The sequence below is a fragment of the Brachybacterium sp. SW0106-09 genome (assembly GCF_001293905.1).
Lineage (GTDB): Bacteria > Actinomycetota > Actinomycetes > Actinomycetales > Dermabacteraceae > Brachybacterium > Brachybacterium conglomeratum.
Genome location: NZ_BCAK01000017.1, coordinates 1 through 56,112 on the forward strand (window position 1 = coordinate 1; position 56,112 = coordinate 56,112).

48 protein-coding genes, 1 tRNA gene and 1 other RNA gene (1 of these 50 only partly in view) are annotated in these 56,112 nt (G+C 72.5%); 24 read left to right on the forward strand and 26 right to left on the reverse strand.

The window, feature by feature from the left end:
- Window positions 1-432: 432 nt before the first annotated feature.
- Entirely contained in the window at window positions 433-660 is a 228-nt protein-coding gene (locus Y09_RS17515) for a type II toxin-antitoxin system prevent-host-death family antitoxin (protein ID WP_159419647.1), read from the forward strand.
- Between the two features lie 38 nt (window positions 661-698).
- Here Y09_RS17515 and Y09_RS08715 read toward each other — a convergent pair whose 3' ends face one another.
- Entirely contained in the window at window positions 699-1,991 is a 1,293-nt protein-coding gene (locus tag Y09_RS08715; protein ID WP_234695678.1) for a hypothetical protein, read from the reverse strand.
- 296 nt (window positions 1,992-2,287) lie between these two features.
- Between Y09_RS08715 and Y09_RS08720 the strand changes: the two genes are divergently transcribed.
- Window positions 2,288-3,757 (forward strand): dicarboxylate/amino acid:cation symporter, encoded by a 1,470-nt coding sequence (locus Y09_RS08720; protein WP_053917369.1) that lies wholly within the window; start codon window positions 2,288-2,290, stop codon window positions 3,755-3,757.
- Window positions 3,758-3,972: 215 nt separating this feature from the next.
- Here the strand turns inward: Y09_RS08720 and Y09_RS08725 are convergent, their stop codons facing one another.
- The gene (locus Y09_RS08725) at window positions 3,973-4,920 is read right to left on the reverse strand and encodes a GlxA family transcriptional regulator (RefSeq protein ID WP_053917429.1); all 948 of its coding nucleotides are present in this window, start codon (window positions 4,918-4,920) and stop codon (window positions 3,973-3,975) included.
- Window positions 4,921-5,003: 83 nt separating this feature from the next.
- Between Y09_RS08725 and Y09_RS08730 the strand changes: the two genes are divergently transcribed.
- Window positions 5,004-5,447 (forward strand): nuclear transport factor 2 family protein, encoded by a 444-nt coding sequence (locus Y09_RS08730; protein WP_053917370.1) that lies wholly within the window; start codon window positions 5,004-5,006, stop codon window positions 5,445-5,447.
- 181 nt (window positions 5,448-5,628) lie between these two features.
- On the opposite strand, the gene Y09_RS08735 is transcribed toward Y09_RS08730, so the two are convergent.
- Window positions 5,629-6,036, reverse strand: a complete 408-nt coding sequence (locus tag Y09_RS08735; protein ID WP_053917430.1) for a RidA family protein — start codon at window positions 6,034-6,036, stop codon at window positions 5,629-5,631.
- A gap of 41 nt (window positions 6,037-6,077) precedes the next feature.
- Window positions 6,078-6,464, reverse strand: a complete 387-nt coding sequence (locus Y09_RS08740; protein ID WP_053917371.1) for a MerR family transcriptional regulator — start codon at window positions 6,462-6,464, stop codon at window positions 6,078-6,080.
- Between the two features lie 91 nt (window positions 6,465-6,555).
- Here Y09_RS08740 and Y09_RS08745 point away from each other — a divergent pair, with 91 nt between their 5' ends.
- The gene (locus tag Y09_RS08745) at window positions 6,556-7,395 is read left to right on the forward strand and encodes an SDR family oxidoreductase (RefSeq protein WP_053917372.1); all 840 of its coding nucleotides are present in this window, start codon (window positions 6,556-6,558) and stop codon (window positions 7,393-7,395) included.
- 36 nt (window positions 7,396-7,431) lie between these two features.
- On the opposite strand, the gene Y09_RS08750 is transcribed toward Y09_RS08745, so the two are convergent.
- Window positions 7,432-8,694 carry an MFS transporter gene (locus Y09_RS08750; protein WP_053917373.1) on the reverse strand — a complete coding sequence of 421 codons (1,263 nt, stop codon included), beginning with the start codon at window positions 8,692-8,694 and terminating at the stop codon, window positions 7,432-7,434.
- A 135-nt stretch (window positions 8,695-8,829) separates the two neighbouring features.
- Here Y09_RS08750 and Y09_RS08755 point away from each other — a divergent pair, with 135 nt between their 5' ends.
- The gene (locus tag Y09_RS08755; protein WP_053917374.1) at window positions 8,830-9,147 is read left to right on the forward strand and encodes a helix-turn-helix transcriptional regulator; all 318 of its coding nucleotides are present in this window, start codon (window positions 8,830-8,832) and stop codon (window positions 9,145-9,147) included.
- A 31-nt stretch (window positions 9,148-9,178) separates the two neighbouring features.
- Here the strand turns inward: Y09_RS08755 and Y09_RS08760 are convergent, their stop codons facing one another.
- On the reverse strand, window positions 9,179-10,327 hold the full coding sequence (locus Y09_RS08760; RefSeq protein WP_053917375.1) for an MFS transporter: 1,149 nt from the start codon (window positions 10,325-10,327) through the stop codon (window positions 9,179-9,181).
- Window positions 10,328-10,428: 101 nt separating this feature from the next.
- Window positions 10,429-11,031 (reverse strand): TetR/AcrR family transcriptional regulator, encoded by a 603-nt coding sequence (locus Y09_RS08765; RefSeq protein ID WP_053917376.1) that lies wholly within the window; start codon window positions 11,029-11,031, stop codon window positions 10,429-10,431.
- 331 nt (window positions 11,032-11,362) lie between these two features.
- Between Y09_RS08765 and Y09_RS08770 the strand changes: the two genes are divergently transcribed.
- Window positions 11,363-12,547, forward strand: coding sequence for a Cmx/CmrA family chloramphenicol efflux MFS transporter (locus Y09_RS08770; protein ID WP_053917377.1), 1,185 nt, complete (start codon window positions 11,363-11,365; stop codon window positions 12,545-12,547).
- Between the two features lie 58 nt (window positions 12,548-12,605).
- Here the strand turns inward: Y09_RS08770 and Y09_RS08775 are convergent, their stop codons facing one another.
- Complete coding sequence (locus Y09_RS08775) at window positions 12,606-12,947, reverse strand: MerR family transcriptional regulator (RefSeq protein ID WP_053917378.1); 342 nt, start codon at window positions 12,945-12,947, stop codon at window positions 12,606-12,608.
- A gap of 61 nt (window positions 12,948-13,008) precedes the next feature.
- On the opposite strand from Y09_RS08775, the gene Y09_RS08780 reads away from it, so the two are divergent.
- The 4 genes from Y09_RS08780 (at window position 13,009) to Y09_RS08795 (ending at window position 15,582) form a co-directional block, all read left to right on the forward strand.
- Window positions 13,009-13,674 carry an alpha/beta hydrolase gene (locus tag Y09_RS08780; RefSeq protein WP_053917379.1) on the forward strand — a complete coding sequence of 222 codons (666 nt, stop codon included), beginning with the start codon at window positions 13,009-13,011 and terminating at the stop codon, window positions 13,672-13,674.
- On the forward strand, window positions 13,671-14,888 hold the full coding sequence (locus Y09_RS08785; protein ID WP_053917380.1) for an MFS transporter: 1,218 nt from the start codon (window positions 13,671-13,673) through the stop codon (window positions 14,886-14,888). Before Y09_RS08780 ends, Y09_RS08785 begins: the two co-directional genes overlap by 4 nt.
- Window positions 14,885-15,241, forward strand: a complete 357-nt coding sequence (locus tag Y09_RS08790; RefSeq protein WP_053917381.1) for a MerR family transcriptional regulator — start codon at window positions 14,885-14,887, stop codon at window positions 15,239-15,241. The genes Y09_RS08785 and Y09_RS08790 overlap by 4 nt, the downstream gene beginning before the upstream one ends.
- Before the next feature lie 80 nt (window positions 15,242-15,321).
- On the forward strand, window positions 15,322-15,582 hold the full coding sequence (locus Y09_RS08795; RefSeq protein ID WP_371440356.1) for a hypothetical protein: 261 nt from the start codon (window positions 15,322-15,324) through the stop codon (window positions 15,580-15,582).
- Here Y09_RS08795 and Y09_RS08800 read toward each other — a convergent pair.
- Together Y09_RS08800 and Y09_RS08805 are read right to left on the reverse strand one after the other, a co-directional pair.
- On the reverse strand, window positions 15,534-16,574 hold the full coding sequence (locus Y09_RS08800; RefSeq protein WP_200716780.1) for an aldo/keto reductase: 1,041 nt from the start codon (window positions 16,572-16,574) through the stop codon (window positions 15,534-15,536). The genes Y09_RS08795 and Y09_RS08800 overlap by 49 nt on opposite strands.
- A gap of 216 nt (window positions 16,575-16,790) precedes the next feature.
- Window positions 16,791-21,632 carry a lamin tail domain-containing protein gene (locus tag Y09_RS08805; protein WP_053917383.1) on the reverse strand — a complete coding sequence of 1,614 codons (4,842 nt, stop codon included), beginning with the start codon at window positions 21,630-21,632 and terminating at the stop codon, window positions 16,791-16,793.
- A 292-nt stretch (window positions 21,633-21,924) separates the two neighbouring features.
- Between Y09_RS08805 and Y09_RS08810 the strand changes: the two genes are divergently transcribed.
- Window positions 21,925-23,274 carry an MFS transporter gene (locus Y09_RS08810; protein ID WP_082358725.1) on the forward strand — a complete coding sequence of 450 codons (1,350 nt, stop codon included), beginning with the start codon at window positions 21,925-21,927 and terminating at the stop codon, window positions 23,272-23,274.
- Between the two features lie 15 nt (window positions 23,275-23,289).
- Here the strand turns inward: Y09_RS08810 and Y09_RS08815 are convergent, their stop codons facing one another.
- The gene (locus Y09_RS08815) at window positions 23,290-24,150 is read right to left on the reverse strand and encodes a CPBP family intramembrane glutamic endopeptidase (RefSeq protein WP_053917384.1); all 861 of its coding nucleotides are present in this window, start codon (window positions 24,148-24,150) and stop codon (window positions 23,290-23,292) included.
- A 235-nt stretch (window positions 24,151-24,385) separates the two neighbouring features.
- Window positions 24,386-24,482: signal recognition particle sRNA small type (ffs, locus tag Y09_RS16845), an RNA gene on the reverse strand.
- Window positions 24,483-24,701: 219 nt separating this feature from the next.
- Here ffs and Y09_RS08820 point away from each other — a divergent pair.
- The gene (locus Y09_RS08820; protein ID WP_010549337.1) at window positions 24,702-26,246 is read left to right on the forward strand and encodes an alanine/glycine:cation symporter family protein; all 1,545 of its coding nucleotides are present in this window, start codon (window positions 24,702-24,704) and stop codon (window positions 26,244-26,246) included.
- A gap of 215 nt (window positions 26,247-26,461) precedes the next feature.
- Here the strand turns inward: Y09_RS08820 and Y09_RS08825 are convergent, their stop codons facing one another.
- On the reverse strand, window positions 26,462-27,466 hold the full coding sequence (locus Y09_RS08825) for an aldo/keto reductase family protein (protein ID WP_053917385.1): 1,005 nt from the start codon (window positions 27,464-27,466) through the stop codon (window positions 26,462-26,464).
- Between the two features lie 167 nt (window positions 27,467-27,633).
- Here Y09_RS08825 and Y09_RS08830 point away from each other — a divergent pair, with 167 nt between their 5' ends.
- Window positions 27,634-28,146, forward strand: coding sequence for a DUF779 domain-containing protein (locus tag Y09_RS08830; protein ID WP_148639591.1), 513 nt, complete (start codon window positions 27,634-27,636; stop codon window positions 28,144-28,146).
- Between the two features lie 365 nt (window positions 28,147-28,511).
- Here Y09_RS08830 and Y09_RS17665 read toward each other — a convergent pair whose 3' ends face one another.
- Window positions 28,512-29,354 (reverse strand): MerR family transcriptional regulator, encoded by an 843-nt coding sequence (locus Y09_RS17665; RefSeq protein ID WP_053917386.1) that lies wholly within the window; start codon window positions 29,352-29,354, stop codon window positions 28,512-28,514.
- A gap of 204 nt (window positions 29,355-29,558) precedes the next feature.
- On the opposite strand from Y09_RS17665, the gene Y09_RS08840 reads away from it, so the two are divergent.
- Together Y09_RS08840 and Y09_RS08845 are read left to right on the forward strand one after the other, a co-directional pair.
- A complete protein-coding gene (locus Y09_RS08840) occupies window positions 29,559-30,104 on the forward strand; it encodes a DUF4188 domain-containing protein (RefSeq protein WP_082358727.1) in 546 nt (181 codons plus the stop codon).
- A 209-nt stretch (window positions 30,105-30,313) separates the two neighbouring features.
- Window positions 30,314-30,883 carry a dihydrofolate reductase family protein gene (locus Y09_RS08845; RefSeq protein ID WP_053917387.1) on the forward strand — a complete coding sequence of 190 codons (570 nt, stop codon included), beginning with the start codon at window positions 30,314-30,316 and terminating at the stop codon, window positions 30,881-30,883.
- Window positions 30,884-31,085: 202 nt separating this feature from the next.
- Here Y09_RS08845 and Y09_RS08850 read toward each other — a convergent pair whose 3' ends face one another.
- From Y09_RS08850 to Y09_RS08860, 3 genes are all read right to left on the reverse strand, one after another.
- The gene (locus Y09_RS08850; protein WP_053917388.1) at window positions 31,086-32,249 is read right to left on the reverse strand and encodes an FAD-dependent oxidoreductase; all 1,164 of its coding nucleotides are present in this window, start codon (window positions 32,247-32,249) and stop codon (window positions 31,086-31,088) included.
- 235 nt (window positions 32,250-32,484) lie between these two features.
- Entirely contained in the window at window positions 32,485-34,617 is a 2,133-nt protein-coding gene (locus Y09_RS08855; protein WP_053917389.1) for an ABC transporter ATP-binding protein, read from the reverse strand.
- On the reverse strand, window positions 34,614-36,377 hold the full coding sequence (locus tag Y09_RS08860) for an ABC transporter ATP-binding protein (RefSeq protein ID WP_053917390.1): 1,764 nt from the start codon (window positions 36,375-36,377) through the stop codon (window positions 34,614-34,616). The genes Y09_RS08855 and Y09_RS08860 overlap by 4 nt, the downstream gene beginning before the upstream one ends.
- Before the next feature lie 403 nt (window positions 36,378-36,780).
- On the opposite strand from Y09_RS08860, the gene Y09_RS08865 reads away from it, so the two are divergent.
- Entirely contained in the window at window positions 36,781-37,581 is an 801-nt protein-coding gene (locus Y09_RS08865) for a sugar nucleotide-binding protein (protein ID WP_053917391.1), read from the forward strand.
- A 10-nt stretch (window positions 37,582-37,591) separates the two neighbouring features.
- Here the strand turns inward: Y09_RS08865 and Y09_RS08870 are convergent, their stop codons facing one another.
- Together Y09_RS08870 and Y09_RS08875 are read right to left on the reverse strand one after the other, a co-directional pair.
- A complete protein-coding gene (locus Y09_RS08870) occupies window positions 37,592-38,290 on the reverse strand; it encodes an LrgB family protein (RefSeq protein WP_053917392.1) in 699 nt (232 codons plus the stop codon).
- Window positions 38,287-38,781 carry a CidA/LrgA family protein gene (locus Y09_RS08875; RefSeq protein ID WP_053917393.1) on the reverse strand — a complete coding sequence of 165 codons (495 nt, stop codon included), beginning with the start codon at window positions 38,779-38,781 and terminating at the stop codon, window positions 38,287-38,289. The genes Y09_RS08870 and Y09_RS08875 overlap by 4 nt, the downstream gene beginning before the upstream one ends.
- 226 nt (window positions 38,782-39,007) lie before the next feature.
- On the opposite strand from Y09_RS08875, the gene Y09_RS08880 reads away from it, so the two are divergent.
- Window positions 39,008-39,655, forward strand: a complete 648-nt coding sequence (locus Y09_RS08880; RefSeq protein ID WP_053917394.1) for a hypothetical protein — start codon at window positions 39,008-39,010, stop codon at window positions 39,653-39,655.
- Between the two features lie 37 nt (window positions 39,656-39,692).
- Window positions 39,693-40,196, forward strand: coding sequence for a GNAT family N-acetyltransferase (locus Y09_RS08885; RefSeq protein WP_053917395.1), 504 nt, complete (start codon window positions 39,693-39,695; stop codon window positions 40,194-40,196).
- Between the two features lie 115 nt (window positions 40,197-40,311).
- Here Y09_RS08885 and Y09_RS08890 read toward each other — a convergent pair whose 3' ends face one another.
- The 3 genes from Y09_RS08890 to Y09_RS08900 form a co-directional block, all read right to left on the reverse strand.
- Entirely contained in the window at window positions 40,312-40,869 is a 558-nt protein-coding gene (locus Y09_RS08890) for a pyridoxal 5'-phosphate synthase (protein ID WP_053917396.1), read from the reverse strand.
- A gap of 356 nt (window positions 40,870-41,225) precedes the next feature.
- Window positions 41,226-42,812 carry an AbgT family transporter gene (locus tag Y09_RS08895; RefSeq protein WP_053917397.1) on the reverse strand — a complete coding sequence of 529 codons (1,587 nt, stop codon included), beginning with the start codon at window positions 42,810-42,812 and terminating at the stop codon, window positions 41,226-41,228.
- A gap of 118 nt (window positions 42,813-42,930) precedes the next feature.
- Complete coding sequence (locus Y09_RS08900; protein WP_053917398.1) at window positions 42,931-44,304, reverse strand: M20 family metallopeptidase; 1,374 nt, start codon at window positions 44,302-44,304, stop codon at window positions 42,931-42,933.
- A gap of 339 nt (window positions 44,305-44,643) precedes the next feature.
- On the opposite strand from Y09_RS08900, the gene Y09_RS08905 reads away from it, so the two are divergent.
- Both Y09_RS08905 and Y09_RS16850 read left to right on the forward strand, forming a co-directional pair.
- Window positions 44,644-46,296, forward strand: coding sequence for a sodium-dependent transporter (locus Y09_RS08905; RefSeq protein ID WP_053917399.1), 1,653 nt, complete (start codon window positions 44,644-44,646; stop codon window positions 46,294-46,296).
- Window positions 46,297-46,465: 169 nt separating this feature from the next.
- A complete protein-coding gene (locus Y09_RS16850) occupies window positions 46,466-46,579 on the forward strand; it encodes a methionine/alanine import family NSS transporter small subunit (RefSeq protein WP_082358729.1) in 114 nt (37 codons plus the stop codon).
- Between the two features lie 206 nt (window positions 46,580-46,785).
- Here the strand turns inward: Y09_RS16850 and Y09_RS08910 are convergent, their stop codons facing one another.
- The 4 genes from Y09_RS08910 to Y09_RS08925 form a co-directional block, all read right to left on the reverse strand.
- A complete protein-coding gene (locus Y09_RS08910; RefSeq protein WP_053917400.1) occupies window positions 46,786-47,610 on the reverse strand; it encodes an energy-coupling factor transporter transmembrane protein EcfT in 825 nt (274 codons plus the stop codon).
- Window positions 47,610-49,469 carry an ABC transporter ATP-binding protein gene (locus tag Y09_RS08915; protein ID WP_053917401.1) on the reverse strand — a complete coding sequence of 620 codons (1,860 nt, stop codon included), beginning with the start codon at window positions 49,467-49,469 and terminating at the stop codon, window positions 47,610-47,612. Before Y09_RS08915 ends, Y09_RS08910 begins: the two co-directional genes overlap by 1 nt.
- 28 nt (window positions 49,470-49,497) lie before the next feature.
- Window positions 49,498-50,427: a hypothetical protein gene (locus tag Y09_RS08920; protein WP_053917402.1), complete on the reverse strand. Its 930-nt coding sequence runs from the start codon at window positions 50,425-50,427 to the stop codon at window positions 49,498-49,500.
- A gap of 137 nt (window positions 50,428-50,564) precedes the next feature.
- Window positions 50,565-52,361, reverse strand: coding sequence for an HAD family hydrolase (locus Y09_RS08925; RefSeq protein ID WP_053917403.1), 1,797 nt, complete (start codon window positions 52,359-52,361; stop codon window positions 50,565-50,567).
- A gap of 178 nt (window positions 52,362-52,539) precedes the next feature.
- Between Y09_RS08925 and Y09_RS08930 the strand changes: the two genes are divergently transcribed.
- The 4 genes from Y09_RS08930 to Y09_RS17860 all read left to right on the forward strand — a co-directional run.
- Window positions 52,540-53,541 carry a LacI family DNA-binding transcriptional regulator gene (locus Y09_RS08930; protein WP_082358731.1) on the forward strand — a complete coding sequence of 334 codons (1,002 nt, stop codon included), beginning with the start codon at window positions 52,540-52,542 and terminating at the stop codon, window positions 53,539-53,541.
- A 124-nt stretch (window positions 53,542-53,665) separates the two neighbouring features.
- Window positions 53,666-53,753: transfer RNA gene (locus Y09_RS08935), tRNA-Ser, on the forward strand.
- Between the two features lie 200 nt (window positions 53,754-53,953).
- On the forward strand, window positions 53,954-55,153 hold the full coding sequence (locus Y09_RS08940) for a hypothetical protein (RefSeq protein ID WP_234695679.1): 1,200 nt from the start codon (window positions 53,954-53,956) through the stop codon (window positions 55,151-55,153).
- Window positions 55,154-55,228: 75 nt separating this feature from the next.
- Window positions 55,229-56,112, forward strand: partial view of a hypothetical protein gene (locus Y09_RS17860; protein WP_234695680.1) — the 5' portion only. 634 nt of this gene lie beyond the right edge of the window; the window shows 884 of its 1,518 coding nt (coding positions 1-884); its start codon is at window positions 55,229-55,231; the stop codon falls past the right edge of the window.

Below are 56,112 nucleotides of genomic sequence, written 5' to 3' on the forward strand. Positions count from 1 at the left end.
GTACATCCGCCAGCACTCGTCGGCCATACGACGCGCTGCGGCGACATTCCGGCACCGCACCGCACGGGTACTGCAGGAAACTGCGTACATCACGGACGTCATGTACGTCCTTTTCCACAACAGACACCGCATGCGGAGCCGCTACCGCCCAGATGGCCGAGACTCCCCCCAGAGACACGACAGATACGGGGGGTGAGCGGCATGGCAGAGAGTGCATGGGACGCAGAGGTGGAGGTGTCGGATCGCATCGACGCGGCAGACGAGTCGAATCGGGACGACACAGCGGACGAGCCGGATCGGGCTGACGAGACGAGCTCGGCGGGCACCGGCCGTGCGAGGTACGTGAGGGACGCGATCGGAAGCCCACATGAAGGGCCGGCGATAGGCCCGCCTGCACTGACCGCGATCGAGGCCGCGGTCACCACGAAGATCGTGACCGCCTCGGAGTTCCGCACGAGGCTCAGCGAGCTCCTCGAGCTCTCGCACCGTCAGCCCGTCACGGTGATGAGCCGCGGAGCACGAGCGCGCGGCGTGCTGGTCTCCGCCGACTTCTTCGACCGCGCCTGCTCCGCTCTCGGGGACAAGCCGTACGCTCGGCCCCCGCGCACCCGCCTCGAGGAGATCATGGCGGAGAACAGGCAGTTCCTCGAGTTCCTCTGACCAGGTCGCCGGACCTGCCTGCACGGTCCGGACGGGATTCAGCTCTGCGTGCTGTGCTCGCCCGCGGAGCTGCCGTCGACCTCGACCTCCGACGGCGACGACCCCGAGGGCTCTGCACCGCAGTCGCCGTCTGCGTCGTGCGCTCGGCTCCCCGGCGCGACGTCTGAGTCCGCGCTTCTCGGCGTCTCGGCCTCCGCCCCGTTCGCGGCGCCCGAATCTGCACCGCCCGTCCTCGCGACATGCGCTCCGGCGTCGTCGTCCGACCCCGTACCGCTCGCCGTCTCCGCGAGCTTCTCCCGGCGCGTGCGAAGGGCGCGGTGGGTCGCCGAGAACACGGCGATGACGACGATCACCGGCACGAGCACGTCCACCAGCCAGTCGGGCACGGAGAAGGGGAGGCCGATGTCCGGCAGCAGGTCCAGCAGCCAGCGCACGGCCTCGCCGATCGGGCGGAGGATCGCGGCGATCAGCTCCTGGATCGGGCTCAGCAGGGCGTCGAGGAACTCCCGCACCGGGCGCGTCACCTCTCCGATCCAGTCCCGGATCGGCTGGGCGGCCTGGACGATCGCGTCGACGACCGGTCGGATCCGCGCCTCGATCCACTCCTTGACCGGGTCGAGCAGGCCGCCGAACAGCGCACCGAGGCCGAGCAGCGGGATGAGGAACTTCGCCGCCTTCGCCAGCGCCGCGATCAGCGCGTAGCGGGCGGGATGGGCGGTGCGCTTCTCATCGCGCAGGGCCGACGGGGACCCCTCCGTCGGGGCGAGCACGGTGGTCCGGAACCCGTGCCGGACCTCGACCTCGCCGGCACCGCCGAGTCCCGCGGTGCGGATCGTGAGCACCTCGCAGTCCTTGATCTCGCCGTCCTCGCGGCGACGGCGCACGGTGCAGCGCAGCGTGGAGAACCCCTCGTCGAGGCCGAACTGCAGGTCGTCGTCGGCCGCGTTGTCATCAATCGCATTGTCGCGGGCCGCGCCCTCGCCGGTCGCGTCGCCGTCGCTCGCCTCGCGCTTCTCCCGGGCCTTCCGTGCCTTCTCCTCGGCCTTGGGGTCGTGCTCGATCCCGTCGAGGACCACGGTGAAGGAGGTGTCCAGCAGGCGATGACGCACGCGGACGAGATAGTCGTGCTCGCCGGCACGGCCGCTGTACTCGACGTCGGCGGCGAAGCGGGTCGCCGGCTGCTCGCCGAAGGGGACCTCTTCCTGGACGGCGTCGGTCCTCCCGTCGCGCCCGTCGGCCGCGCCGTCGGCCCCGTCCTCCACACCGGCAGCACTCGTCAGCGCCTCGTCCGAGGAGGCGGGAACGGCGTGGTCCACAGGTGTGCGAGACATGGTTCTACCGTGCCAGGCCTGCTCGCGACCGGCATCCTCCGCACGTCGGTTCCAGCCTTCTCGAGGTCCTCCGATCGGCCGAGGGCCGCACGGCTCCTGCCGGCCCTCCGACGGCGGCGTTCCCTCCGGCCGGCCGGGCCATCACGGCTCCGCCGCAGCGCCGTCCCCGGGCACGCATCGCTCGGCCCCTCACCCCCTCCAGCGCCTGGCAGCAGCACACAACCCCATAGCTGCGCTAATGTGACCGCATAGCAATATAGTTGAACCCGGGAGCATGGGCGCGTAGCGTCCCGCACGTGAGCACATCAACCACCTCCTCCTCGGTCTCGACGCGGTCGCGCAACCCGCTGACCGCGATCACCCGCATCCCCTTCGGCTGGCAGGTCCTGATCGGCCTCGTCCTCGGCATCGTCCTCGGCCTCGTCGCCGCCCAGATGGGCCCGGTCGCCGAGACCGAGGCGAACCCCGACGGCGCGAACTGGCTGACCACAACGCTGGACACCATCGGCACGATCTTCGTGACGCTGCTGAAGGCTCTGGTCCCGCCGCTGATCTTCCTCGCGATCGTCACCTCGATCGCGAACCTCCGCGGCGTCACGAACGCCGCGCGTCTGGCCGGCAAGACCCTGCTGTGGTTCGGGATCACCTCCCTGATCGCCGTGTCGATCGGCATCGCCCTCGGCGTGCTGACCACCCCCGGCGCGAACTCGCAGGTCTCCGCGGACTCCGCCGAGGCCTCCTCCACCCAGGGCGGATGGCTCGACTTCCTCACGGGCCTGGTCCCCTCGAACTTCCTGGGCATCACCGGCTCGGCCGGGGACGACGGCTCCGTCTCCCTGAGCTTCAATGCCCTGCAGATCCTCGTCATCTCCATCGCCGTCGGCATCGCCGTGCTCTCCGTCGGCGAGAAGGCCGAGCCGTTCCTCAAGTTCACCGGCTCCGCACTGGAGATCGTCCAGAAGCTGCTGTGGTGGGTCATCCGCCTCGCCCCGATCGGCACCATCGGCCTGCTCGGCAACGCCGTGGCCTCCTACGGCTGGGACGCGATCGGCCAGCTCGGCGTGTTCACCCTCGACGTCTACGTGGGCATGCTGATCGTGCTGCTGGTCGTCTACCCGATCCTGCTGAAGGTCAACGGCCTGTCCATCGGCTCCTTCTTCCGCGGCGTGTGGCCGGCGACCTCGCTCGGCTTCGTCTCCCGCTCCTCGCTGGGCACCATGCCGATGACCCAGACCGTCACCGAGCGCATGGGCGTCCCGCGCCACTACGCCTCCTTCGCGATCCCGCTGGGCGCGACCACGAAGATGGACGGCTGCGCCGCGATCTACCCCTCGCTCGCCGCGATCTTCGTCGCGAACTTCTACGGCGTGCCGCTGGGCGTGACCGACTACCTGCTGATCGTGCTCGTCTCGGTGCTCGGCTCCGCCGCGACCGCCGGCATGACCGGTGCGACCGTGATGCTCACGCTGACCCTGTCCACCCTGGGCCTCCCGCTCGAGGGCGTGGGCCTGCTGCTCGCGATCGACCCGATCCTCGACATGGGCCGCACCGCCCTGAACGTCACCGGGCAGTCGCTGGTGGGCGTGATCGTCGCCAAGCGCGAGAAGATCCTGGACCAGGACGCCTACGACGCCGCGGCCCGCACCTCCTTCCAGGCCATCCAGGCCGAGCAGAAGGCGGAGGCCGACGCGGCAGACGAGGCCGAGCAGAAGGCGGCCGACGAGGCCTCCGAGGCCGGGCGCGAGAAGGCTCCCGCCGGCGCCTGATCCTGCCCCGGCAGGCCCGGTCCGCCGCCTGCGCGAAGTGTCGAGTCCCTGGCGTGACCTCATCCGCTCCACAGCGATGAGGTCACGCCGGGGACTCGACGTTCTGCGGGGTGAAGCGGGGTCAGAGCGACGATCAAGACGGGAGCCGGGACGGCCGCGGCATGCTCGACGGCAACCGCGTGCGCGGTTCCGCCCCGGCGATCGATTGGGTGCGGTCAGCGCGTTCCACCTCGGTGGAACGTCGCGCGATATGCGCTGGGTGTGGTCTCGAGAGCGTCGCGGAAGCGTCGGCGCAGGGTGCTGGCCGTACCAAAGCCGCTTCGAGCGGCGACCGTCTCCAGGGACAGATCGGTGCCCTCGAGCAGCTCCATCGCACGCAGAGTCCTCTGGTGGAGCAGCCACTGGAACGGGCTCACCCCGGTCTCGGCGAGGAATCGTCGGGTGAGCTGCCGCTCGGACAGGTTGGCGCGACGCGCGAGCTCCGCGGTTCCCAGCGGCTGGTCGAGGTGGCGGACGGCCCAGTTCATGACGGCATCGATCAGCTCACCGCCGCGAGCGAGCCGAGTGCCCGGGTCCACGAACTGCGCCTGCCCTCCGTCACGGTGGGGTGGGACGACCATGCGGCGCGCGATCCGATGCGCCGCGCTCGCGCCGACGTCCTGCCGAACGAGGTGGAGGCACAGGTCGATGCCCGAGGCCACGCCCGCGCTGGTCGCGATCCGCCCGTGATCGATGTAGAGCACGTCGGGTTCGACCTGCACGGCAGGGTGACGGCGCTGCAGTTCGGCGGCGTCCTGCCAGTGCGTGGTGGCCGAGAGCCCGTCGAGGAGCCCGGTCCTTGCCAGGAGGAACGCCCCGACGCAGATGGAGACCAGCCGAGCACCCCGCTCGTGGGCCTCACGTAGGGCCGCGACCACGTCACCGTCGGAAATGTCGTAGGGGCGATGCCCTGGGATGACGACGGTGTCCGCTCGCACCACGGCGTCCAGGCCGTCCACGCCGGAGACGCTGAACCCGGTGGAGGTGGGCACCGCGCCGCTCGTTGGTGTGGCGACGGCGAACTCGTACTCGTGCTCGCCGGGCATCCCGAAGACCTGGGCGGCCGTCGAGAGGTCGAAGGCCACCACTCCGGGCATTGCCAGTGCCGCCACTGTGTGCGCCATGCCGGCCATCATGTCAGGAAATGCGCGGGTGGTGTCGTTCCAGACACTCGTGGGCCGTCACAGCGAAGACGGACAGTAGAGGCATGACCACACAACGCATGCCGATCCCGCCCTTCGACGCAGAGTCCGCCGCCCGCAAGGTGCAGGCCGCGGAAGACGCATGGAACACCCGCGACCCCCGGCGGGTCGCGGAGGCGTACTCCGTCGACACCGTCTGGCGCAATCGCGACCGAAGCGTCGTGGGAAGAGAGGCCGTCGTCGCTTTCCTCACCGAGAAGTGGGAGCGGGAGCTGGACTACCGCCTCCGCAAGAATCTGTGGGCCTTCACCGGGAACCGCGTCGCCGTCCGGTTCCAGTACGAGTGGCACGACTCGCACGGGCAGTGGTGGCGGTCCTACGGCAACGAGCAGTGGGAGTTCGATGAGGACGGCTTCATGACCCGACGGGAGGCCAGCATCAACGATCGTCCGATCCTGGCGTCCGAGCTGCGCGTGACCCCCGGTCAGGGAGTCCTTCCCGCCTGGTGACGCCACCGGGGGACAGCGTTCGACACCTACCCCGCACCCATCCCCACACGCCCGAACATTCGAGCAGCTGGCATGACCGCATCCGTTCCACAGCGTTGAGGTCACGCCGGGGACTCGATTTTGCGCGGAGCCTCCCGCCCACGAGGAGTCGGGGAAGACGATCCCCCTCCCTGCGAGGGCGTCAGTCGATGACCGCGGCGGTCGCCTCGATCTCGACGAGCTGGTGGTCGTAGCCGAGCGCGGCGACGCCGATCAGCGTGCTGGGCACGTCGTGCGCGCCGAAGGCGTCGCGGACCACCTCCCAGGCGGCGACGAGGTCGGCCTGCTTCGCGGAGGCGACGAGCACCCGCGTGGAGATGACGTCCTGGAGCGTCGCGCCCGCCGCCTCAAGCGCGATCCGCATGTTCTCGAGGCACTTCGCGGCCTGCGCCGGGACGTCGCCGACGCCGTGGGTGCTGCCGTCCTGGTTCAGCGGGCAGGACCCCGCCAGGAAGACGAGCCGGGCCTCCGCGGGGGCGGTGGCGGCGTAGGCGTACTCGGCGGCGTCCGAGAGCGCGTCGGAGCGGATGAGGGTCACGGCGCGGGGCATGGTCGTCGACCTCCGGATCGGGTGCAGGTCGCCCCAGCGTGTCACGCTCCGTCGCTCGACCGGACGGTCCGCGCCGCCTCCTGCTCCGGCGAGAGCTCCTCCATCAGGGCGAACAGCTCGTCGATCCTGCGGCCCAGGACGTCGCGGAGCCGCACGGCGAGGCTCTCCCAGTCCTCGGGAGTCGGCACCCGACCGGGCGGAAGGGCATCGAGCGCCTCCCGGATCTCGGCGATGCTGAGCCCCACCCGCTGCGCGGCCCGGAGCATCGCGATGCGGCAGCAGGCGTCGGCGTAGAACCTGCGGTGGTTCTCGCCGGTCCGCTCGCTGGGCAACAGCCCGTGGTCGTCGTACCAGCGCACGGCCGACGGGGTGATGTCCATGCGCGCGGCCAGCTGTCCGACGCTCAGTCCGCTCTCGTGCCTGTCCATGCCGGGATGGTGCCAGCCCCGTGACCCGCCCTCAACCGGGGGACGTCGTCCGCTTGCCCTCCACCGCGGTCGAACCCCTAGGACTGTGGTCATGGCTGCGAATCACGTCCCTCATGTCCTGGTCCTCGGCGCCTCCGGGCGGGTCGGCGGGCAGGTGTGCCGACAGCTGGTCGCCGCCGGCGCCCGTGTCCGTGCGGCGACGCGGCATCCGGAGGCGCTGCCCGTCGGCCTCGCCCACGGGTCGGCGGCCGTGGACCTCGCCGACCCGCCCTCCCTCTCCGCCGCGCTGGACGGCGTGGACGCCGTCCATCTGCTGTGGCCGTTCTTTGAGAGCGCCGAGGAGGCCCGGCGCAGGGCCGAGCCGATCGCGGAGCTGCTCGGCGCGCACGTGCGGCGGGTCGTCTACGTCTCCTCCCAGGGCGTCGAGGAGGACCGCGAGACCTTCTGGGCCGCGGTCGAGGACGCCGTCGCCGCGCACGTTCCGGAGCGGACCTTCCTGCGGCCGACGGGCTTCGCCGCGAACGCGCTGCAGTGGGCCCCGCAGATCGCCGGGGACCGGGCCGTGCGCTTCGCCTTCGGCGACATGGCGCGCCCGCTGATCCACGAGGCGGACATCGCCGCCGTCGCGGTCGAGGCGCTGCTCCGGGAGGGGCACCACCGGCACGCGTACGTGCTCACCGGTCCCGGGATGGTCACGCAGCGGGAGCAGGTCCAGGCGATCGCGGCGGCACTGGGCACCGAGCTGGCCTGGGAGGAGATGGATCGCGAGCGCGCCGAGGCGGAGCTGGATCTGCCGGGGATGATGCTCGACGCCTGGGAGCACTTCCTCGAGGACCCCGAGCCCGTCACCGACGAGGTGCAGCGACTGACCGGCAGGCCATCACGCCCCTTCTCGCAGTGGGCGGAGGAGAACGCGGCGTTGTTCCGGTGAGGCCCTGGGGCGCCGGAGGCGCCGGGACTCCGCGTCTCACGACCGGACCTTCCGGCTGCGGGCACGACGAGCGAGGACGAGGACGGCGAGCCCCGCGAGGAGGACGAGCCCGGCCATCGTGAGTGCCGCAGCGGAAAACCCCTCGCGGTACACCCACGGCGCCCCGGTGCCGCCGGAGGCGATCACCTGGCCGTCGCCCCCCGGCCGACTGCTCGTCACGACCGCGGCGAGGACGGCGCCGTACAGGCCGACGAACAGGGCCTCGGAGCCGATCCGCAGGAGGTTGACGACACCGGAGGCGGCGCCGGCCCGCTCGGCGGGCACCGCGGCGAGCGCCTCGGCGTCCACGAACCCCAGCGGCAGTCCGAACCCTAGCCCGAGCAGGATCATCGGGGCGACTCCGGCCGCGACGGGAAGGTCCGGGCGCAGGAGCAGGAGCACCGCCAGTGCGCCGCCGAGCAGGCAGACGAAGGATGCCGCGACGACCGCGCCGGTCGAGAGGCGCGTGCGCTCCATGATCCGGTGGACGAGGACGGGCGCGACGAGCACGGGAACCGTCATCACCAGCATCAGGACGCCGATGAGACCGGTCGACAGGGAATGGATCGCGCCGAGCGCGCTGGGCAGATAGGTCAGGAAGGTGACGAACCCGATCGCCCCCGCCACCGGGACCAGGGCCATCGCCAGGAATCTCGGGGACCTCAGGGAGGAGAAGTCCAGGACGTCGCGCAGCGAGCTCGCGCCGCGTTCGAGGCGGGGGATCCTCGCCGCCCCGAGGAGCGCGAGGAGCAGGACGATCGTGTGTGCCGCGAAGATGCCGCGCCAGCCCCAGGTCGACAGCAGCAGTCCCGACAGCGCAGGGCCGGCCGCGAGCCCGAGACCGTTGGCCGTGCCGAACAGTGCGAACGCCTGCGCCTTGGCCGTGCCCTCGAACAGTCGGCCGAGGATCGGGGCGGCTCCCGTCAGCACCGCGGCCGACCCGACTCCGGCGACGACGCGGCCGACGTCCAACAGGGCGAGGCTCGGGGCGAAGGCGCTGAGCACGCCGCCGATGCCGGCGATGACGATGCCGAGGCGGAAGGAGCGGGTGTAGCCGATCCGGTCCGAGCACGCGCCCCAGAGGAAGGTGCACGCCGCGAAGGAGAGGTTGAAGCCGTTGACCACCCACTGCAGCGGGGCGGGAGACGATCCCAGCTGATCGGCGATCGCGGGGAGTGCGACTGCGGTGCCGGAGATGGACAGGGGGATCACGAACTGGGCCAGCAGGACGACGACGAGAGGCAGTCGGGGACGAGTCATGGACACTCCTTGGTGCGACAGCATTCGAAGGTTCGCCTTTCGCCGAACCTTGTGTACACGTCCGCGAGGTACGATGCAAGTCGAACCTCGGACGGATCGCCGAGCGACAGCGCGACGACGAACAGGAGAGCGCCGATGACCACTGGGAAGGGCGACTTCGAGCCGGAGCAGATCGAGCTCGGCGCTGTCCTGTCGGCCCTGGCCGACCCGCATCGCCGCCAGGTGGTCCACGACCTGGTGAACGACGCCGAGGGGAACGAGCGCTCCTGCACGAGCTTCGGGCTGGACCTGTCGAAGTCCACCCGCAGCCACCACTTCAAGGTCCTCCGCGAGGCCGGGCTGGTGCACCAGGTCGATCGCGGCAACCGGAGCGGGGTGACGCTGCGCAGGGGCGACCTCGATGCGCGATTCCCCGGACTGCTCGACCTCATCGGGCGCGACGGCACCGACTGACCGTCGGCCCCACCCACGGCCCGACATCCGATCACACCGACGAGCGGGACCGCTGCTGAAGGGCCAGGGCGACGGCGGCGAGGCCCGCCAGGAGCGCCCCGGTCCACATCGCGATGACGGGATCGTCGCCGAGGCCGCCCATCACCCAGGCGCTCGCAGCGGTGCCGAGGCTCAACCCCACGGTGATCACGGAGGTGTGGACGGTGCTGACCAGGTTCCCCGTCCCGCCGACCTCCGCCACGCGGGTCACCAGCGCTGGGTTCATCGTCACGCCCGCCAGGCCGACCACGAGGACCATCGCGACCACCAGCCACACCTCGGTGACGAGCAGGGCGATCAGGGCGAGGGCGACGATCAGCAGGCCATGCCCCACGCGCAGCACCGCGACGGCGTGGCGGTCGGCCAGCTTCCCCACGATCAGATTCCCGAGGAAGGAGACGGCACCGTAGGCGAGCAGCACGAGAGTCGTGGCGTCCCGGCTCAGTCCGGTGCGCTGCTCGAGCAGCGGCGTGAAGTAGGAGAAGGCCCCGAACGCACCGCCGATCGTGAGGAGGCTGACCAGGTACCGCGACCAGAGGCGGGGCGACCACAGGTTCATCAGATCCCGTGCGGAATCCTCCCGCCCGGCGGCCTCACGACGAGGAAGGGCGAAGGCGCAGACCAGGAGCAGACTCGCCGCCGCGGCGGCCATGACGAAGAAGCTCGCCTGCCACCCGAGGGTGCCGGCGATCCAGTGGGACAGCGGCAGTCCGACGACCGTGCCCACCATGATGCCGCCGAGGACGATGGAGACCGCCTCCCCGATCCTGGACGGGCTCTCGGCGAGCTGGGCGCCGAACGAGACCGACAGCCCGAAGGCTGCACCCGAGAGGCATCCGGTGAGAACCCGCAGCAGCGTCACCCACCACAGCTCTTGCACGAGCGGCACCATCGCCTCGAGCACGGCATAGCCGCCGATCACACCGAGCAGTGCGGGCTTCGGCGGCACTCGGCGCAGAGCGAGGGCCAGCGACGGACCGCCGAGCGCCATCCCGAGCGAGTACAGCGACACCAGGAGGCCCACTCGCCCGATGGTGCTCCCCAGATCCTCGGCGATCGCCGACATCATGCCCGCGACCTGCAGCTCGCTCATCAGCACGACCATGACCGTGGCCATCAGCAGGTAGAGACGCTTCGTCATCGGACAACCTTTCTGGATTCTCTAGTCCAATACATGGACATGCCGACACATGTGCAGGCGAGGACGGCTCGCACCGCCTCGAGGGCGACCCGCAGACCGAGCTAGCGCACGAGGCCGTCCAGGCCGAGCATCATCGTGCGCCGCAGCACGGCAGACTCCGTCCCCGCCTGAGCCATCACGCGCATGCCTGAGACGAGCGAGACGATCAGGGCGGCACCCTCGCGTGCCGGGACGTCGCCGCGGAGCGCCCCTTCGTCCTGCCCGCGAGCGATCACCGCAGCCAGCATGTCGAGCTGGTGCTCGAGGCCCCGGTCGAGGAGTCGCTCCACCCTCTCGTCACGGACGGACACGTCGGGTGTCATCCGGGTGCCGACCACCATGCAGCCGGCCGCGTGCCCCGCCCGTGCGGCCTCCACCTCCTCGTCGACCATGAGGCCGAGGAAGGCGCGCAGCCTGCCGACGACATCCTGCGCCTCGTCCTCGAGGACCGCCTCCTGCACGGCTTGCGTGACCTCGAGGTAGCGCTCGAGCGCGCGGACGAACAGCTCGTCCTTGGAGACGAAGGTGTTGTAGAGAGTGCTTCGCCGCACACCGGCGGCCGCGCACAGCGCATCCGTCGACGTTCCTGCGTAGCCGTGCACCCGGAACTGCCCCACCGCGGCATCGAGGACCGCGGTCTCGTCGAACATGCGTGGTCGCGCCATGGCGGTGAACCTATCAGGTTCTGTACCTGAGAATCCATTACCGGTGGCGTGTGATGCTGCCCCCGGCCGTCGCGAGCGGTGCGCACAGCGCGAACCAGGGTCTCGGACAAAGGATGTGCAGTGTCGAGGGGACGCCGGTACGGTGCGTGGCATGGCGTGCCCTGAATCAGACACTCAGGGGGCTTTCGGTCACACCGTCAGCCCCCAGGAGCCCTGAGCCCTCAGCCGATCCGGCGCTGCCGCTGCGCGCGGCGGACTCCGTGGCCCGTGCGGGCGCTGACCGTGGTGACGAGACGTTTCCCTGTGCGGTCTTCGTTCCCCGGAGCTCTCCATGCCCTTCGCCCTGTACCTGCTCGCCCTGGCCGTCTTCGCCATGGGCACCTCAGAATTCATGCTCGCCGGTCTCGTGCCGGACGTCGCCGCCGATGTCGGCGTCTCGGTCGGCACGGCCGGCCTGCTCACCTCCGCTTTTGCTGTCGGGATGGTTCCCGGAGCGCCCGCCATGGCCGCTCTCACCCGGCGGTGGCCTGCACGGACCACGCTGCTCGCGTGCGTGGTCGTCTTCGCTGCGTGCCACGTCGTCGCCGCCACCACCGGGACCTTCCCCGTGCTGGTCGCGACCCGCGTGGTCGCGGCGATCGCCAACGCCGGCTTCCTGGCCGTGGCGCTCAGCACCGCCACCCGACTCGTGGATGCCCGTCGGAAGGGCCGAGCCCTGGCCATCCTCCTCTCCGGCACCACGATCGCCATGGTCGCCGGCGTGCCCGCAGGCGCGCTGCTCGGAACGGCCCTGGGCTGGCGGGCAACGTTCTGGGCCGTCGCACTCCTGTGCATTCCCGCAGCGTTCGGCATCCTCACCGGGATCCGCCCGCAGCCGACGTCCGGACGAGCTCTGCCCGGCGCCGGCCCGTCCCTCGCGTTCGAGGTGGCGCAGCTCCGCACGCCTGCTCTGCTCACGACGATGCTGCTCGCCGCTCTGGTCAACGGCGGCACTTTCGCCGCGTTCACGTTCCTCGCACCGGTGGTGACCGGAACTGCGGGCTTGAGCCGGATCTGGGTGCCGGTGGCTCTGGTGCTGTTCGGCATCGGCTCCTTCCTCGGCGTGAGCCTTGCCGGGCGGCTGTCCGACCAGCACTCGCGATCGACCCTCGGCATCGCCGCGCCCCTCCTGCTGGTCGGATGGGTGCTGCTCGCGGTGTGTGCCGAGCATCCCGCAGCACTGCTCGTCCTGGTCCTCCTGCTGGGGGTGCTGGCGTTCGCCGTGGGCAGCACCTTGATCGCCCGAGTGCTCTACGCGGCCTCGGAGGCGCCCACCATGGGCGGCTCCTATGCGACGGCGGCTCTCAACATCGGAGCCGCTGCGGGACCCGCGCTCGGAGCGATCGCGCTGGAGGGGTCGAGCACCCTCGGGCCGGTATGGGCGGCGTGCGCCCTGACCGCGCTGGCGCTGCTCGTGATGCTGCCCCTGCTGCGCATGATCGCCCCGTGCGGACGGACCGCAGGGAGTGACGAGTGATGCACGCCGACGCCGCACCTCCACGGAACCGTCGCCGGCGCACGCGACCGACCGACGCTCAGCCGAGCGCGCAGAGCGCCCGACGGGTCTCCTCGAGCCGGTCCCGCTGTCGGTCCAGGCGCTGCTCGACGCGGTCGAGCTCGCGGCGCAGGTTCGGGCACATCTCGACCTCGAGGGTCCCTCGCCCCGCCGAGACGCAGTCGAGGTACTGACCGATCACCGCGGTGGACAGCCCCGCCTCGAGCATCAGCCGGATCCGCGCGACCGCGACGAGATCCCCCTCTTCATACTCGCGGTATCCGGCCGAGGTGCGACTCGGCGCCAGCAGCCCCTGCTCCTCGTAGTGGCGCAGGGAGCGCGGCGAGACTCCCGCACGGCGGGCGAACTCGGCGATCAGCATCGGGTGCTCCTCGAGGGACGACTTGACCTTCCCACTGACGGTAACCCCTAGCGTCCGGGCAATGACCACCACGACACCGCCCACCTCTCCGCTCGAGTCCGCTCCGCATGTGCTGATCGTGCACGGCTTCGGCGCGAGCCCGGAGGACCACTGGTTCCCCTGGCTCGCCCGCGCGCTGCCCCGAGCGGAGCGGATAGAGCTGCCCGACCCGACCGCCCCGTCGGCCGGACGCTGGGTGCCCCTCGTGGCCGAGGCGCTGGCCCGGCTCGGCGACGGGACGGCCGTGGTCGCGCACAGCCTGGGCAACGCCACGGTGCTGCAGGCGCTGCGCGGTCTCGCCGTCGACGGCCGGCCCGTGCGCCTCTCCACCTTCGTGGGCGTCGCCCCCTTCGTCTCCTCGGTCCCACCTACGGGCGATCCCGAGCTGGATGCGTTCCTCGTCGGCCGCGACGGGACAGTCCCGGCACAGCACGCGTTCTACGAGGGCCTGGACCTCGCAGCGCTCCGTCCGCGGCTCGGCGCCGTCCGGGTACTCCGCTCGGACGACGACCCGATCGTCCCCGCAGGTCTCAGCGATGACGTCGCCGACGCGCTCGGAGTGCGGGCGGAGGTGATCGCCGGCGCGGGACATCTCCTGGCGTCCGACGGGGTGACGCGGCTGCCGGTTCTGCTGGATGGCGCCGCCCCGGACGACTCCGCCGCTGAGGGCGCGGCAGACGGGCGATGACCCGGAGCCGTCCTGACCGCACGGTCGCGCTCGCGGCGCTGGCCCTGATGCTGTTCCTGTACCTGACCGCCGAGGTGTTCACCGCCGGCGCGCTGCTGCCGATGGCGCGATCGCTCGGCGTCGGCGTCGGCGCGGTGGGGATGCTGGTGATGGTCTACGCCGCCGTCGCCGCGGTCACGATCCTGCCGATGGCGGCGCTGACCACGCGCGTCGCCCCGCGGCGGATGCTCACGGCCGCGATGCTCCTGCTCGCGCTGAGCCAGGCGGGGATCGCGCTGGCCCCGTCGCTGGGCTGGGTGGTCCTGCTGCGCGGCCTCTCGGCGATGTGCCACGGAGCGGTGTGGGCCTCAGCGCCGACGGTCGCCGCCGCCATGCTCCCCGGCCGTCCCGGACGCGCCACCGCCGTCGTGTTCGTCGGCGGCGCGCTCGGCAACGTCCTGGGCGCGCCGCTGGTGGCGTGGCTGAGCGCGCTGGCCTCGTGGCGGATCGCCTCGGCGGTGCTCGCGCTGCTCAGCGCCGGGTGCGCACTCGCCCTGGCGTGGAGCGTCCCGGCGTCCCTGCGGCCGGAGAGGTCCCGTCGGGGCGCGCAGGTGCCGAGCCGCCATGACGTGCTCGGGGTGGCCCGCTGGTGCGCCCTGGTGACGCTGATCGCGGCCGCACACTTGACCACGTTCACCTTCCTCGCCGAGCGTGCCGCGGACGCGGGGGTCACGGGGACGGGGCTCGCCGCGCTCCTGCTGGCGATGGGCGGGGGCGGGCTGGCGGGGACGTTGCTCATGGCACGGCTCCACGATCCGCACCCGCGAGCGAGCACTCTGGGCTCCGTCGCCGTCATGACGCTCTCGCTCCTGGCGTGCGGTGCGGAGCTCGGCCCCTTCGTGCTGGGCGTCGCGGTCGTCGCCTGGGGTGGGGCGTACAGTGCGCTGGTGGTCGCGCTGCAGGCCTTCGTGCTGCGGGATGCTCCGGAGTGGGCACAGCTCGCCTCCTCCTGGTACGTGCTGTTCTTCCAGGTGGGGATCGCCGCCGGCTCCGGGCTCGGTGCCGTCCTCATCGCCCGCAGCGACTCGACCTCCGCGATCGCTCTCGTCTCCGCGGGCCTGGCCGGGTGCGGGCTCGTGCTGGCGACGGTCGCGACGCGTGGCGGTGCGGCACCTCGACGGGATGGGCGAGGGGCACGGGTCTCCACCTCGTCGCATGACACACTGCGCCCATGACCACCCTCGCCCCCGCCGAGGCCGCCGAGAGGACCGGCCTGACCCTCGACACCCTGCGCTATTACGAGCGCGAGGGCCTGATCGGGCCGATCGATCGCGCCGCCGGCGGCCGTCGCCGCTACACGGAGAACGACGTGGCCTGGATCGGCATCGTCACCTGCCTGCGTGAGGCAGGGCTGGGGATCGAGGACCTGCGTCGCTTCACGACGCTGCTGCGCGGCGGCGCCGAGGCCCCGGACCGGGTCACCTTCCTGCGCGAACGCCGGGCCGAGCTCGAGGAGCGCCGACAGGCGACCGCGCGGGCCCTCGCGGTGCTCGACGAGAAGATCGCGTACTACGGCGCGGACCGATGAGCGCCCCGTCGGAAAGTGCGGCCGTGCTCGATCGGCCCGAGATCGTCTGCCTCTGCGGCTCCACCCGCTTCGTGGACGAGATGCACGCGGTGAACCGGGACCTGACGTTCGCGGGCGCGATCGTCGTGGCGCCGGGCGTGTTCGCCCACCCCCGGGACGCCGACCACGAGGTCACCCCCGAGCAGAAGGCGGCGCTGGACGCCCTCCACCTGCGCAAGATCGATCTCGCCGACAGGGTGCTGGTCGTGAACCCTGGCGGATACATCGGCGAGTCGACCCGCCGGGAGATCGCCTACGCCCGGGCGGCCGGCACGCCGGTCTCGTTCACCGAACCCGGCTGAGCGGACCGGAAGCCCTGCGCCGCGGCGTCCAGGTGCTGCCGCTCCTCGGCCGTGAGCACGGTGGTCGCCCCGGTCCAGGCATGCTCGAGCTGCTCGAGCTGGCTGCCGCCGATGATCGGGACCAGGGCGGGCGCTCCCCCGGTCAGCCATGCCAGTACGACCTGGCCGCGGCTCAGGCCGCGAGACTCCGCCACCGCGCCCAGCGCCTCGAGCCGTCGCTCGGTGCCGGGATGTCGGTATTCGGGTGCGAGCGGCCGGTCGGCGCGGTCGTAGGCGCCGCGCAGCAGCGGCGTGTAGACCCAGCCGCTGAGCTCCGGGATGCGGCGCACCAGGTCCACGCCGTCGTCCGAGAGCATGCCCAGCGCGACCGGCTGCCCCTCCACGTCCGCTCCGGGAAGGGGCCGGAGGTACGAGTGGCGCTGCTGGTAGGCGCTCGGTGCAGGGAGGCCCGCCGTCGCGGCGAGCAGGCGCGCCTCCGCCATGCGCCAGGACGGATGGTTCGACAGGCCCCAGGCCACGGCCCGCCCGTCGGCGACGAGGGAGCCGAAGGTGCCGACGACCTGCTCGAAGGGCTCCTCATGGTCCTCGATGTGGGCCCAGTAGAGGTCGACGCTCTCGACGCCGAGGCGCTCGAGGCTGCGCTCAAGCGCGCCGTGCACGACCTCCGGCGCAAGGCCCTCGAGGTCGTCGGGGAAGCCTCCGGGACGATTCGGCTCGGCACCCACCTTGGTGCTGAGCGCGACAGGGACGCCGGGGTTGGCCCGCAGCCAGCGTCCGATCAGCGCCTCGCTCTGGCCGCCGAGCCCGGAGGGGTCCTGGACGAAGTAGTAGTTGTCGGCCGTGTCCAGCCAGCGCCCGCCGAGCTCGACGAAACGGTCCAGCAGGGCGAAGCTGTCGCGCTCGTCGATGCGCGTGCCCAGGTGCATGGTGCCGAGCGCCGGGAGCGCGGGAGCGGTCGGAAGGGTGGGTGCGGGGGCGTCGATGCGTGCCATGTCCGGCATCCTGGGTGCTGGAGCGCGCTCCAGGTCAAGGGGGTGGCGACCCGGAGCCTCAGCCCGTCCGGACGTACTCCTCGTGGACGCAGGGCCTGTTCTGCCCGGCGCACGGCACCGAGCACCTCGATCGGCCCCAGAAAGCAGCGCCCGAGATCCGGCGATGCCCTGCCCCTCGGCGGAAGGGCAGAGCACCGCCGGTTCACGGGCAGGCGATCAGGCCCGGCGGCGCCGGACCAGGGCGATCCCGGCACCGGTGAGGGCCAGGGCGAAGGCGGCGAGTCCCGCCACCTCCACGCCGGTGCGGGCCAGCGGGCCGGTGCTCACGGCACCGTCCTGGGACTGCTCGTCGCCGGTCCCGTCCTCGGCGCGGCCGGCCCCGGTCGCACCGGAGCCGTCGGCCGCTCCCGAGCCCTCACCATCGGCTGCACCCGAGTCGTCGCCGCCGGGCTCGAACGCACCGGAGCCGGCCGTGCCCGAGGCATCGTCGCCGGACCCCGCGGCACCGTCCGCGCCGCCTCCGCTCGAGCCGTCGCCGGCGCCCGGCAAATCGGCGCCGCTGTTCCCGTCGGAGCCGTCCGTGCCGCCCGCGTCCCCGGAGCCGTCATCTGCGCCCGGGGCATGGCCGTCGTCGCCGTCCCCCGGCTCGCCGGAGCCGTTCCCGCCGGCTCCGCCGCCGTTGCCAGCGCCGTCCTCGCCAGCACCGCCGCCATCGCCGCCGGAGCCGCCGTCGGACCCCTCCTCGCCGTCGCCGGGCGTGCCGCCCTCGCAGCCCGCCGCGTCGCCGGTCAGCGTCAGCTCGCGCACCTCGGAGCGGGCCACGCCGCCGTGCGGGTCGGTGACGCGCACGTACCAGGAGTGGGTCCCGGCGCCGAGCACCGCGGAGTCCGCCTCGACGGTCTCGCCCGAAGCGACGTCGTCCACCTGTGCGAACTCCTCGGAGGAGAGGACGTCCGCGCGGAACGCGTCGGTGGTGAGCTCCTTGTCGGCGGGCTCGATGCCGAGCTGCGCGTAAGAGACCTCGAAGTCCTGGTCCTCGGGGGTCAGGGTCGCGTCGTCGCTCGAGTACTGCTCGAGCGAGGGCGAGAAGGTGCGCACGATCATGCGCTCGCCCTCGTTGTCGAAGTGGAGCAGGCGCAGGAAGCCCTGACCGCCCTCCGGCAGACCCTGGTAGTCGAACAGCATCTGCGTGACCTCGCGGTCCGGGGTGCCGTCGCCGTCGTCGTCGAAGGAGTCCACGCGGGTGTGGGCGTCGTGGTAATGACCGCTCATCACCATGGACACGTTCGGGTTCGTGGCCACGACCTCGTCCTGGATCCGCTGCGGGATCGGGCCGAGACCGCCGGTGGTGAGCATGTACTCGTGGAGGTTGATGATCGCGGTGCGCTCCGGGTACTGGGCGAGCACCTCGTTCATCCAGTCGATCTCCGCATCGCCGGGGCCCCAGCCCTGGGAGACCACGATGAAGTCGACGCCGCCGGCGCTGAACAGGGTGTACGAGCCGCGGTTGTCCTCGTAGAACCCGCCGTACCAGGGCTTGTCCTCGTAGCGGTGCTTGCCGAAGTGCTTCGAGTACTCGGTAAAGTCGCCGTCCATGTGGCCGACGTCGTGGTTGCCGGCGAGCACGTTGTAGGGCAGGCCCGCCTCGTCGAGCTGGGCGTAGGCGGGGTTCGCGTTCGCCCACTGCTCGGGCTTGTCGGACTCGTCCACGATGTCGCCGGTGTGGAAGAGGTACTGCAGGTTCATCGGCTCGCGCTGCTCGAGCAGGAACTCGTGGATGTTCAGCTGGTGCTCGTAGAACTCCTCGTTGTAGTACTGGGTGTCGGACTCCCAGGCCAGCGTGAAGTCGTACTCCGAGCGGTCGGTCGCCTCGGGATGATGCGGCTCGACGGCGTCGCCGCGGGAGGAGAGGTCTCCCCCGGACCAGCCCACGGAGTGCTGGACGACGGCGCGCAGCTGGCCGCCGGAGACGTGCCCGGCGGCGGGGACCACCTCGTCGAAGGCCACGGAGCCGTCCTCGGCGGCGAAGGCGTGGGCGACCTCGACGAGCTCGCCGTCGGCGGTGTCCTCGACCAGCAGTCGCACCCGTGCGCCGGGATCGGCGCTCCCCTCCCAGGTCACGTGCACCTCGGCGTCCCCGCTGGCGCCCTCGGGGACGTCGACGGCGAACTCGTGGAAGGGCAGGGCGTCCTCGGAGGCGGTGGTCTGCCCGCCGGTGAGGGTCTCGCCCTCGCGCTCGGCGGCGTCGGCGTCGCGCACTTCGCCGGCGGTGCCCGCGACGGTCCCGTCGGCGAGCGACGCGGAGGTGCCGGCGCGGAAGGAGACGTCCATCGGATCGCCCGACGGGTCGGTGACGCGGGCGGTGAGATCGGGTGCCTCGCACACCGGCACGGTCAGGCCGTCCTCGGTGAGGAGGGTCGCGGTCGGGTCCTCGACGGGGGTGGTGAAGGCGAGGGTGCGCGTCGCCTCGTTGCCGAGCTCGTCGGCCGCGGTGATCTCCAGGGTGTGCTCGCCCGGGTCGAGGGTGAGGGAGGAGAGCTCCTCGCCCGGCTGGACCTCCTCGCCGTCCAGCAGCACGGTGAGGGAGGCGAGGCCGCTGCCGGCGTCCTCCGCGGTCACGTCCAGGGAGAAGGTGCCCTGGTAGTCGGCGCCGTCCTCGATCCCGGTGCTGATGGTCGGGGCGGTGTTGTCGACGAGCACGGTGCGCTCGACGCGGTTCCCGTCCCCGTCGGCGCCGGCCAGCACGTGCTCGCCGTCGGCGACGGCGGTGGTGTCCCAGGCGACGGCGTGGGCGGTGAAGGCGTCCTCCGGGATCTCGAAGGCGGCGTCGTAGAGGTCGTGCTTGCCGGCCGAGTCGCCCATCGCGATGATCTCGGCGGGGTCCACCCCGTCGACCGGGCGGAGGGTGCGGCCGTCGCGCAGGATCAGGCGCAGATTGCGGATCGAGAAGTCGTCGTTGTTCTCGTTCTCGTCGATGCCGGGATACGCCTTGGTGCCCGCGGCGACCGTCACCGTCAGCGGCTCGCCGCGCACCACGTGCTGCAGCGGCACCTCGGCGTCGTGGCCGACCCAGTTCGCGTAGGTGCCCTCATCGAAGATCGAGATGATCTCGTCGCCCACCAGCACGCCGTTGCGGAAGAAGGTGTCGGTCTGGGAGACGTCCATCGCGAAGACCGGTGCGGCCTCGAGCGCGGGGACGACGTCGCTGCGCTCGGTCCCGTCGATGCTCACCGTCGCCTCGGCCGGGTACCGGTCGCCGGCCACCGAGACGGAGGCGGTGCCGGAGACGTACTGCCCCTCGGCGAGGTTCATGCGCAGCGGGGCCGCGTCGACGCCGGTCAGCGCCACGCGGGTGGGTTCGGTGCGGGTCTCGCTCGTGCCGTCGGAGGCGACGACGTAGTACTCGAACCAGCGCTTGCCGGTGAGGTCCGCGGCGGGGATGGCGTGGTCGAAGCGGTCGCCCTCGGTGCGGCGCACGGTGATCGGGGTGAACTCGTCCTCGGCGCTGGAGCGGAGGTGGAGGGTGACGGTGCGGGCCTGCACGTAATCGGTGACCTCATGGCTGATCACGGCATCGGCCGACGGGTCCAGCTCCGCGGGGCTGAGGTCGCGGACCTCGGGGGCCTGCGCGTCGGCGGGGACGTCGACGAGCTCTGCCGGCACCTGGGAGGGGTCCACCGCGCCGGGGGTGGCGGGGGCGAGGCCCGTCTTCGCCGCACGGGAGAAGTCGGGCTGCTCGCCGTCGGCGCCGTCGCCGGTGCGGTACTGGATGCCCTGGTCGGGCTGGGTGTCGTCGGCACCGGAGAGGTTGTAGAAGGCACGGTGGACGCTGTCGCCGGTGCGGGTGCGGATCTCGAGCCCGCGCCCGGAGCCGTTGGCCATCCCCGCCGTGGCCGTCTCCACCAGGTTCAGGGAGGCGGGGTCCACGCCGTAGTTCGCGGCGAAGTCCGAGGCGGTCGCGGCGTCGTTGGCGCCGTCGCGCACCCAGATCACAAGGGTGCCGCCGGGCTCGATCACGGCGTCCGACGGGCTGAGCGGCCAGTCCGCGGCGTTGGTGATCGACTCGCCGTCGGCGGTGTAGAGGTAGCGCAGCTCGTAGTCCGCCATCGAGACCGGAGCCGAGGTGGCGTTGTACAGCTCGATGAACTCAAAGCCGTCGGCGCCGTCGATGTTGGTGGTGTCCGGGGTGACCTCGGTGATCTGCAGGTGGCCGACGAGGGAGTCGGCGGGCGGCGCGACCGGCGGCGCCGCGGGCTCGGCGGGCTCCTCCGGCTGCTCGGGCTCGGCGAGTGTGAGCTGGGCGTCCTCGGCGGTACCCGGGGTGGGCGCGGCGGCGGACGCGAACAGGGCCGCGGAGAGCGAGTCGGCAGCGGGGAGCGCGAAGTGGGCGCTGCGATCCTGGCCGACGGAGCCGGCGGGGTAGAAGCTGCGGGAGACCTCGGCGCCGTCGCCGTCGAGCACCCGCACGCCGCGTCCGCCGCCGTTGGCCATGCCGGGCTGGCCGGTCACGCGCACGACGGGGACGTCCTCGGCGGCGCCCCAGTGGGCGCGGAACTCCTCCACGGTGCGGGAGAAGGAGTCCAGGTCCTTCGCCTCGTAGCTCAGCCACAGCACGAGCGAGTCGCCGGGGGCGATCTCGACCGGCTCCTCGAGCGCGAGGGGGACGTCGCGGGCGGTGTCGGCGCTGTCGGCGTAGATGTAGCTCAGGGAGTGGCCGCCCTCACCGCCGACGGTGACGGGCTCGGTCGAGGTGTTGGTGAGCTCGAGGAACTCGAACTCGTCGGCCCCGACGGTGTCCGGCGCGATCTCGGTGACCAGCAGCGGGCCGCCCGGCGCAGGGGCAGCCTGTGCGGCGGGGACGGCGCCGCCGGCGAAGACGCCGAGCGGTCCGGTCAGCGGCAGGGCGGCGGGGCCGAGCGCGAGGGCGGTGCCGGCGAGCAGGGCGATGCCGGCGCGGCGCAGCGGGACGCCGCGGCAGGGGGCCGGGACGGCGGCCGTCGCGGCGGGAGGACCGGGCCGCGGGGATCGTCGCAGGGATGGCGAGGGAGGGGTGGTCATGGTGTCCGTTCGGGTCGCGAGGAGCAGAGGATGGGAGCGCTCCCATAGGTACGGGGCGAAGGCGAACGGCGCATGACGCGGGGGTGTCCCGGACCCCGCGCGATCGTTGCGGACCGGTCTCGATCCGGTCACCGGTGAATCCGCGCACCCCGCCTGCCTCCGCCCTGGTCACGCCCCCGCGTCCCGCGTAGGATCGATGCGTTCCCCACCCGCTCCGGCGGGTTCCCGGGTGCATCTACCTCGGGTCCACGACGTGGATCGTCCAAGGCGGCACCACCGTCATGGAGGTTCGATGACCACGCCGCACACCGCCCCGCAGCCCCGCGCCGACGACGCACCGCCCGTCGACGGCCCGACCCTGGGCACCCCCGCCCCCACCACGCTGCGCCGCGAGGCGGGCACCGCCTACTTCCCCATCGCGTTCATCGCCCGCTTCCCCTTCGCGATGATGATCGTGGGCACCCTGACCCTGGTCGTCGCCGCCCGCGACTCGATCGCGCTGGGCGGGCTGAACTCGGCCGTGCTCGGCCTCGGCTCCGCGCTGGTGGGCCCGCTGCTGGGCGCCGCCGCGGACCGCTTCGGCCAGCGCCGCGTGATCCTGGTGGCCGGGATCGTGAACTCGCTGGCGCTGATGGGCCTGGCCTGGGTGGCCTTCAGCCCGCTGCCCGACGTCGCGGTGCTCGCCGTCAGCTTCGTGATCGGCGCGTCCTCCCCGCAGATCGGCCCGTTCTCGCGCACCCGCCTGGTGCACCTGATCCTCACCCGCCTGCCCGTCGCACGCCGCTCGAAGAGCCTCAACGCCACGATGGGCTACGAGTCCGCGGCCGACGAGACCGCGTTCGTGTTCGGCCCCGTGGTGGTGGGCCTGCTGGCCACGACGATGTCCCCGGCCGCGCCGATGATCGGCGCGGCCCTGCTGACCCTCGTGTTCGTCACCGCCTTCGCGCTGCATCCCACCGCGCGCGCCTCCGCGCCCAGCAGCGAGTCGCCGACCGAGCAGGCGCCCGCCGCCGAGCTCCGCACCGCGCGGGTGCTCGTGCTGGTCGCAGGGGCGCTCGGCGTCGGCCTGTTCTTCGGCACAGTGCTGACCTCGCTGACGGCCTTCCTCGACACCCGCGGTGCAGGCGACTCCGCCGGCCTGGTCTACGGGGTGATGGGCGTCGGCTCGACGATCCTGGCGCTGTCGATCTCGCTGTTCCCGGAGAGGTTCCGCCGCTCCCACCGCTGGCTGGCGTTCTCCGCGCTGATGCTCGCCTCGATGGTCGCCTTCGGACTCGCCGGCGGGCTGTGGGGCCTGGTCGGGGCGATGGCCGTGGCGGGCATCGGCATCGGGCCGACGATCGTGACGATCTACAGCCTCGCCGCGGACCGCGCCCCGCAGGGCCGCTCGGCGACGCTGATGTCGATGCTCGGCTCGGCCACGATCGTCGGCCAGTCCGCGACCTCGGCGCTGACCGGTGCTGTGGCGGACGGCGTCGGGGCCGAGGCCGCGATGTGGCTGCCGTCCGGAGCGGCGGCGTTCGTGGTCCTCGCCGCGCTGGTCAACGCCGCGCTCGGCGATCCCCGGGCCGCGACCCCGTCGGAGCCGACGGTGGAGGAGCGGGCGAGCACCCTGGAGGAGCTCCCGGCCGAGCACCTGTGAGCGGGCGCCCGGGGCTCACCGCACCGGCAGGCCGGACCCGGACACCGCTCCGGGCGTCGTCGCGCGGCGCCTGCCGCCGAGGTGCAGCACGACCGCGGCGACCGCGAGCCACAGCGCCCACGAGCTCAGATCCAGCAGCCAGGCGGTCCCGGGCTCGAGCGGGCCGAGCACGTTCTGCTCGATCGCGACACGGGCACTGTTGAGCAGACCGTGGCCGAGCACGGCCGCCCAGGCGGTGCCGGAGACCTCGCGCAGCGCGGACAGCAGCGGTGCGACGGCGAAGATGGTGCCGAGATAGGCGATCGCCTCGCGCGGCGCGAGGCCGAGGGCGAGCACGATCGGCGCATGCCATACCGCCCACATCGCCCCGATGAGCAGGGACATCGGCCAGAACCCGAGCGGGCGGAGCTCGCCGTGCAGCCAGCCTCGCCATCCTGCCTCCTCGCCGATCGCGAACAGCGACTGCATCACCAGCACGGCCGGCACGGCGAGGAGCACGGACGACAGCGGGAGGGCATCGGCCGACGGCGGCGCCCCGGCGCCGAGCCCGATCAGCACCCTGGCCAGCGGCACCGCGACGAACGCGGCGATCGCGGCGATCGCGGCGACCCCGAGCGCCCGCCAGGACGGGACGGCGAGCGCGAGGGCGCGCCACCACGGCGCTCCGCGCCTACGCACCAGCAGCGCGGCCAGCAGCGGGGAGAGCTGCGCGAGCGGCACGGCGAGGCCGACGGCCTCCGGCGGCAGGGCCCCGAACGCGAAGGGCAGGGACAGGGCGGTCGAGACGGCGAGCGCCGCACCGAGGAAGGCGAGCACGCGGCGCAGAGAGGGGGCGGGGGCGAGGACGGGCTGGGCGACTGCCGGGGGCGTCGACATCGTGCGCTCCTGGAGAGGGATGCGCGGGTCCCGGGGCGGGCTCCGCATCGCACTCCACGCTAGGGATCGCGCCCGGGGCGCCGGTACGGGGAGGGCCGCCCGACCGAGGTGGGGAGATCCCCCGTCGGCGGCGGGGGTCGCAGGGCTCGGCGGGGGCGCGTTCGTCGGCCGGAGGCGCCGCGTCGATGGTCGGACCTGTGAGGCCGCCGGCCGTCGGACCTCCTGCGCCCGGACATGAAGCGACCCCTCGCGCACCTGCCAGAGCTCACCTGCCCTTGCTGCCGTCAAGCCCTGGGGGAGTTCAGCAAGATGACACCGCACGAGGGGTCGCCGACGAGTCTACAGACGAGCCCGGTCCGCGTCATGCCGGAGCGGTCGGATGTCGCCGGATTCACCGCTGCGCGCGCATTGCAGTCGGATAACGGACATCTCTTGACGTGTCTGCGGGGCTGTGACGCGCTACTGTTCCCCCACGGCGATGTCGGTGACCGGGCTCACAGGCGAGCCCGATGTCCGTCCGCGACCATCCTTCCCCTCCCCATGGAGATCCCATGTTCTTCGACACCTTGATCACCGGGGCCAACAACCTCGTGTGGTCACTCCCCCTGGTGGGGCTGCTGCTGCTGACCGGCCTCTACTTCTCCCTGCGCACGCTGTTCCTGCAGGTGCGCTGCATCCCCGACATGCTCAACCAGCTGAGGAAGGGCGAGGCCTCCCCCGACGGCACCTCGTCCTTCCAGTCGCTGATGATCTCCCTCGCAGGACGCGTCGGCATGGGCAACATCGGCGGTGTGGCCACCGCGATCGCGATCGGCGGCCCGGGCGCCGTGTTCTGGATGTGGCTGATCGCCTTCCTCGGCGCCGCGACCTCCTTCGTCGAGTGCACCCTCGGCCAGATCTACAAGGAGAAGGACAAGGACACCGGCGAGTACCGCGGCGGCCCCGCGTACTACATCGAGAAGGCGTTCAAGCACACCGCGGCCGCCCCGGCATTCCTCGTCTACGCGATCGTGTTCTCGATCGTCACCGTCGTGGCGATGTGCTTCTTCCTGCCGGGCGTGCAGGGCAACGGCATGGCCTCCGCGGCCTACGAGGCCTGGGGCCTGCCCCACTGGGTCACCGCCGTCGGCGTGGTCATCCTGCTGGCCTTCATCATCATCGGCGGCGTGAAGCGCATCGCGCACTTCGCCGTGCTGGTCGTGCCCGTGATGGCGATCCTCTACATCATCGCCGCGCTGATCGTCTTCTTCATCAACTTCGATCAGATCCCCCACGTCTTCGGACTGATCTTCTCGAGCGCCTTCGGCGCCCACGCCGTCTTCGGCGCGATCGTCGGCAAGGCCGTCGAGATGGGCGTCAAGCGCGGTCTGTACTCCAACGAGGCCGGTCAGGGCACAGGCCCCCACGCCGCCGCCGCGGCCGAGGTCTCCCACCCCGCCAAGCAGGGCTTCGCGCAGTCCTTCGCGGTCTACATCGACACCCTCTTCGTGTGCACGGCGACCGCGTTCCTGATCATCTCCACCGACATGTACCAGGTGTTCCAGGGGCCCGACGAGGAGCTCATCTACGCGGGCTCGGTGCCCGAGGGCACCGACTACGGTCCCGAGTTCGCGCAGAACGGCTTCGAGTCCGTGTTCCACGGCCTCGGCCCGACCTTCGTGGCGATCGCGCTGTTCTTCTTCGCCTTCACCACGATCGTGGCCTACTACTACATGGCCGAGGTCAACCTCACCTACCTCAGCCGCTGGATCCCCAACCGCACCGCGCGTCGTGCGCTGGTGCGCTTCCTGCAGGCGCTGATCCTGGTCGCCGTCGTGTACGGCTCGGTGACCACCACGGGCAACGCCTGGGCGCTCGGCGACATCGGCGTCGGCGCGATGGCGTGGCTGAACGTGGTCGCGATCCTCATCCTCCAGGGCCCCGCGCTCAAGGCGCTGAAGGACTACCAGCAGCAGAAGAAGGCCGGCAAGGACCCCCAGTTCGATCCGCGCCTGCTCGGCATCAAGAACGCTGAGTTCTGGGAGCTGCGGGCCGATGGTCTGGTCCGACACGGCGAGACCGGGGAGGACCTCGAGAAGAAGGTCGCCGGCCGCTGACGCGGACCACCACCCGCTGTCGCTCGGAGGAGCGGCCGGTCCTCGGGGCCGGCCGCTCCTCCGTCCCCGCAGGGGCCGCACACAGATTCGCTCCCTGCGTGGCCTCGGTGCCGCAGAGGGCTCGAGGTCACGCAGGGAGCGCAGAATCGTGCGCGGCGCGGCGCTGCGACAGGCGGCGCCGCGCCGGGGCAGGCCAGGCGCCGCGCCGGGGCAGGTCAGGCCAGGCGCTGCGCCGGCGAGCGGGTCTGGTCCGGGTCGGTCTCGGGGATCTCGCCGAGCACCTCGTCGATCCGGGCCTTCACGTCGGCGTCGAGCACCACTCCGGCGGCCTTGACGTTGTCGGTGACCTGTTCGGGGCGGGAGGCGCCGATGATGGCGCCGGCGACGTTGTCGTTGCTGAGCACCCAGGCGATCGCGAGCTGCGCCGGGGTCAGCCCCAGCCCCTCCGCGATCGGCAGCAGACCCTGCACGGCGGTGAGCACCTCGTCGTTCAGGAAGCGCTTGATCATGTCGGCGCCGCCCTTCTCGTCGCGGGCGCGCGAGCCCTCGGGCGCCTCGGCCCCGGGCTTGTACTTGCCGGTGAGGATGCCCTGCGCGACCGGCGACCAGACGATCTGGGAGATCCCCAGCTCGCGCGAGGTCGGCACGACGCGCTCCTCGATGACCCGCCACAGCATCGAGTACTGGGGCTGGTTGGAGATCAGCTGGATGCCGAGCTCGCGGGCGAGCTGGTGGCCGGCGCGCAGCTGGTCCGCGTTCCACTCGGAGACGCCGATGTACAGGGCCTTGCCAGAGTGGACGACGTCGGCGAAGGCCTGCATCGTCTCCTCGAGCGGCGTCGCGTAGTCGTAGCGGTGGGCCTGGTAGAGGTCGACGTAGTCGGTGCCCAGGCGGCGCAGCGAGCCGTCGATCGACTCGCGGATGTGCTTGCGCGAGAGGCCGGTGTCGTTGTGCCCCTTCGGGCCGGTGGGGAAGTACACCTTGGTGAAGATCTCGAGCGACTCGCGGCGCTCGCCCTTCAGCGCCTCGCCGAGCACGACCTCCGCGGCGGTGTTGGCGTAGGTGTCGGCGGTGTCGAAGGTGGAGATGCCGGCGTCGAGCGCGGCGCGGACGCAGGCACGGGCACGGTCGTCCTCGACCTGGGAGGCGTGGGTGAGCCAGTTTCCGTAGATGATCTCGCTGATCTTGAGGCCGGAGCGGCCGAGGTGGCGATGTTCCATGCGCTCCACCCTATGTCCGCCGGCAGGGTCTATCCTGGTGGCCCGCGTCACATCGGCCGACGTCGGCCGTCGCACCCGCCATCCGGGGTGCCCGTGATGCCGAGGCCGACGATCGCCGCCGCGCACCCGGCCGGCCCCGGCGTCGGCCGCGCTGGAAGGAGAACCCGATGACCGACACCTCCACCACTCCCGCACCGCAGCCCGGGCAGCCGCCGGCACCCCCGCTGCCGGAGCCGACCGAGGCCGACGACGTCCTGGAGATGGAGCCGACGGTCGAGGGCGAGGACTTCTCCCGCGTCGCCTTCACGTCCGCGGCGGTCGCGCAGATCCAGCGGCTCATCGACCGCAACGGCCCGCTGATGTTCCACCAGTCCGGCGGCTGCTGCGACGGCTCCTCCCCCATGTGCTACCCCGAGGGCGACTTCATCACGGGCGACGCCGATGTGCGGATGGGCCACGTCGAGGTGCCCCTGCCGGGCGGCACCACCAGCCCGCTGGACTTCTGGATGAGCCGCGAGCAGTTCGCCTACTGGCGCCACACGCACCTGACGATCGACCTGGTCGACGGGCGCGGCGGCGGCTTCAGCCTCGAGACGCCCGACGGGAAGCGGTTCCTCACCCGCTCGCGGATGCTCGAGGACCGGGTGCCGGTCGAGATCCCGGGAACCTGTCCGCGATGAGCCGCCGCCCGCTCGAGGACCGCTCGGTCGGCCTCCCTGATGCCGAGCACGCGCCGAGCGGCTCGCTCGCGTCCGCGCCGTACGGCGGCAGCCTGCCGCCGCCCAGCGAGCCGCCGATGACCCCGCCCGGGAAGCCGCCCACGGAGCCGCCGACCGCGCCTCCCACCGAGCCGCCGGGAGCGCCGCCCTCGGACCCGCCGGCCCCGATCCCCGGGCAACCGCCCGAGCCGTCGCCGGAGCCGCCGCCGGAGCCGCTCCCCCAGCCCGACCAGCCCCCACCGCCGGAGCCTCCGCCCGGGGCGCCGCCCACGACGCCGTACTGAACCGCCGGGGCGGCCACTGAGCCGCTCGGGACGAGGCGGCGCTCATCGTCGAAGGTCGGTCCGGAGCCGGCCCCCGTCGACGGTCTCCGCGCGACGCACGGAGAGCTCCCGCTGGGCGAGCAGGCGCAGGGTGAGCAGCACCGGCTCGAGCATCACGGTGCCGACGACCACGCGGCGCACGGCCTCGTCGGGGTCCTCGGGGACGGTGTCGACGTCCAGGCGTGCGACCTGCTCGAGCGCCTCGGCGTAGCCGTCCATCAGCTCGTCGTCGAGCTGGATCCCCGCCGCCTCGCAGGCCGCCCAGACCCGTTCGAGCCGGGCGACCAGGAGGTCGTCCCCGTAGGTGTGCCAGCCGCGCCGGGAGAGCCACTCGCGGGCCGGCGAGGTGCCGTCGACCGGCTCCGAGACCTCGGAGTCTTCAGCGCCCTGCGCATCCTCTGCACCCTGCGCCCCTTCGGCGCCGTCGGCACCCTGCGTGCCCTCGGAACCATCGGGGCCCTGCCCGGCGTCGGCCCCTTGCGCGGCGTCGGCCCCTTGCGGACCTTCGGCACCCTTCCCCGCCGACACGCTCGACACGATCGGCACTGTCGCCACGGACGGCGCCGGCTCGTCGGCGAGCAGCGCGTGCTGCGCAGTGGCGAGCAGGTCGAGGCGCGCGGGCCCGGGCGCGTCGAGCACCTCGACGATGCGGCGCACCGCCGCGATGCCCAGCCCCCCGGCATCGGTCAGGGCGCGCACGAGGCGGATCCGCTCGACGTGCGACTCGTCGTACTCGGCGGTGGTGCGGGAGGTCTGCCGCCCCGGCGCGAGCAGGCCTTCGCGCAGGTAGAACTTGATCGTGCCGATCGGCACCTCGGCACGGGCGGAGAGCGCGGAGATCCTCATCGGGCTCCTTCCGGGAGTGCGACGACGGGCGGGACATCGGACGGAGAGCACGCCGACGGGACGGCCTCGATTCTCGCGCAGATCCGTCGCCGCGCGGGCCGGCAGGGTCGGACGGACGAGGAACGCCGCCCGGAACCTCTTGACGGGGAGTCGAGCCGAGCGCACTCTTAGAAAGTAGCACTTTCTAATCGAGACGAGGACCCCATGGACCATCCCGCCGCACCCGATGACCGTCCGGCCGCCTCCACCGACCGTCGGCCCCCGAACCTGACCCACGCCGAGGTCGACGACCTCGTCGTCTTCCACATCGGCATGACCATCCGCGCCCCGTGGCGGCCGGACCTGTGGGGCCCCGTCGCCGCCGCGATGCCACGCATGCTCGCCGAGCTGCACCGCAACCGCGCCGCGGCCACGCGCGGCGAGGCCGAGGACCTCGGCTTCCTCGGCGCGGACACCCTGATCGGCGCGAAGGGCCCCTGGGTGGTGCAGTACTGGCGCAGCACCGAGCACCTCTACGCCTACGCGAGGATGTCGAGCGCCGAGCACCTGCCGGCCTGGAAGGCGTTCAACAAGGCGGCCCGGACGCATCCCGGCGCGGTCGGGATCTGGCACGAGACCTATGCCGTGCCCGCGGACGGGATCGAGACGTTCTACGGCAACGGGGCGCGGGTGGGACTCGCGAAGGCGGTCGGCTCCGCTCCTCTGGCCTCCCGGGGACGCACCGCCGCCCAGCGGCTCGGCCCCCGCTGAGGCGCCGCGCCCCCGTCCTCGCGGGGGCTGGCCGTCGCGCAGCGACTCGGCACCATCCAAGTCACCGCACCTCGAGCGCTCCGGTCCCCGCATCGCCCTCACCGCGGGGCCGGCTCCCGGAAAAGCATGGGGCGCTGGTCGCCACTGCGCCGTAGTGTCGGCCCTCCGAGCCGCGGCGCCGCCGCCGGGCACCGACCCGAGGGGGACCCATGCGAGAGCTCGTCTACTACGTCGCCGTGAGCCTGGACGGCTATATCGCCGGCCCCGACCACCAGTTCGACGCCTTCCTGATCGAGGGCGACCACATGGAGGGGATCAACGAGGAGTTCGCCGTCACGATCCCCACCGACATCGCCGCCCACCTCGGCATCGACCAGTCGGGCGGCCGCTTCGACACCGTGCTGATGGGTGCGAACACGCATGCCGTCGGCCTGCCGGACATGCCCAGCCCCTACCGCCACCTCCAGCAGATCGTGTTCACGCACCGTCCGCTCGAGCCCGCCGAGAACCTGCGCGTGACCGACGAGGACCCGGTCGCGGTGGTGCGGGAGCTGAAGCAGCAGGACGGCGGGGACATCTGGCTGTGCGGCGGAGGCCGGCTCGCGACCCAGCTGCGCGGGGAGATCGACCGGCTCCTGCTCAAGCGCCAGCCGTTCCTGTTCGGGGCCGGGATCCCGCTGTTCGCGCCCGGCGAGTACGTACCCGAGCAGTTCGAACACGTGCGCACCCGCACCTACGAGACCGGGGTGAGCTTCACGGAGTTCGCGCGACGACGCTGAACCTCCCCCGCGCGGGGGAACCGGCCCCGTCGACGGGTGGGATCCGCCGGGCTGAGCCCGTCGGCCGGTCACGCCCGGCCGATGGGGATCCGCCGGCGGCACCCCTCGACCGGTCACGCCCGGCCGATCGGGATCAGCCGAAGGCCCTCCGACGACGCGCACGGCTCGACGGGGCGTCCGTCCGCCGTCGAGCGCAGGCAGCTCAGTGGCCGAGGACGCTCCGCGCTGCGAACAGGCTCGCCCCGGGGAGCATGACCGCCCGGCGGGCGATCTGCTGGAGGCGCAGCTGGAGCCGGGTCGCGGGCGCGAAGAAGGAGGCGCTGCGACGGCCCGCGAGCTGCACCTGCTCGGCCGTCGGCCGCCAGCGCCGTTCGTACTCGACCAGCCCCACCTCGACGTGCGGGCCGGCCGCGCGGAGGCTCCGGGCCAGCGCCTCGGCCCCCGCGATCGCGAGCGAGGTGCCCTGCCCGGCCAGGAGCGAGGGGGCGTGGGCTGCGTCCCCGGCGAGGGCCACGCGCCCGCGGCTCCAGCGGGGCGCGATCGCCTGGGCGGCGAGGTCGTCGTAGAAGGACTCCGGGGCGTTCGCGAGGGCCCGGTCGACCTGCGGGTGGAGGCCGGCGAAGTCGCGCTGGAGCCGTTCCCGATCGGGGACCGGCCGCTCGGTGCTCGCCGCATCATTGCGCTCGGCGAACATCGCCCCGACCCGGCCGTCGCCGGCCGCGTACGCCCAGCCCACCCGGCCGACGGTGTCGGTCATGAGCATCCGCTCCCCCAGCTCGCCTGCGAGCTCCGGATCTGGGTAGAGGTAGCTCGCCACGCGATAGCCCATCGGCACGATCTCCCCGTGCTCGGGCGCGACCCTCTCCCGCACCGGGGAACGCACGCCGTCGCAGGCCACGACGAGGTCGGAGGCGAGCGTGGTCCCGTCGGCGAGCTCGACCAGGGCGCCGCGCGGGGAGCCGCCGCCCTGCAGCCCGATGTCGCGGACCGCGACCGCGCGGGCGCCGTAGCGCAGGTCGACGGAGCGCGGCAGCACGGCGAGCAGCCCGAGCTCGACCTCCGGGCGCAGGATGGAGAAGTAGCGGCCGCCCAGTGCCGCGGCGAGGGGCCCGACGTCGATCCGGCCGGACTCGGCCCCGTCGGGCGTCCCGTAGCGCACGCCCTCGTAGACGTGGCCGCGGGCGCGGAGCTCGTCGATGATCCCCATCCGCTCGGCGGCGACGAAGCCGGGGCCGAAGAAGTCGATCATGTAGCCGCCGCCGCGGGGGCCCGGGGAGGCCTCGAGCACGGTGACGTCGTGGTCGGGGGCGAGCTGGTGGGCGAGGGCGAGGCCGGCGATGCCGCCTCCGATGACGGTGACGTCCATGGCCTCGACGCTACCGGCCGCGCCCGCTCCTGCCCAGGGGGATTCTTGCAGGGCCGCTGCAGCAGGGCCGCCTCGGCGACCTCATCGGCGAGACGTAGGTTCTGCTCCGTAAGCGGGCTCATTCCCCGCAGAACCTACGTCTCGAATGCCATCCGCCCTGTCGGCCGACGGGCCGACGCCCGATCGCCTGTCAGCCCGACCGGCAGACGTGCCTGCTCGCCGCCGGCCGACGGGCCTACTGCGCGCCGGCCGCCCCCTGTTCGCCGGGGACGGCGGCCCCCTCGGTCGCCGCGACGGCCGGGACGGGGCCGGTGGTGGTGCCCTCGAGCACGGCCTCGTCCTCGTCGGGGTCCACACCGTCGGCGAACTGCGACCAGTACAGCCGGTGGTAGGCACCGCCCGCGGCGAGCAGCGCGTCGTGCGAGCCCTGCTCCACGATGTCGCCGTGCTCCATCACCAGGATCACGTCGGCGTCGCGGATGGTGGAGAGCCGGTGCGCGATGACGAAGCTGGTGCGGTCGGTGCGCAGCGCCGCCATCGCCTCCTGCACGAGCACCTCGGTGCGGGTGTCCACGGAGCTGGTGGCCTCGTCGAGGATCAGCAGCGCGGGGTCCGCGAGGAAGGCGCGGGCGATCGTGATCAGCTGACGCTCGCCGGCGGAGACGTTCGCGCCCTCGTCCTCGATGACGGTGTCGTAGCCGTCGGGGAGGGTGTGCACGAAGCGGTCCACGAAGGTGGCGGTCGCGGCGGCGACCACCTCCTCGTCGGTCGCATCCAGCCGGCCGTAGCGGATGTTCTCCCGGATCGTGCCGCCGAAGAGCACCGCGTCCTGGAGCACCATGCCCACGCGGGAGCGCACCGCGCCGCGGTCCAGGGCACGGATGTCCACGCCGTCGAGCCGGATCTCGCCGGCGTCGATCTCGTAGAACCGCATGATGAGGTTGACCAGGGTGGTCTTGCCCGCACCGGTGGGGCCGACGATCGCGATCGTCTGCCCCGGCTCCGCGGTCAGCGACAGGTCGCTGATCAGCGGCTTCTCCGGGGTGTAGGAGAAGGCGACGTGGTCGAACTCGATCCGACCGCGAGTGGGGCCGGTGAGCTCCTGGCGCGGGACGATGCGCCCTTCGGGGGCCGACGCCTCGGCGTGCACGGCGGCCGAGTCGACGGTCGAGCCCACGGGACCGGCCGCGTCCTCGCCCACGGGCCCGCGCGCGGTGATCTGCCCGTCGGGCTCCTGCTCCTCGGCGTCCAGCAGCTCGAAGATCCGCTCGGCGGAGGCGACGCCGGAGATGAGCATGTTCGCCATCCCCGCCACCTCGCCCAGCGGCGCGTTGAACTCACGGGAGTACTGGATGAACGCGGTGACCTGACCGAGGCTCATCTGCCCGGCCGCGATCCGCAGACCGCCGACCACGGCGATGCCGACATAGCCGAGATAGGTCACCCACTGCATGATCGGCATGATCATGCCGGAGTAGAACTGCGCCTTGAACGACGCCTCCCACAGCTCCTCGTTGCGCGTATCGAACTGCTCGCGCATCGAGTCCTGGCGGTCGAAGACGGTGACCAGGTCGTGGCCGGTGAAGGACTCCTCGACGTGGCCGTTCAGCCGCCCGGTGCCCCGCCACTGGGCGGTGAAGAGCTTCTGCGACTTCGCGCCGATGATGCCGATGACCACGCCGGAGATCGGCAGGGCGATCAGGGCGATGAGCGCGAGCTGCCAGGACAGCCAGAACATCATCACGGTGATGCCGACGATGGTGAGGACCGCGTAGACGAGCGAGGCGAAGGCCTGCTGCAGGGCGGTCTGGACGTTGTCGACGTCGTTGGTGGTGCGGGAGAGCAGGTCGCCGCGCTGGCGGGTGTCGAAGTAGCTCAGCGGCAGGCGGTTGACCTTCGCCTCGATCCGCTCGCGCAGGTCGTAGACGATGTCCATCACCACGTCGTTCAGCAGCCGGCCCTGCAGCCAGTCGAACAGCGCCGCGATCACGTACATCCCCAGCACGATCAGCAGCAGGCGGCCGAGCGCCCCGAACTCGACGCCGTCGCCGAGGAAGCCGTCGAAGATGACGTCCATGGCGTCGCCGAGGATCGAGGGCGCCCACACGGTGAGCACCGTCGAGACGATGCCGAAGGCGAGCACCACGGCGAGCCCCAGCTTGTACTCGCGGAAGGTGCCGGCCAGCCGCAGCGCGGAGGGCCAGAACGCCTTCGCCTTGCGCGGCGCGCCCTCGCCCCACTCGCTGCTCATCGAGTCCTGCATCTCCAGGATCTCGGCCTCGGTGAGCTCGGCGGTCGCGGTGCCCTCGGCCTCGGAGGACTTCTTCGCGGAGGACTTCTTCGCGGAGGTCTTCTTCTTCGTGCTCATGCCATCTCCTCCGCGGTGATCTGGGAGTCGACGATCTCCCGGTAGGTCTCGGAGCTCTCCAGCAGCTCCTCGTGGGTGCCGCGGCCGACGATCCGACCCTCCTCGAGCACGAGGATCTGGTCGGCGGAGGTGATGGTGGAGATGCGCTGGGCGACGATGATCGTGGTCGCGCCGCGGGTGTGCTGGGCGAGGCCCTCGCGCACCCTCGCGTCCGTGGTGACGTCGAGCGCCGAGAACGAGTCGTCGAAGACGAACACGCGCGGGGCGGCGACGAGGGTGCGGGCGATGCACAGGCGCTGCCGCTGGCCGCCGGAGACGTTGGTGCCGCCCTGGGAGACGGTGGACTCGAGCCCCATGGAGACGGCATCGCCCTCGCCGGTGGTCCGCTCGCGCACGAAGCCGGCGCCCTGGGCGACCTCGAGCGCGTCCCAGAGCTGCTTCTCGTCGGCCGACGGGTCGCCGAAGCGGAGGTTGTGCGCGATGGTGCCGGAGAACAGATAGGGCTTCTGCGGCACGAGGCCGACGGCGGCGGAGATGTCGGCGCGGGCGAGGTCGGTGACCGGCACCCCGTCCAGCAGCACCTGGCCGCCGGTCGCGTCGTGCAGGCGCGGGATGAGGCTGACCAGCGTGGTCTTGCCGGAGCCGGTCGAGCCGATGATGGCGGTGGTGCGGCCGGCCTCGGCGGTGAAGGAGACGCCGTCCAGCACCGGGGACTCGGCGCCCGGGTAGGAGAAGGTGACGTCGCGGAACTCGACGGTCGCGCCCCCGTCGGCCGCCGGCAGCGGGGTCGGGGCGGCGGGCTCGTGGAGGGTGGGGGCGGTCTCGAGGACCTCGCCGATGCGGCGGGCGGAGATGATCGCGCGCGGGAACATCATGAACATGAAGGTGCCCATCATGACCGCCATCAGGATCTGCAGCAGGTACTGCATGAAGGCGGTGAGGGCGCCGACCTCGACGAGCCCAGCGTCCACGCGGTGACCGCCGAACCAGAGCACGGCGGCGGTGGCGAGGTGGAGCACGATCGTGATCGCCGGGCCCATGATCACGAAGAGGCGGCCGATCCGCACCGAGGTGTCGGTGAGGGTCGCGTTCGCGTCGCGGAAGCGGCCGGTCTCGTGCTCCTCGCGCACGAAGGCGCGCACCACGCGGATCCCCATGATCTGCTCGCGCATGACGCCGTTGATGGAGTCGATGTTGTCCTGCATCCGCTGGAACAGCGGCATCAGCCGGGTGACGAGCAGGCCGACGATCACCATCAGCACCGGCACGGACACCCACACCAGCCAGGACAGGCCCGGGTCCTCCTGGATCGCCATGACGATCCCGCCGATGGACATGATCGGGACCATGACCATGAAGTTCAGGGTCATCAGCACGAGCATCTGCACCTGCTGGACGTCGTTGGTCGCGCGGGTGATGAGGGTCGGGGCGCCGTAGCGGCCCATCTCCTCGGCCGAGAAGCGGTCCACACGGGTGTAGACGGAGCGGCGGATGTCGCGGCCCATGCCCATCGCGACGCGGGCGCCGAACCAGACCGACGCGATCGCGGTGACGACCTGCGCCATCGCGACGATCAGCATGATCCCGCCGATGCGCCAGATGTAGTCGGTGTCGCCGGTGGCGACGCCGTTGTCGATGATGTCGGCGTTGAGGCTGGGCAGGTAGAGGGTCGCGAGCACGGTCGCGAGCTGGAGGACGGCCACGGCGGCCACGTGCGGCAGGTAGGGCCGCAGATGGCGCCGGATCAGGGTCCAGAGCATGAGGGGATCTCCCGGAGCAGGGTGGTGCTGGCCGGCCGACGGAGTGAGCGGCCGGGGTCTCGTCGGAGCGTAGGACGGAGTGAGGACGGATCCTGTCCTCGGAGGGGACGACGGGGGCATCGGCCGAAGGGTCGCCGGGTCGGTCGTCGGACCGCCCGCGGCCCAGGCGACGAGCTTCGCCCGAGGAGCCGCACGTCGCGGCGACGGGCGGGGCGGGCAGGGCAGGCCCGAGGGGCAATCCTCCCCCGAGGACCCCGTCCGGCGCACCTGACTTTCGGCCAGCCCTGCCGAGATCCGCAGCACCTGGGCGGATCGGTGACATCGGGCTCGACCGGTCGGATCCGGCCGCACCGAGCGGGCCGGGTCGCGCGATACTGGAGGCTCCACGCGCGGAAGGACGGCCATGACCACGAGGACCCTGCTGGTGGGCTGCGGGCGCCTGGGCCTGCGGGTGGGCGAGCTGCTGCTCGCTGATCAGGACGAGAGAGGTCGTCACGAGGTGCTCGGGCTGCGCCGCGACCCGAGCTCCCTGCCGCCGGGGTTCGTGCCCGTCCCCGCCGATCTCTCCGCCGCCCTCCCCACCCCGCTGCCGCGGGTCGACGCCATGGTCGTCACCCTCACCCCGTCGGCCGTCCCGAGCTATCGCGAGTCCCTCGCGCATCTCGCGGCCGCGCTGCCCGGGGTCCCACGGCGCACGGTGTTCGTCTCCTCCACCCGGGTCCTGGAGGGATACGACGCCTCGCGTCCGCTCACCGAGGCGGATCCCGCGCGACCGCGCTCCGACCGCGCCCGCGTGCTGATCGAGGGCGAGGAGACGGCGCGCGAGCTGTTCGGCGCGGTGATCCTGCGCCCGGCGGGGATCTACGGGCCCGGCCGGGACCATCTGATCCGGACCGTCCTCGAGGGGCGCCCGGTCGAGCACGGTCGTCGGACGAACCGGATCCACGAGGCCGATCTCTCCCGTGCGATCCTCGCACTGCTGTCCTCGCCCGCACCGCCGGCGCTGCTCCATGCGACGGACGGCGCACCCGCCCTGCTCGGCGAGGTCGTCACGCATCTCGCGCAGCGACTCGGCGTGCCCGCGCCGCCGCGCACGTCACCGGATCCCGGAGCGGGCACCGTGCTGGAGGCGACCGCGCTGCACGAGCTGCTGGGCGAGCTCGAGTTCCCGGACTTCCGGGCGGGGTACGACGCGATGCTCTGAACGCGGGCGCTCAGCCGGTCACCAAGTGCGCGACGATCGGCAGCGTCACCGTCATCGCCAGGGCGTTCAACACCATCGCGGCGCTCGACCAGCCGCCGGAGACCATCGACTCCCCCAGCACCCGCGAAGTGCCGATCCCGTGGGAGGTCAGACCGATCGCGAAGCCGCGCGCTCGCTCGTCGCGGACCCGCACCAGGCTCAGCAGCGCCGGCCCCACCACCGCGCCGAGCGTGCCGGAGACCAAGGTCAGCACCACCGCGAGCGGCACCGACGCCCCGAGGCTCTCGGCGATCGTGAGACCGACGGGCGAGGTGACCGAGCGCGGCAGTGCGGCGCGCAGCGTCGCCTCGTCGGCTCCGAGCGCGACCATCGCGGCGACGGTCACCGAGATGCTCACGATCCCCGCGACCACGAGGGTTCCGAGCACGGCCGGCGCCGAGGCGAGCAGCGCGCGGCCGTTGCGCAGCAGCGGCAGGGCGAGGGCGACGGTCGCGGGGCCCAGCAGGAGCGTCAGCAGCGCGACCTGCTCGAGGTAGAGGGCGTAGGGCATCCCGGTCAGCTGCAGCACGGTCGCGATCACCACCACGCTGACCAGCACCGGGGAGAGCAGGCCGGGACGACCCGACCGGTGGTACAGCCCGTAGGACAGCAGGTACACGGCGAGGGTCAGGGTGAGGCCGAAGACCGGCAGCTCGTACAGCGCGCTCATGCGCGGGCACCTCCTGCGGCCGCCGACGGTCCGGACCCGTGCCCCGGCGACCTGCCGGGGCCGTCCGTCCAGTCGGCCGGAGGCGGGGCGTCGGGACCGCCCGCCTCGCCCCGTCGGCGGTCCTGGCAGCGCAGCAGCGCCTGGAGCATCAGCCCGGAGATCACGAGCGCGAGCACGAAGGAGCCGCCCACGGCGAGAGCGAGCGGGAGCGCGTTCGCGGCAAGGGTGTCCAGCTCGAGCAGGATCCCCACGCCGGGCGGGACGAACAGCAGCTGCAGGTGGGCCAGCAGCGGGGTCGCCGCGGGCTCCGCGGCGCGGAGCACGCCGCGGGTGGGCCGGAGGATCCCCAGCAGCGCCAGCAGCACGATCCCGAGCACCACGCCGGGCACGGGCAGGTCGAGCAGCGCTGCCGCGGCCAGGCCCGCCATCTGAGCGAGCAGCAGGACCACGAGGCCGAGCAGCACGGGAGGCAGGAGTGCGGCGCGTGACATCCGGCAAGGGTAGCCCGCACCGGGGCGCCTGCCCCGATGTGGTCCGTGCCTGGTCCGTGCCGCACGAGCGGTGGATCACGCACGTCTTGCCGCGCGAGAGCGGACTGTTACAGCGTGGATGGCTCGTTTCGGCGCATCGGTCGCGTCTCGCGGGGACGGTGCGCGATCGAGACCGCCCGCTGAGGCTTGTCCGGTCGCTCCCCTCGACCCCTCGGAGGTGACCGGGTTGCCCATCCCGCTCGACAGCACCCTCAGCCGACGCACCGCGCTCCGCGGCTTCGGCGCCCTCGGCCTCACCGCGGCCGGACTGCTCGCATCCACGCAGGCCCATGCCTCCGGCGACCTCGTGGTCGTCGACCAGATCGGCACCGGACCATGGGACACGGAGAACTGCGGCCCCACCTCGACGGTCATCGCCATGGTCGCCGCGGGCAGGAAGGTCCCGCACTACGTCTCGGGCGAGAAGGGCACGACGGTGGGCGGCAACCGCAAGGCGGTCATCGAGATGCGGGCCCGCTGCGGCCTGTCCCCGTGGGGCGAGCCCGAGAAGAAGACCGTCGACTACACGGGTGCCTATCTCGGCGACCTCGAGAACGGCCTGCGGGACGCGGGCGCCCGCGCCACCCGCGCCCGGTTCGAGGAGGGGCTGGAGGCCGCCGCACGCGGCAAGGTCGTGATCCTGCACGTCCACCACGGCCGGCTGCTCGGCGAGGAGGAGGCCGACTACGGCCACTTCGTCGTCGCCCAGGGCGAGGACGAGAACGGGAACCTGCGGGTCTCCGATCCGGGCCGCGCCCAGGAGATCGGCATCACCACCTACTCCCCCGACCGGCTGCGCCACGCACGCCAGGGACTCGCCACGGTCGTCAGCTGACCTCCTGGCCGGGCCGGCCCCTCGCCATACTGGCGGGATGACCCTCCGGTTCCCGCTGCGTGGCCCGCGCCTGGACCTGCGCCCGTTCACGGCCGACGACGCCGCGGCCGCGCATCGCGTCTACGGCGACCCCGAGGTGATGCGCTTCGTCGGCGACGGCGATCCCGCCTCCCCGGAGCGGTCCGCGCAGATGCTCGCCGACTACGCCGCCCACCAGGCCCGGCACGGCTTTGCGTTCTGGGCCGTGATCGAACGTGCGAGCGGCGAGCTGATCGGCGATGCGGGTCTGGAGGTCACCGACCAGGGCGTCGAGCTCGGCTACACGCTGGCCCGGGACCGGTGGGGCCGCGGGCTCGCGACCGAGGCGGGGCGGCTGTGCGTGGAGGCGGCCGACGGGCCGCTCGGGCTGCGCAGTCTCGTCGGCCTCGCGGACCTCGCGAACCCGGCCTCAGCCGGGGTGCTCGCCCGGCTCGGCTTCGCCGACGACGGGATCATCGACGTCTACGGCCGCCCGCACCGTCGCTTCGTCCGCGAGCGCTGAGGCGGGGCCGACCGCTCCTTCGGAGCGTGTGGACCCGATGCCGGTGAAGGCGGGCGCACGAATCCGAGGCCGGCGGAGCCGGGCACGCGGGGCGAAGCGGCGCCGCGTCGGCCGGTCAGCCCGCCGGGGTGGTGATGCGCTCGTGCGTCCAGGCGCCGCCCTCGCGCCGGTAGCCGACGCGCACGTGCTTGCGGTCCATCCGCGACTGGGTGAACTCATACCGGGCCGGCTGCAGGGCAAAGACCTGCCAGTCCGGGTTCGGGGAGCCGTCGTAGGAGGGGCGCGAGGCCCAGTCGGCCTGCGAGGTCGCCTCGTCCAGCGCCACGACCTCGCCGCCCACCTGGACCTGCCTGCCGCTCTCGCGCCAGAAGAAGGTCATCGCGGCGCGAGGGTCGGCGCCGAGCTGCTCGCCCTTGCGGGAGGTGCGGTGGGTGGAGACGTGCAGGCCGCGCTCGTCGAGGTCCTTGAGGATGAGGGTGCGGCCGACGGGCGCGCCGCCGTCCAGGGTCTGGAAGGTCATGGCGTGCGGCTGGCGGGCGCCGCTCGCGATCGCGTCCTCGAGCCAGGCGAGGAAGAGCTCGGCCGGATCCTCGGGGACGGCATCGGGGTCGAGACCGGGCATGTCCTCGGGGAAGGACGGCAGGGCGCGGAGGCGGTCGGCGAGTTCGCTCATGCCCGCCATCCTCGCGCCGACGGCCCCGCCGCTCAACCCGGCGCCCGGGCAGGGACGCCTCGCCCCCGCCGACCGGTCTCGCGAAGCGCTGGCTGAGGCAGATGCACCCAGGCACACCCCGGCTCAGGTTTTGCTGCCCACAGGACCGATGCATCGCGCGACATAGGTCCTGGGCGCAGCAGAAACTGCCGGTCCGACGGCCCCGCCGCTCACCCCAGACCCCGGCACACCATCGAGACGTAGCTTTGGTGCTCTCTCCGGGCATATAGAGCACCAAAGCAACGTCTCGATGGGCAAGGTGTGGGGACGGCGTGCCTTCCAAGGCCGAGGGGGTCGACGGGGCCGCCGGAGAGGGATCAGCCGAGGAAGATCCCGTTGCCCGGGCCGAGCGGCAGGTCCGCGAAGAAGAAGACCGCCAGGATCACGGTCCACACGCACCAGAACGGGACCACGAAGGGCAGCATCCGCGCCATCAGCGAGCCGAGCCCCGCGCCGGGCTCGTACTTCCGCAGCATGCCCAGCAGCACGATCATGTACGGGTTCATCGGGGTGATGACCTGTGTGGCGGAGTCGCCCACGCGGAACGCGGCCTGGGTGAAGGCGGGCTCGTAGCCGATCAGCGCGAACATCGGCACGAACACGGCCGCCATGATCGCCCACATGCCGGAGCCGGAGATGATGAACAGGTTCAGGCAGCTGGCCAGCAGCATGAAGCCGAGCACCGCCGGGAAGCCGGTCAGGCCGATGCCCTCGAGGGCGGCCGCGCCGGTCACGGCGATCCAGGTGCCGATCCCGGACCAGTTGAACAGGGCGATGAAGTTGCCCAGGATGAAGGCGAGCACCACGAAGGGCAGCATCTCCTTGAGCGACTCGGTCATCATCGCGACCGCGTCCCTGGTGCTGCGCAGGGTGCCGACCACGATGCCATAGGTCAGGCCCAGCACGATGAAGTAGGCGACGACCAGGAACACGATCGAGTCCAGCAGCGGGGACTTCGGCAGGAAGCCGCCGTCCTCGTTCCGCCACGGCGAGGCGGGCACCAGCGTCGCCGCCAGCACGATCGCGGTGAGCACCACGGCGGCGATCACGGCGGCGATCAGACCCTTGTTCTCCGCCGGGGACAGCTCGGCGCGCATCTGCTCGGCGCTCTCGCCGCTGGTGGCGACCTCGCCCTCCTCGGTGATCTCGTCGCGGCCGATGCCCTGGCGGTTCAGGCGCGGCTCCAGGATCCGGTCGATGATGAAGCCGGCGACGACGCCGAGCACCAGCGACGAGGCGATGTTGAAGAACCAGTTCGAGACCGGGTTCACGGCGGTGAACTCGAAGTCCGGCAGCGCGTCCATCACGGAGGTGGTGATCCCAGCGAACAGGGCGTCCAGCGAGGTGGGGAAGATGTTGGTGGAGTAGCCGGCGCCGGCGGCGGCGAAGCCGCCCAGCAGGCCCGCGACGGGGTGTCGCCCGGCGGCCTTGAACACGAGCGCGGCCAGCGGCGGGACCACCACGAAGGCGGAGTCGGCCATGATCGAGGAGACCACGCCCACGAAGCCCACCACATAGGGGAGCATCCACGACGGCGAGGAGCCGAACAGCTTGCGGATCGCGGCGGCGAGCAGCCCGGAATGCTGGGAGATGCCGATCGCGAGCAGGATCGGCAGCACCGTCACCAGCGGCGGGAAGCCGATGTAGTTCTCGCCGAGGGTGGTGGTCAGCCAGGTCAGGCCCTCACCGGTGAACAGACCCTTGATGACGGTGGCCTCGTCCGAGCCGGGCACCGTCACCTCCACGTCCGCCCAGGCCATGGCCGTGGAGACCACGCCGGTGACGGCGAACAGGATGAGGAACAGCATGAAGGGCTCGGGCAGCTTGTTGCCCGCCCTCTCGACGCCGTTGAGGATCTTGTCGGTCAGGCCGGTCTTCACCGGCGGAGCGGGTGTTGCGCTCATGGGTTCTCCAGACGGGGGGTGGGGAGAGGCCTTCGGCCGTCGGCCGACGGGGTCGACGGCGGCAGCTGCGACGGGTCCGTCGGCGGACGGCCGAGGAGGGGCCGTCCGCCGCGGCGGATCAGTCGAAGAAGGAGGGGACGTCGATCGCACCGCCGGCGGCGGCGAACTCCTCGGCGACGGCGGCGGCGAGCGCCGGGTCGTGGAGGACGTCGAGCAGGGTCGCGGCGAGGCCGTAGGCCCCGTCGGTCGCGGCGGAGCGGGCGGCGGGCGAGGTGGACTCGGCCGCGAACTCGCGGGTGTGCAGGGCGACGTCGGCCGGGGCGATGCGGATCAGCGGATGCATGCCGGGCAGGCGGTAGCTGACGTTGCCGAAGTCGGTGGAGGCGGCGAGGGTCGTGGAGACCACGCCCAGCGGCAGCGGGTCGCGGCCGCGGCGGCGCTGCGCCTCGACCCAGCGGCCGGTCAGCGCGTCGTTGGTGCGCACCGGCAGGGAGGGCGGGTGGTGGTCCCAGGTGACGGTCACGCCGACGCCGGCCATCAGGGCCGCACCGTGGGCGACGTCCTCGACCCGGCGTGAGAGGTCCTTGAGGGTGTCGGGGCGCTGGGAGCGCACGTACAGGTCGAGCCTCGCGCGGTCGGGGACGACGCTGGCCCGCTCGCCGCCCTCGCGGATCACGGCGTGGATGCGGTCGCTGGGCGGGGTCTGCTGGCGCATCAGGCCGATGCCCTGGTACATCAGGCTCGCCGCGTCCAGGGCGTTGCGGCCCATGAACGGCTGCGCGGAGGCGTGGGCGGTGTGGCCGTGGAACTCGACGGTGAGGGTGCGCCGGCCCAGCCACACCTGGTCGGCCAGGTCGTAGCCCGGGTAGCCGTGGGCCATGACCACGGCGTCGAGCCCGTCGAAGGCGCCTTCGCGGGCCATGTACTCCTTGCCGGTGTGCCCCTCCTCGGCGGGGGTGCCGAGGTAGACGACGGTGCCGGGCACGGCCGAGGGGTCCTTCTTCGCGAGCTCCGCGAGGCCCAGGAAGGCGCCCAGTCCCATCACGGCGATGACGTTGTGGCCGCAGCCGTGGCCGATGCCGGGCAGTGCGTCGTACTCGGAGAGCACCGCGACGGTCGGCGCGTCGGCCGATCCGGCGCCCTCGCCGCGGATCTCAGCGCGGATCGCGGTGTCCAGGCCGTGCACGCCGAGCTGCGCCTCGATGCCGTGGTCCTCGAGGATCTTCACGATCGCGGCGGCGGAGCGGTGCTCCTCGAAGGCGACCTCGGGATGCTCGGCGAGGTCGATCATCAGGGCGACGAGCTCGCGGCCGGTCTTGTCGACCTCCTCCTCGAGCCGGGAGCGGAGCGCCTCGGGGGCGCCCGTGTGCGCAGAGCCGGGGTGGCTCTGCGTGCGCAGAGCCGCCTCCCGCTCCTCGTCGAGCTGGTGCATGTAGGCGGTGGAGGGCTCGGTGGGAGCGGCCCCGATCCGCACGGGGGTCGGTTCGGACATGAACCCGAGGGTAACGGCCCGGCCCTCACTGCCTGAATGCTCCTGCGGCCGTGACGATGTCGTGATGTGGAGGGAGCACCCGACGGAGCGAGCCCGGCTTCCGGTGCGACCGGCCCTCCCGAACGCGTCCGCCCCTGGGGACGGTACGATCCCCCCACGGTGCCCCGCGGCGATCCCGCACCGCGCCGTGCGTCGGACCGCCCATCCCTGCGGTCCAGGGCCGTCTCCCGCGGCCGTCGTGCCGTCGTCCCCTCAGGCGGCGCATCTTCCCCGGGTCGCCGACGTCGTCGACCTCTCTCCCCCGCGCCGTGACCGGCGCAGCTCACCCGGAGGCTCATCGTGAGTGCACCAACCCCGTCCGCCGGCGCCGCCACCCAGAGCGCCGATCGCGGTGCGTTCCGCGGCCGCACCGCCTTCATCTTCGCGGCCATCGGCTCCGCCGTCGGCCTCGGCAACATCTGGCGCTTCCCCGCGGTCGCCTACGAGAACGGCGGCGGCGCGTTCATCCTGCCGTATCTCGTCGCGCTGCTGACCGCGGGCATCCCGCTGCTCTTCCTCGACTACGCGATCGGGCACCGCTGGCGCGGCTCCGCCCCCGCCGCCTGGCGCCGCTTCCGCCGCTGGACCGAGTTCATCGGCTGGTGGCAGGTGCTGATCGCCCTGATCATCGCGCTGTACTACGCGCTGATCCTGGCGTGGGCGACGAACTACACGATCTTCTCCCTCGACCAGCGCTGGGACTCCCACCCGGAGGGGGCCGACGGCTTCTTCGGTGAGTACACCCAGGCGCTCGGCGGCGCGGACGTGACCGTCTCCTTCGACTACGTCCCCGCAGTGCTGATCTCCATGCTGGTGGTGTGGATCGCGGTGATCGTGGTGATGGCGCTCGGCGTGCAGAAGGGCATCGCCGCCAGCTCGATCATCTTCATCCCTCTGCTGATCGTCATGTTCATCATCCTGGTGGTGCGCTCGCTGTTCCTGCCCGGCGCACTCGAGGGCCTAGACGCCTTCTTCCGACCGAACTGGGCCGCGCTCGCGAAGCCGGGAGTGTGGATCGCTGCCTACGGGCAGATCTTCTTCTCGCTGTCGGTGGCCTTCGGCATCATGCTCACCTATTCCTCGTACCTGAAGAAGAAGACGGACCTCACCGGCTCCGGCCTGGTGGTGGGCTTCGCGAACTCGAGCTTCGAGATCCTGTGCGGCATCGGCGTGTTCTCGGCGCTGGGCTTCATGGCGCAGGCACAGGGCGTCGCGGTCGACGAGGTCGTCGCCGACGGTGTGGGCCTGGCGTTCATCGCCTTCCCCACGATCATCTCCGAGGCCCCGGCCGGCGCGCTGATCGGCGTGCTGTTCTTCGGCTCGCTGGTGCTGGCGGGCTTCACCTCCCTGATCTCGATCGTGGAGGTCGTGATCGCGGCGGTCCAGGACAAGTTCGGCCTCGCCCGCGTGTCCTCGACCCTGCTGGTTTGCGTGCCGATCGCGGTGGTCTCCACGATCCTGTTCTCCACGACCATGGGCCTGCCGCTGCTGGACGTGATGGACAAGTGGGCGAACGAGTACGGCATCGTCGCGGCGGCGCTGGTCTCCTCGCTGATCGTCGCCTTCGTACTGCGGGGCATGCCGACGCTGCGTGATCACCTGAACTTCCGCGGCTCCTTCCACGTCGGCCGCTGGTGGTACGCGTGCGTGGCGATCATCGCCCCGCTCGTGCTCGGCATCTCCCTGATCGGCGGCACCATCGAGCTCGTCACGAGCGGCAAGACCCACTCCGGGTACCCGGGCTGGTTCAACTTCGTGTTCGGCTGGATGATGGCGATCGGCCTGGTCGTGGTCGCGGTGATCCTCTCGCTGATCCCGTGGCCGGCCGGCTCCAACCTGTACAAGGACGACTCCGACGGCGACCCGATCGCCCCCGAGGTCGTCTCCGGCACGGGCCTGGTGACCACGCCCGAGGCGACCATGCCGCACGAGCTGCGCTCCGCCGGACTCTGAGGTGCGAGGTGCCGGGCGGCGATCCGCCCGGCACCTCGTCCCCGGCGAGCTGCACTCGGCTCCTCCCCGCACCACCGCTCGACCCCGCTCGACCCGTCTCCCGCCGGCGCCGCGCCGGCCCGCACGACTCGCCGCCGGTCCAGCACCGGCCCGTTCCCCAGGAGGGATCATGTCCGTCCCCGCCATCGTCATGATGATCGTCGCGATCGTCACCGTCTGGGGCGGCCTCGTCGCCGCCGTCGTCAACCTCCGCAGCCACCCCGAGGCGCCCGAGGAGGACTGACTCCAGCCGCAGGCCTCCCGTCGGCCGGACCCGTCGGCCGCTCCGGCCAGCCGGTCCCGTCGGCCGAACCTGACTGCCGTACCTGTCGGCCGATGGCGCAGGGGCGACCACTATGCCTATATAGGCATACTGGTCGCCCCTGCGCCATCTCCTGACCATCCCGGCTCCACGAGGGCGCCCCGGGCCGCAGCCGACGGCCCGGCCCCTCACCCGAGCCACGGGATCCGCGCGCCGAGTGGGAAGGCGGCGACGAGGAGCACCGCGGTCGCGAGCAGCACGGCGAGGTCCAGCGCCGAGGCGCGCAGGTAGGCCAGCCTCAGTGAACGTCCGGCGGGGTTCGAGACACCGTAGGTGAAGCCGCGCGTCTCGAGCGCCTCGACCGTCGTGCGCACGTTCTTCGCCGTGTTGAGCATGATCGGGTAGAACGCGGTGACGGCGAGGACGCACCATTGCCGCACCACCCGCCAGCCCAGCAGGCCCGGCCTCTCCACCGGCGCGTGCCGCAGGCGCTGCCCCTCGAAGACGGTCACGTACTCGTCCACCAGGATCGGCAGCATCCGGTAGCCGTAGCTGACGCCGAAGGCGAGCAGCTCGGGGGCGCGGAACCACAGCAGCGCGTCGGAGAGCTTCTCCGGGTCCAGGGACACGAAGGCCGCCATCGACGCCATGGAGACGGCGCCGAGCTTGAGGTTCAGCTCGGCGAGGGCGACGAGCGTGTCGAGGTTCCCGCCGAACAGGAACGACGCCACGAACAGGCCGATCACGTTGCCGAGCAGGCCGATGAGGAACAGCCCCAGCACCAGCGGCCCCACCCGGGCGAGGGCCACGGAGACGACGCCGAGCGCGAAGAGAACCAGCAGCACGCCGGTGTCATGGGTGAGCCAGGGCGCGATCGCCATCAGCAGGTACCAGGCCAGGACGATCCGGGGATCCATCCTCGAGAACAGCCCGCCGCGGGTCGAGTACGCGGTGCGCAGCAGCTCGAGCCGGATCCAGTCGACGCTGAGCACGTCATGAGTCTTGCGCGCCATCAGCGCACCTCCTTCGGCAGCCACTCCCGCAGCTCGGCCGCGGTCAGGGGCAGCGGGTCCAGTCCCAGCTCGAGCGCGATGCGGGCGGCCTGCGGCGGGACCAGCCGGGTGCGGGCGGTGAGCTCGGGGCGGGAGAAGAGCTCGCGCGGGGTGACGTCGGCGAGCACCTTCCCCTGGTCGAGCACGAGGACGCGGCTCGCCCAGGTGGCGACGAGCTCCATGTCGTGGGTGGCGACGACGGCGCAGCGCACGGTCTCGGCGAGCGCGGCGAGCATCGCGGTGACGTCGTCGCGGGAGCGGATGTCCAGGCTCGATGTCGGTTCGTCCAGGAGCAGCAGCGAGGGCCGCATGGCCAGGCCGATGCCGAGCGTCGCGCGGCGCTGCTGGCCGCCGGAGAGGGAGCGTCCGTCACGGTCCGCGAGGGCGGAGAGCCCCACCTCCTGGATGATCCTCTCCACGATCGCCTCGGCGTCGGGCACCTTCCGTCCGCGGGGGAACAGGGCGATGTCCTCGCGCACGGTGTCCTTGAGGAACATCTGCTGCGGGTGCTGGTAGAGGTAGGAGACGTGGTCGGCCATCTTCGCGGCGGAGCGGGTGCGGGTGTCGATCCCGTCGACCGTGACGGTGCCGGCGCGGGGCACGATCAGCCCGGTCAGCAGCTTCATCAGCGTGGTCTTGCCGGCGCCGTTGGTGCCGACCAGGGCGATGCGCTCCCCCGCGCGCAGGTCCAGGTCGAGGTCGTCGAGGACGGTGGAGAGCCCGCCTGCGACGGAGCGGTAGCCGTGGCGGACGCCGCGCAGCGTCGCGACGACCTCGGCGGGCTCGGCGGGCTCGGCGGGCTCGACGGGCGCGGCGGGCGCGGGGTCGACCCCGGCGGCCTGGCCGGTGGTGACGACGACGGGCGCAGGGTCGGCGCCGCCAGGGGCGTCGGCCCCCGTCGGCCGCTCGCCCGGCGGTCGCTCCCCCGTCGGCCGTTCCCGCACGACGGGCCGCAGGGCCGCGGCGGCGGAGGGGACGTCGAGCGCGACCGGCCGCGCACCGGCCGCGGCCGAGAGCGCAACCGCGTCCGGGGCGGGGACCCCGTGGGCGGCGAGGTCCGCGTGGCGGTCCATCGCCTCCTGCACGGGCAGGTGCCAGACGGGCGCGCCGTCGGCCATGAGCACCACGGAGCGAGCGAACTCCGCGATGAACTCGGCGTGGTGCTCGATGGTGATCACGGTGATGCCGTCGCGCTCGTTGAGCTCGCGCAGGCGCAGGTAGATCTCCCGCGCCCGGGCCGGATCGAGCTCGGCGACCGGCTCGTCGACCACGATCACCTCGGGGCGCAGGGCGAGCACCGCGGCGAGGGCCACGAGATGGGACTGGCCGCCGGAGAGCTGCCAGACGAACTGGTCGCGCAGGTGGGCGATGCCCAGGTGCCGGAGGGCCTCGTCGGTGCGCTCGCGGTAGTCAGCGTGACCGAAGTTCAGGGGCCCGAAGGCGACCTCATCGCGGACCGTCGGACGCACCAGCTGGTTCTGGAAGTCCTGGTAGACGTAGCCGACACGGCTGGAGAGCTCCGCGACGGACGAGTCCCAGGTGTCGACCCCGTCCACGTGCACGGACCCGGCGAAGTCGCCGCTCCAGTAGTGCGGGACGAGGCCGTTGAAGGTCTTGCACAGGGTGGTCTTGGCGGAGCCGTTGCCCCCGACCACCGCCACGAAATCGCCCCGTTCGATGGTGAGGTCGACGTTGCGCAGGGTGTCTCGGTCGGTGCCCGGGTACCGGAAGGACAGGTCCTTCACGCAGATCACGGGGTCCGCTCGCCTGTCGCCGGCGGGTGCCGGGGAAGGTGCGGTGGTCAGGGGAACGGTCTGCATCAGGGTCTCCGAGGTCGGGGGTCGCCGCTCAGGCGCGGTCGGCGGTCCCGCGCGAGGCCTGCGCCCGGCGGAAGAGCAGGATCGCGATCCCCAGGACCACGGCGATCGCGAGCACGGAGACGAGGACGAACCAGTCGCCGAACCGGTCGATGAAGTCGGGCTCGAAGGCGCCGGCGGAGATGTCGAAGGCCTCGAGGAAGGCGAAGCCGAAGCTCGCCACGCCGAGCAGCACCGCGAAGCCGACGAAGGTGCCGGAGAGGCGGGCCTGGCCCGGGATCGGCTCGCCGGGGACCCGGGGACGCATGCCCATCAGCGGCTCGATCTTCCCGTGCAGGGCCGGGATCAGCCACATCGCGGGGATCGCGCCGAGCAGGATCCCCGACATCAGCACGTCCACGCCGAGGCCGAGCAGCTCCAGCGCCAGCATCGACTCGGGCAGGCCCTCGACGAACTCCGCGTCCTCTACGCCGATCCAGACCTTGGAGAGGTCCACGATCGCGGAGAGGATCTTGTCCACGAGCACCAGCACGATCGCGCCGACCGCGATCTGGCCCCGGGAGCGCGGGTTGCGGATCAGGGAGCCGGCGAGGAACACGGCGAGGAACATCTGCAGGAAGCCCTCGACCTCGGCGAGGCCGGAGAAGTCACCCATCAGCAGGTCGGTGAACACGATCTCGCCGAGCGGTGCGCCGAGCGCGGCCCAGAACGGGGAGAACAGCGCCGCGATCGTCAGGGGCACGAACACCATGTAGGACACGGAGATGTCGACGGGGCCGATCGAGGGGTCCGGGATGATCTCCAGGATGATGTTCGACAGGCCGAACAGCGACATCGACAGCACGAAGATCATCAGCTTCTGCGAGGTGGACAGCTGGACGCTGCGCACCCCGTCGATGGTGCCGCGGAGGGCACCGCGGCGCTCGTCCTCGGCAGGACGGGGAGGGTTCTGGGTGGTCACGGGAGGCTCCTTCGAGAGGTTCGGGGCGTGCGGGGGCGGTGAGGGCCGGCGGACGGGACGGACTGCGGCCAAGGGAGCGGGTCGCAGGGACGGTCGGCGAGGGGACGGGGGACGACGACGCCGCGGGGACGCCGGGATCAGGGGGCGGGGTGCGCACCCGCCGCGACGGACGGGCGCGCGGCCTCGCGCACGCGCTCGACGAGAAGGGCGATGAGCGCGTCCGGGGAGTCGAGGACGTGGTCGGCGAAGCCGCCCGCGAGCGCCTGCGCGAGCTCCTCGTCGGAGTCCTTGCCGCCGCGCAGCAGGCAGACGGTGCCGATGCCGGCGTCCTTCCCGCCGCGGCCGTCGTTGACGGACTTGTCGCCGACGTAGAGCACGTCGGCGGGGTCGGCGTCGAGCCCGCCGAGCGCGGCCTCGAAGATCTCCCGGCCGGGCTTGCGCACCCCGATCTCGTCGGAGTACGCGGAGGGGCCGAGGTCGGCGAGCACGCCGTAGCGGGCGAGGATCTCCCGCACCCCGCGGCCGGAGATCGTGTTGGAGACGATGCCGACGACGATCCCCTGCTCGCGGCACCAGCGGATCAGCTCGAGCGCCCCGGGTCGCGGCGCGGGCACGGACTTCGCCCGGTGCAGGGCGAGGGAGAACTGCGCGCCGTCCAGGCGCAGCGCGGCGCGCAGCGGCTCGGGCAGGCCTTCCCCCACGAGGTCGCCCCAGAGCACGGCCGGATCGATCTCGTCGTGGCGGTGCGCAGGGTCGGCGGAGGTGTCGCGGGCGCGCTTGCGGGCGCGGTGCCGTTCCCACCCCTCGGCGACGGCCCGGGCGGCGGTCTCGAGGTCGATCGGGTGGCCGATGCGCTCGGAGAGGGCGACGATCAGCGCGCCGACCTCCTCGTCCCGGGCGGGGTTCGGGGTGGACAGCGTGATCACGCCGCCGTGGTCCAGGAGCACGGCGGGACGGCCGCGGCGCGAGGGGACGGGTGCGGCACCGGCCGAGGCGGCCGACGACAGCGCTGCGGCCGACGGGTCGCCGGCGGGCGGCTCCGTGCCCGGCGCGGTCGCCGTCGTCGGCCCGCCGGCCGCGCCGCGCCCGGACGCCGCGGAATCGAGCGCGGCGCGCAGCGGGGCGATCAGCCCCTCCGGGGTCTCGAGCACGAGATCGGGAGCCTCGGCGATGCGGAACGGCGGGGTGTCGGTGCGTCGGTCGCGGGTGATCACCACGGCGCCGACCCCGGCACGGCGCGCGGCGACCACGTCCCGGTCGAGGGTGTCGCCGACGTACCAGGCCTGCGGGAGGGCGACGCCGAGCCCCTCCGCGGCCAGGCGGATCATGCCCGGGTGCGGCTTGCGGATCCCGACCTCGTCGGAGTACACCTGCACGCCGAAGAAGCGGTCCAGCCCCAGGTCGGCGAGGATCGCGCGGTGGGCCCGACCGGAGTGGGCGTTGGAGACGATCCCGAGGGGGATCCTGCGCGCGGCGCACTCGGCGAGCAGCTCGTCGATGCCCGGGCGCTGGTGGTGCTCGGAGACCAGGGTCGCCATCGTCGCGAGCAGCTCGCCGGCGTCGAGGGCGAGGGTGCGCCGCACCGGGTCCGGGAGATCGGCGAGGAGGAAGTCGCCGACGATCTCGGCCGGGGCCAGCTCGCGCGGGGCGAGGCGGCGGGAGGCGGCGTTCTTCCACATCGAGAGGGCGGATCGCCCGGCGCGCAGCGACTCCGCGACCGAACCTGCGTCGAGACGGGCGCCGAGCGTCGCGGCCCGGGCGACGACGTCCTCGGCGAGCTCCTGCGACCAGGTCGCCCGGGAGACGGTCGTGACGACCACGCCGCCGAAGTCCAGGAGCAGCGCCGCGGGGGCGGGCAACTGCGGGACCCCGCCCGCCGCGGGGAGCGGGACGGCCGGGACGGCGGGATCGAGAGTGCGGGGCGCAGTGATCACAGAGGTCCTTCGACGGGGAGGAGCGGGGGCGGCGCGGGGCCGGTGATCTCGACGCTAGGCGGCATGGGGGCGCGCCCCGTGAACGGAGGGTGAACCCGTCGGCACGCCTTTGGGTCCGGGACTGAAAACCTTCAGATCCGCCGGTCAGGACCGCGCTCGGAGCTGATAGACCGGTCTCGTGACCGCCCCTGGGAAGCGCCCGAGCCTGGCCGATGTGGCGCGCGCGGCGGGGGTCTCCTCTGCCGCCGCGTCGATGGCGCTGAACGAGCGGCCCGGCATCGCGCCGGCGACCAGGGAGCGGGTGCGGGAGGCCGCACGGCGGCTCGGCTACGGGCGGCGGAGTCGGGCGACGACGCTGTTCGGGGTCCTCCCGACGGACCTCGGGAATCCGTACCACACCGACGTCATCGCGGGCATCGAGGCGACGGCGGAGGCGCTCGGGGCGGGGGTCGTGATCGCCCACGGCAGGCGGGACACGGCGCACATGGAGCGGCAGCTGCAGCGCCTGCTGGACCTCGAGGTGGACGGGGTCATCGCGGTGACCACCTGGCTGCCGCCGGAGGCGCTCGAGCGGGCGGCCCGCTCGGTGCCGGTGGTGGTGATCGGGCGGATGCAGGATCCGGTGCCGGGCACCGATGCGGTGATCACCGACGACACCGCCGGCGCCGCGCTCGCGGTGCGGCATCTCGTCACGGCCGGTCATCGCCGCCTCGCCCACGTGACCCTGTCCTCGCGACCGGGTCCCGCCGCCCGGCGCACCGGGTTCCTCGCCGAGACGGCGCGGCTCGGGCTCGCCGATGCGGTCACGGTGATCGGTCCGGACTCGGCCGACGAGGGCATCGACCTGCTGCTCCGCGCGCTGCGGCGCGGCGCCGAGGAGGCCCCGACCGCAGTGTTCGCCGCCAACGACATCGCCGCGGTGCGGGTACTGCACCGCGCCGCCGATCTCGGGGTGGCGGTGCCCGAGCGGCTCAGCGTGGTGGGCTACGACTCCTCCGCCGTCGCGCTCACCGTCAGGCCGCACCTGACCAGCGTGAACCAGCCCCGGCAGGAGATGGGGCGGATCGCGGCGCGGATGCTGCAGGAGCGACGCGAGGGCCGGCGCACGGACTCCCGCAGCATCGCCGAGCCCGTCCTGCGCCTCCGGGACTCCACCGGGCCGTCCCCTGCCCCGCGATGAACCTCTTCCCCCGGCTCGACACGGCCGCGACGACCTCGAGCACGGGCCGAGTGTGACGTGCGCCCGCTCGGTTCGCGCAGGCCTGCGCTGTCGGGTACTCTGATCATCGCTCTTCACGAGCGCTGGAGGATTCGCCTAGCGGCCTATGGCGCACGCCTGGAACGCGTGTTGGGTTAACGCCCTCGGGGGTTCAAATCCCCCATCCTCCGCCAGAGAAAGACCCCTGACCAGCGAGTTCACTCGCCGGGTAGGGGTCTTTCCACATGTCCGACCGGTGCGGCCGCGCCGCCGGGGCGCCGAAGGGGGTGCCCTCTCCCCCGCGCATGGAACGCTCGTCCCCGGGCGAGATGCCCGGATATCCTGCACACCAGCAGTGCGGTGGCAGTGCGGCGGCGGAGACGAGGGGGACCAGATGTCGAACGCAGGATGGGGCGGCCCGGGGGACGGGGCCGGCCCGCCGGGACAGGGCCAGGGCGGGCCATTGCAGGGCGGACCGCAGGGCGGCGCACCCCAGGGCCCGTGGCAGTCGCCGCAGTGGCAGCAGCCTCCGTCGCAGCCGCCCCAGGACCCCGGCTACGGACAGGCCCCCGGCGTGCAGCCTCCCGCACCGCAGCGGAAGCGGCCGTGGGCGCTGCTCGCCGTCGCGGCGAGCTGCATCCTCGCGATGATCCTGGTGGTCGGCGGAGGGATCACCTTCCTCGCACTGAACCGCGGGGGCCCGGAGCCCGTCGCCGGCGATCCCACGACGACGTCGGAGTCGATCGAGCCCAGCGATTCCGAGGCCACCTCCACCGAGGAGGAGACGCCGACGACCGAGGCATCGGACTACTCGGAGTTCCATGTGCTGGGCCTCGGGGAGTTCCCCGAGGCCACGCCCGAGGAGCTCCTGGGCGTCATGCAGGACAACCCCCTCACCGAGGGCGGCCTCCCGGACGTGGGCAACTGCGACCTGCCCGCCACCCCGATTTCGCCCTCGCAGGAGCAGCTCCAGGCAGTGCTCGATGCGGCCTCGGGATGCCTGAACCAGGTGTGGTCGGTCGCGAGCTCCGACCGCGGGCTGCCCTGGACCGCGCCCGACGTGGTCGTCTACACCTGGCCGGACGTCCCCTCGTCCTCCAGCTGCGAGGCGGACACCTTCGCCGAGGACTTCCCGCGGATGTGCAACCTCGACGCCACGATCTACTGGCCGCTCGGCTACGGCACCGGGACGGACCTCGAGGACGAGGCGCACGTCCCCGGCGCCTACCTGTGGGACCTCGCCTATATGTACTCCAACGCCGCCAGCTGGAACAGCACGCTGGTGTTCTACCAGGGCGAGCTGCGCAACCAGTACGAGGACACCGATCCGGAGGCGTTCGACGACGCCTGGCGCCGCAACTCGCTGCAGTGGATCTGCTGGGCCTCGGCCGCGTCGATGCAGGTTCCCAGCGCCGCGCAGCCCAGCCAGGAGCTGCGGGACGCGCTGGGCTCGCCCGACGCCTGGGAGGCCGGGGAGCCGCCGAACGACATCACGCCGGAGAACCGGGCGCGCTGGATCTCGGCGGGCTTCGAGTCGGGCGGCGACCTCGCGAAGTGCAACACCTGGACGGCGGAGACCGAGACGGTCTCCTGACCGGACGGCGCGGCCACGGCGCCGGGCCTCCGGCGGAGGAGCCGCCGGCCGCCGGGCCCTGAGGGAAGGAGGACGATGAGCGATCAGCGCGGAGACGCCGTTAACGGCTCCCCGGCGGATCCCGACCTCGAGGACACCGTCCGACGCACGCCCTCGGAACGGGCCCCGGCCGATCACCGCCCGGGCGACGCCGAGGAGACCGTGCCGGACGGCTCCGGCGAGGACCTGCCCGACGACGACACCGTGGTGCGCCGTCCCGGAGGCGGACTGTTCGACCCCTCTCCCGGCGGCAGGCCCTTTCTGCCTGACACCGGTCCGATCCAGCGCTTCGACCAGCGGCCCCGCTTCGAGTACCCTGCCGCGTCGACCACCTCGGGACGGCGATCCCCGACCTCGTCGGCGCCGCAGTCCCCGGCTCCGCCGGCGGAGCCGCCCTCGGCATCTCTCGGCGGGACGCCGTCGGCCTCCCCGGCCCGCTCGACCGGATTATCAGCCGCCTCTCCGTCGGCCGCGCGATCGACCGGCACGTCGTCGCCCGCCGCGCAGCCGCAGGGCTCGCCCTCGCAGGGAGCGCAGCCGGCCGACGGAAGTCCGTCGACCTCCTCCCCCGCACCGCCCGGCGCCCCGCCGGGGATCGACGCGACCGGTCCGCGCCGGCGCGGACTGCTGGTGCCGGCGATCGCCTTCGGCTGCGCGCTGCTCCTGCTGCTGGGCGTGGGCGGCGGCCTGACCGCGGTGTGGCTCGGCGATCGCGATGCCGAGCCGACCCCCGCCGCGGAGTCCTCGAGCAGCTCCGGCCAGGCCGAGCCCGGCGTCTGGCAGCCGCTCGAGGAGGGGCAGGAGCCCACCGGCACCGCCGACGATCTCGAGCAGGTCCTCGCCGAGAACCCGCTGCAGGAGGCGACGCTGCAGGCCCCCACCGGCTGCGAGCTGCCGCCGACCGACGGCGGCGCACTCGC

Excerpts from the sequence above, each read along its gene's own strand:
- Y09_RS08715 (WP_234695678.1), bottom strand. The coding sequence starts at position 1,991 with ATGTCTCGCACACCTGTGGACCACGCCGTTCCCGCCTCCTCGGACGAG.
- Y09_RS08725 (WP_053917429.1), bottom strand. The coding sequence starts at position 4,920 with ATGGCGCACACAGTGGCGGCACTGGCAATGCCCGGAGTGGTGGCCTTC.
- Y09_RS08730 (WP_053917370.1), top strand. The coding sequence starts at position 5,004 with ATGACCACACAACGCATGCCGATCCCGCCCTTCGACGCAGAGTCCGCC.
- Y09_RS08735 (WP_053917430.1), bottom strand. The coding sequence starts at position 6,036 with ATGCCCCGCGCCGTGACCCTCATCCGCTCCGACGCGCTCTCGGACGCC.
- Y09_RS08740 (WP_053917371.1), bottom strand. The coding sequence starts at position 6,464 with ATGGACAGGCACGAGAGCGGACTGAGCGTCGGACAGCTGGCCGCGCGC.
- Y09_RS08745 (WP_053917372.1), top strand. The coding sequence starts at position 6,556 with ATGGCTGCGAATCACGTCCCTCATGTCCTGGTCCTCGGCGCCTCCGGG.
- Y09_RS08750 (WP_053917373.1), bottom strand. The coding sequence starts at position 8,694 with ATGACTCGTCCCCGACTGCCTCTCGTCGTCGTCCTGCTGGCCCAGTTC.
- Y09_RS08755 (WP_053917374.1), top strand. The coding sequence starts at position 8,830 with ATGACCACTGGGAAGGGCGACTTCGAGCCGGAGCAGATCGAGCTCGGC.
- Y09_RS08760 (WP_053917375.1), bottom strand. The coding sequence starts at position 10,327 with ATGACGAAGCGTCTCTACCTGCTGATGGCCACGGTCATGGTCGTGCTG.
- Y09_RS08765 (WP_053917376.1), bottom strand. The coding sequence starts at position 11,031 with ATGGCGCGACCACGCATGTTCGACGAGACCGCGGTCCTCGATGCCGCG.
- Y09_RS08770 (WP_053917377.1), top strand. The coding sequence starts at position 11,363 with ATGCCCTTCGCCCTGTACCTGCTCGCCCTGGCCGTCTTCGCCATGGGC.
- Y09_RS08775 (WP_053917378.1), bottom strand. The coding sequence starts at position 12,947 with ATGCTGATCGCCGAGTTCGCCCGCCGTGCGGGAGTCTCGCCGCGCTCC.
- Y09_RS08780 (WP_053917379.1), top strand. The coding sequence starts at position 13,009 with ATGACCACCACGACACCGCCCACCTCTCCGCTCGAGTCCGCTCCGCAT.
- Y09_RS08785 (WP_053917380.1), top strand. The coding sequence starts at position 13,671 with ATGACCCGGAGCCGTCCTGACCGCACGGTCGCGCTCGCGGCGCTGGCC.
- Y09_RS08790 (WP_053917381.1), top strand. The coding sequence starts at position 14,885 with ATGACCACCCTCGCCCCCGCCGAGGCCGCCGAGAGGACCGGCCTGACC.
- Y09_RS08795 (WP_371440356.1), top strand. The coding sequence starts at position 15,322 with ATGCACGCGGTGAACCGGGACCTGACGTTCGCGGGCGCGATCGTCGTG.
- Y09_RS08800 (WP_200716780.1), bottom strand. The coding sequence starts at position 16,574 with ATGGCACGCATCGACGCCCCCGCACCCACCCTTCCGACCGCTCCCGCG.
- Y09_RS08805 (WP_053917383.1), bottom strand. The coding sequence starts at position 21,632 with ATGACCACCCCTCCCTCGCCATCCCTGCGACGATCCCCGCGGCCCGGT.
- Y09_RS08810 (WP_082358725.1), top strand. The coding sequence starts at position 21,925 with ATGACCACGCCGCACACCGCCCCGCAGCCCCGCGCCGACGACGCACCG.
- Y09_RS08815 (WP_053917384.1), bottom strand. The coding sequence starts at position 24,150 with ATGTCGACGCCCCCGGCAGTCGCCCAGCCCGTCCTCGCCCCCGCCCCC.
- Y09_RS08820 (WP_010549337.1), top strand. The coding sequence starts at position 24,702 with ATGTTCTTCGACACCTTGATCACCGGGGCCAACAACCTCGTGTGGTCA.
- Y09_RS08825 (WP_053917385.1), bottom strand. The coding sequence starts at position 27,466 with ATGGAACATCGCCACCTCGGCCGCTCCGGCCTCAAGATCAGCGAGATC.
- Y09_RS08830 (WP_148639591.1), top strand. The coding sequence starts at position 27,634 with ATGACCGACACCTCCACCACTCCCGCACCGCAGCCCGGGCAGCCGCCG.
- Y09_RS17665 (WP_053917386.1), bottom strand. The coding sequence starts at position 29,354 with ATGAGGATCTCCGCGCTCTCCGCCCGTGCCGAGGTGCCGATCGGCACG.
- Y09_RS08840 (WP_082358727.1), top strand. The coding sequence starts at position 29,559 with ATGGACCATCCCGCCGCACCCGATGACCGTCCGGCCGCCTCCACCGAC.
- Y09_RS08845 (WP_053917387.1), top strand. The coding sequence starts at position 30,314 with ATGCGAGAGCTCGTCTACTACGTCGCCGTGAGCCTGGACGGCTATATC.
- Y09_RS08850 (WP_053917388.1), bottom strand. The coding sequence starts at position 32,249 with ATGGACGTCACCGTCATCGGAGGCGGCATCGCCGGCCTCGCCCTCGCC.
- Y09_RS08855 (WP_053917389.1), bottom strand. The coding sequence starts at position 34,617 with ATGAGCACGAAGAAGAAGACCTCCGCGAAGAAGTCCTCCGCGAAGAAG.
- Y09_RS08860 (WP_053917390.1), bottom strand. The coding sequence starts at position 36,377 with ATGCTCTGGACCCTGATCCGGCGCCATCTGCGGCCCTACCTGCCGCAC.
- Y09_RS08865 (WP_053917391.1), top strand. The coding sequence starts at position 36,781 with ATGACCACGAGGACCCTGCTGGTGGGCTGCGGGCGCCTGGGCCTGCGG.
- Y09_RS08870 (WP_053917392.1), bottom strand. The coding sequence starts at position 38,290 with ATGAGCGCGCTGTACGAGCTGCCGGTCTTCGGCCTCACCCTGACCCTC.
- Y09_RS08875 (WP_053917393.1), bottom strand. The coding sequence starts at position 38,781 with ATGTCACGCGCCGCACTCCTGCCTCCCGTGCTGCTCGGCCTCGTGGTC.
- Y09_RS08885 (WP_053917395.1), top strand. The coding sequence starts at position 39,693 with ATGACCCTCCGGTTCCCGCTGCGTGGCCCGCGCCTGGACCTGCGCCCG.
- Y09_RS08890 (WP_053917396.1), bottom strand. The coding sequence starts at position 40,869 with ATGAGCGAACTCGCCGACCGCCTCCGCGCCCTGCCGTCCTTCCCCGAG.
- Y09_RS08895 (WP_053917397.1), bottom strand. The coding sequence starts at position 42,812 with ATGAGCGCAACACCCGCTCCGCCGGTGAAGACCGGCCTGACCGACAAG.
- Y09_RS08900 (WP_053917398.1), bottom strand. The coding sequence starts at position 44,304 with ATGTCCGAACCGACCCCCGTGCGGATCGGGGCCGCTCCCACCGAGCCC.
- Y09_RS16850 (WP_082358729.1), top strand. The coding sequence starts at position 46,466 with ATGTCCGTCCCCGCCATCGTCATGATGATCGTCGCGATCGTCACCGTC.
- Y09_RS08910 (WP_053917400.1), bottom strand. The coding sequence starts at position 47,610 with ATGGCGCGCAAGACTCATGACGTGCTCAGCGTCGACTGGATCCGGCTC.
- Y09_RS08915 (WP_053917401.1), bottom strand. The coding sequence starts at position 49,469 with ATGCAGACCGTTCCCCTGACCACCGCACCTTCCCCGGCACCCGCCGGC.
- Y09_RS08940 (WP_234695679.1), top strand. The coding sequence starts at position 53,954 with ATGTCGAACGCAGGATGGGGCGGCCCGGGGGACGGGGCCGGCCCGCCG.